Origin of the sequence: Sphingopyxis solisilvae, from assembly GCF_015475875.1 — a bacterium.
GTDB lineage: Bacteria > Pseudomonadota > Alphaproteobacteria > Sphingomonadales > Sphingomonadaceae > Sphingopyxis > Sphingopyxis solisilvae.
The window spans coordinates 112,167-169,038 of the sequence record NZ_JADKYM010000005.1 but is presented as its reverse complement, the minus strand read 5'-3'; the positions used below and the strand labels follow the sequence as shown (position 1 = coordinate 169,038).

The 56,872-nt window shown below is 66.2% G+C and carries 53 protein-coding genes and 1 tRNA gene (2 of these 54 only partly in view); 28 read left to right on the top strand and 26 right to left on the bottom strand.

From position 1 onward, the window contains the following. Positions 1–154, top strand: partial view of a S9 family peptidase gene (locus tag IR187_RS05690; RefSeq protein WP_194953733.1) — the 3' portion only. 1,787 nt of this gene lie to the left of the window's left edge; 154 of the gene's 1,941 nt are visible here — the last part of the coding sequence; its start codon lies beyond the left edge, outside the window; it ends in the stop codon at positions 152–154. A gap of 47 nt (positions 155–201) precedes the next feature. On the opposite strand, the gene IR187_RS05685 is transcribed toward IR187_RS05690, so the two are convergent. The 9 genes from IR187_RS05685 to IR187_RS05645 all read right to left on the bottom strand — a co-directional run bounded on the left by IR187_RS05685 (position 202) and on the right by IR187_RS05645 (position 7,508). Continuing rightward, positions 202–813 carry a hypothetical protein gene (locus IR187_RS05685; protein ID WP_194953732.1) on the bottom strand — a complete coding sequence of 204 codons (612 nt, stop codon included), beginning with the start codon at positions 811–813 and terminating at the stop codon, positions 202–204. A gap of 81 nt (positions 814–894) precedes the next feature. Continuing rightward, positions 895–1,428, bottom strand: coding sequence for a demethoxyubiquinone hydroxylase family protein (locus IR187_RS05680; protein WP_194953731.1), 534 nt, complete (start codon positions 1,426–1,428; stop codon positions 895–897). Further along, entirely contained in the window at positions 1,425–1,907 is a 483-nt protein-coding gene (locus IR187_RS05675) for a disulfide bond formation protein B (protein ID WP_194953730.1), read from the bottom strand. Before IR187_RS05675 ends, IR187_RS05680 begins: the two co-directional genes overlap by 4 nt. Positions 1,908–1,920: 13 nt before the next feature. Then, the gene (locus IR187_RS05670; protein ID WP_194953729.1) at positions 1,921–3,321 is read right to left on the bottom strand and encodes a S41 family peptidase; all 1,401 of its coding nucleotides are present in this window, start codon (positions 3,319–3,321) and stop codon (positions 1,921–1,923) included. Positions 3,322–3,482: 161 nt separating this feature from the next. Then, positions 3,483–4,709 (bottom strand): murein hydrolase activator EnvC family protein, encoded by a 1,227-nt coding sequence (locus IR187_RS05665; RefSeq protein ID WP_194953728.1) that lies wholly within the window; start codon positions 4,707–4,709, stop codon positions 3,483–3,485. Further along, positions 4,706–5,134 carry a 23S rRNA (pseudouridine(1915)-N(3))-methyltransferase RlmH gene (locus IR187_RS05660; RefSeq protein WP_194953727.1) on the bottom strand — a complete coding sequence of 143 codons (429 nt, stop codon included), beginning with the start codon at positions 5,132–5,134 and terminating at the stop codon, positions 4,706–4,708. The genes IR187_RS05665 and IR187_RS05660 overlap by 4 nt, the downstream gene beginning before the upstream one ends. Before the next feature lie 33 nt (positions 5,135–5,167). Beyond that, positions 5,168–5,566, bottom strand: coding sequence for a ribosome silencing factor (gene rsfS / locus IR187_RS05655; RefSeq protein ID WP_194953726.1), 399 nt, complete (start codon positions 5,564–5,566; stop codon positions 5,168–5,170). After that, positions 5,563–6,258, bottom strand: a complete 696-nt coding sequence (locus tag IR187_RS05650) for a nicotinate-nucleotide adenylyltransferase (protein WP_194953725.1) — start codon at positions 6,256–6,258, stop codon at positions 5,563–5,565. The genes rsfS and IR187_RS05650 overlap by 4 nt, the downstream gene beginning before the upstream one ends. Next, complete coding sequence (locus tag IR187_RS05645; protein WP_194953724.1) at positions 6,222–7,508, bottom strand: glutamate-5-semialdehyde dehydrogenase; 1,287 nt, start codon at positions 7,506–7,508, stop codon at positions 6,222–6,224. Before IR187_RS05645 ends, IR187_RS05650 begins: the two co-directional genes overlap by 37 nt. A 78-nt stretch (positions 7,509–7,586) precedes the next feature. Here IR187_RS05645 and IR187_RS05640 point away from each other — a divergent pair, with 78 nt between their 5' ends. After that, a complete protein-coding gene (locus IR187_RS05640) occupies positions 7,587–8,723 on the top strand; it encodes a DUF3667 domain-containing protein (protein WP_194953723.1) in 1,137 nt (378 codons plus the stop codon). A 61-nt stretch (positions 8,724–8,784) separates the two neighbouring features. Further along, entirely contained in the window at positions 8,785–10,416 is a 1,632-nt protein-coding gene (locus tag IR187_RS05635; RefSeq protein ID WP_194953722.1) for an alkaline phosphatase D family protein, read from the top strand. Here IR187_RS05635 and IR187_RS05630 read toward each other — a convergent pair. Next, positions 10,413–11,336 (bottom strand): crotonase/enoyl-CoA hydratase family protein, encoded by a 924-nt coding sequence (locus IR187_RS05630; protein ID WP_194953721.1) that lies wholly within the window; start codon positions 11,334–11,336, stop codon positions 10,413–10,415. The genes IR187_RS05635 and IR187_RS05630 overlap by 4 nt on opposite strands. Before the next feature lie 344 nt (positions 11,337–11,680). Between IR187_RS05630 and purC the strand changes: the two genes are divergently transcribed. Both purC and IR187_RS05620 read left to right on the top strand, forming a co-directional pair. Beyond that, positions 11,681–12,460, top strand: coding sequence for a phosphoribosylaminoimidazolesuccinocarboxamide synthase (gene purC, locus IR187_RS05625; RefSeq protein WP_194953765.1), 780 nt, complete (start codon positions 11,681–11,683; stop codon positions 12,458–12,460). Positions 12,461–12,562: 102 nt separating this feature from the next. Further along, entirely contained in the window at positions 12,563–15,454 is a 2,892-nt protein-coding gene (locus IR187_RS05620) for a M16 family metallopeptidase (RefSeq protein ID WP_194953720.1), read from the top strand. Positions 15,455–15,654: 200 nt separating this feature from the next. Here the strand turns inward: IR187_RS05620 and IR187_RS05615 are convergent, their stop codons facing one another. The 5 genes from IR187_RS05615 to hisG form a co-directional block, all read right to left on the bottom strand. Then, positions 15,655–17,769 carry a sodium-translocating pyrophosphatase gene (locus tag IR187_RS05615; RefSeq protein WP_194953719.1) on the bottom strand — a complete coding sequence of 705 codons (2,115 nt, stop codon included), beginning with the start codon at positions 17,767–17,769 and terminating at the stop codon, positions 15,655–15,657. 180 nt (positions 17,770–17,949) lie between these two features. After that, positions 17,950–18,879: a thiamine-phosphate kinase gene (gene thiL / locus IR187_RS05610; protein WP_194953718.1), complete on the bottom strand. Its 930-nt coding sequence runs from the start codon at positions 18,877–18,879 to the stop codon at positions 17,950–17,952. 119 nt (positions 18,880–18,998) lie between these two features. Further along, positions 18,999–19,451: a transcription antitermination factor NusB gene (gene nusB / locus IR187_RS05605; protein ID WP_194953717.1), complete on the bottom strand. Its 453-nt coding sequence runs from the start codon at positions 19,449–19,451 to the stop codon at positions 18,999–19,001. Between the two features lie 7 nt (positions 19,452–19,458). After that, a complete protein-coding gene (hisD, locus tag IR187_RS05600) occupies positions 19,459–20,751 on the bottom strand; it encodes a histidinol dehydrogenase (RefSeq protein WP_194953716.1) in 1,293 nt (430 codons plus the stop codon). Further along, the gene (hisG, locus tag IR187_RS05595; RefSeq protein WP_194953715.1) at positions 20,738–21,394 is read right to left on the bottom strand and encodes an ATP phosphoribosyltransferase; all 657 of its coding nucleotides are present in this window, start codon (positions 21,392–21,394) and stop codon (positions 20,738–20,740) included. The genes hisD and hisG overlap by 14 nt, the downstream gene beginning before the upstream one ends. A gap of 38 nt (positions 21,395–21,432) precedes the next feature. Here hisG and IR187_RS05590 point away from each other — a divergent pair, with 38 nt between their 5' ends. Then, on the top strand, positions 21,433–22,512 hold the full coding sequence (locus IR187_RS05590) for a DUF2332 domain-containing protein (protein ID WP_194953714.1): 1,080 nt from the start codon (positions 21,433–21,435) through the stop codon (positions 22,510–22,512). Positions 22,513–22,546: 34 nt separating this feature from the next. On the opposite strand, the gene IR187_RS05585 is transcribed toward IR187_RS05590, so the two are convergent. From IR187_RS05585 to IR187_RS05575, 3 genes are all read right to left on the bottom strand, one after another. Then, positions 22,547–22,966, bottom strand: coding sequence for an addiction module antidote protein (locus tag IR187_RS05585; RefSeq protein ID WP_194953713.1), 420 nt, complete (start codon positions 22,964–22,966; stop codon positions 22,547–22,549). A 218-nt stretch (positions 22,967–23,184) separates the two neighbouring features. Then, positions 23,185–23,667, bottom strand: a complete 483-nt coding sequence (gene bfr, locus IR187_RS05580; protein ID WP_194953712.1) for a bacterioferritin — start codon at positions 23,665–23,667, stop codon at positions 23,185–23,187. 101 nt (positions 23,668–23,768) lie between these two features. Beyond that, positions 23,769–23,942, bottom strand: coding sequence for a (2Fe-2S)-binding protein (locus IR187_RS05575; RefSeq protein ID WP_194953711.1), 174 nt, complete (start codon positions 23,940–23,942; stop codon positions 23,769–23,771). A 181-nt stretch (positions 23,943–24,123) separates the two neighbouring features. Here IR187_RS05575 and purS point away from each other — a divergent pair, with 181 nt between their 5' ends. Further along, positions 24,124–24,354, top strand: coding sequence for a phosphoribosylformylglycinamidine synthase subunit PurS (gene purS / locus IR187_RS05570; RefSeq protein WP_194953710.1), 231 nt, complete (start codon positions 24,124–24,126; stop codon positions 24,352–24,354). A gap of 14 nt (positions 24,355–24,368) precedes the next feature. Next, a complete protein-coding gene (gene purQ / locus IR187_RS05565; protein WP_194953709.1) occupies positions 24,369–25,034 on the top strand; it encodes a phosphoribosylformylglycinamidine synthase subunit PurQ in 666 nt (221 codons plus the stop codon). Here purQ and IR187_RS05560 read toward each other — a convergent pair. The 3 genes from IR187_RS05560 to IR187_RS05550 are packed head-to-tail and all read right to left on the bottom strand — an operon-like array spanning position 24,996 to position 26,627. Continuing rightward, positions 24,996–25,373, bottom strand: coding sequence for a hypothetical protein (locus IR187_RS05560; RefSeq protein ID WP_194953708.1), 378 nt, complete (start codon positions 25,371–25,373; stop codon positions 24,996–24,998). The two genes, purQ and IR187_RS05560, sit on opposite strands and share 39 nt — an antisense overlap. A gap of 28 nt (positions 25,374–25,401) precedes the next feature. Then, positions 25,402–25,815 (bottom strand): hypothetical protein, encoded by a 414-nt coding sequence (locus IR187_RS05555; protein WP_194953707.1) that lies wholly within the window; start codon positions 25,813–25,815, stop codon positions 25,402–25,404. A gap of 23 nt (positions 25,816–25,838) precedes the next feature. Then, positions 25,839–26,627 (bottom strand): queuosine precursor transporter, encoded by a 789-nt coding sequence (locus IR187_RS05550; RefSeq protein WP_194953706.1) that lies wholly within the window; start codon positions 26,625–26,627, stop codon positions 25,839–25,841. Positions 26,628–26,697: 70 nt separating this feature from the next. On the opposite strand from IR187_RS05550, the gene IR187_RS05545 reads away from it, so the two are divergent. After that, positions 26,698–26,774: transfer RNA gene (locus IR187_RS05545), tRNA-Arg, on the top strand. A gap of 55 nt (positions 26,775–26,829) precedes the next feature. Further along, the gene (locus IR187_RS05540) at positions 26,830–27,489 is read left to right on the top strand and encodes an MOSC domain-containing protein (protein WP_194953705.1); all 660 of its coding nucleotides are present in this window, start codon (positions 26,830–26,832) and stop codon (positions 27,487–27,489) included. Positions 27,490–27,640: 151 nt separating this feature from the next. On the opposite strand, the gene glpD is transcribed toward IR187_RS05540, so the two are convergent. Beyond that, positions 27,641–29,155 carry a glycerol-3-phosphate dehydrogenase gene (gene glpD, locus IR187_RS05535; protein ID WP_194953704.1) on the bottom strand — a complete coding sequence of 505 codons (1,515 nt, stop codon included), beginning with the start codon at positions 29,153–29,155 and terminating at the stop codon, positions 27,641–27,643. A 182-nt stretch (positions 29,156–29,337) separates the two neighbouring features. Between glpD and IR187_RS05530 the strand changes: the two genes are divergently transcribed. Continuing rightward, the gene (locus IR187_RS05530) at positions 29,338–30,825 is read left to right on the top strand and encodes a M20/M25/M40 family metallo-hydrolase (protein ID WP_228765576.1); all 1,488 of its coding nucleotides are present in this window, start codon (positions 29,338–29,340) and stop codon (positions 30,823–30,825) included. 27 nt (positions 30,826–30,852) lie between these two features. Here the strand turns inward: IR187_RS05530 and IR187_RS05525 are convergent, their stop codons facing one another. Beyond that, positions 30,853–31,890: a phytase gene (locus tag IR187_RS05525; protein ID WP_194953702.1), complete on the bottom strand. Its 1,038-nt coding sequence runs from the start codon at positions 31,888–31,890 to the stop codon at positions 30,853–30,855. Beyond that, entirely contained in the window at positions 31,890–34,676 is a 2,787-nt protein-coding gene (locus IR187_RS05520; RefSeq protein ID WP_228765575.1) for a TonB-dependent receptor, read from the bottom strand. Before IR187_RS05520 ends, IR187_RS05525 begins: the two co-directional genes overlap by 1 nt. Before the next feature lie 248 nt (positions 34,677–34,924). Here IR187_RS05520 and zwf point away from each other — a divergent pair, with 248 nt between their 5' ends. The 10 genes from zwf (at position 34,925) to IR187_RS05470 (ending at position 49,687) form a co-directional block, all read left to right on the top strand. Next, entirely contained in the window at positions 34,925–36,388 is a 1,464-nt protein-coding gene (zwf, locus tag IR187_RS05515) for a glucose-6-phosphate dehydrogenase (RefSeq protein ID WP_194953701.1), read from the top strand. A 195-nt stretch (positions 36,389–36,583) separates the two neighbouring features. Next, the gene (gene edd / locus IR187_RS05510; RefSeq protein WP_194953700.1) at positions 36,584–38,428 is read left to right on the top strand and encodes a phosphogluconate dehydratase; all 1,845 of its coding nucleotides are present in this window, start codon (positions 36,584–36,586) and stop codon (positions 38,426–38,428) included. A 123-nt stretch (positions 38,429–38,551) separates the two neighbouring features. Continuing rightward, on the top strand, positions 38,552–39,172 hold the full coding sequence (gene eda, locus IR187_RS05505) for a bifunctional 4-hydroxy-2-oxoglutarate aldolase/2-dehydro-3-deoxy-phosphogluconate aldolase (RefSeq protein WP_194953699.1): 621 nt from the start codon (positions 38,552–38,554) through the stop codon (positions 39,170–39,172). A gap of 177 nt (positions 39,173–39,349) precedes the next feature. Continuing rightward, complete coding sequence (locus IR187_RS05500; protein WP_194953698.1) at positions 39,350–40,963, top strand: HAD-IB family hydrolase; 1,614 nt, start codon at positions 39,350–39,352, stop codon at positions 40,961–40,963. Positions 40,964–41,099: 136 nt separating this feature from the next. Further along, complete coding sequence (locus IR187_RS05495) at positions 41,100–43,415, top strand: glycerol-3-phosphate 1-O-acyltransferase (protein ID WP_228765574.1); 2,316 nt, start codon at positions 41,100–41,102, stop codon at positions 43,413–43,415. A gap of 117 nt (positions 43,416–43,532) precedes the next feature. Next, complete coding sequence (locus tag IR187_RS05490; RefSeq protein ID WP_194953696.1) at positions 43,533–45,107, top strand: wax ester/triacylglycerol synthase family O-acyltransferase; 1,575 nt, start codon at positions 43,533–43,535, stop codon at positions 45,105–45,107. Positions 45,108–45,129: 22 nt separating this feature from the next. Next, positions 45,130–46,581: a DUF3336 domain-containing protein gene (locus tag IR187_RS05485; protein ID WP_194953695.1), complete on the top strand. Its 1,452-nt coding sequence runs from the start codon at positions 45,130–45,132 to the stop codon at positions 46,579–46,581. A gap of 1 nt (position 46,582) precedes the next feature. Then, on the top strand, positions 46,583–47,434 hold the full coding sequence (locus IR187_RS05480) for an alpha/beta hydrolase (RefSeq protein WP_194953694.1): 852 nt from the start codon (positions 46,583–46,585) through the stop codon (positions 47,432–47,434). 120 nt (positions 47,435–47,554) lie between these two features. Further along, entirely contained in the window at positions 47,555–48,487 is a 933-nt protein-coding gene (locus tag IR187_RS05475; RefSeq protein ID WP_194953693.1) for an alpha/beta fold hydrolase, read from the top strand. A 198-nt stretch (positions 48,488–48,685) separates the two neighbouring features. After that, the gene (locus tag IR187_RS05470) at positions 48,686–49,687 is read left to right on the top strand and encodes an NAD(P)H-dependent glycerol-3-phosphate dehydrogenase (RefSeq protein WP_194953692.1); all 1,002 of its coding nucleotides are present in this window, start codon (positions 48,686–48,688) and stop codon (positions 49,685–49,687) included. A 96-nt stretch (positions 49,688–49,783) separates the two neighbouring features. On the opposite strand, the gene IR187_RS05465 is transcribed toward IR187_RS05470, so the two are convergent. Further along, positions 49,784–50,371 (bottom strand): TlpA family protein disulfide reductase, encoded by a 588-nt coding sequence (locus tag IR187_RS05465; RefSeq protein ID WP_194953691.1) that lies wholly within the window; start codon positions 50,369–50,371, stop codon positions 49,784–49,786. On the opposite strand from IR187_RS05465, the gene argH reads away from it, so the two are divergent. The 5 genes from argH (at position 50,343) to IR187_RS05440 (ending at position 54,956) form a co-directional block, all read left to right on the top strand. Next, positions 50,343–51,746 carry an argininosuccinate lyase gene (gene argH, locus IR187_RS05460; RefSeq protein ID WP_228765573.1) on the top strand — a complete coding sequence of 468 codons (1,404 nt, stop codon included), beginning with the start codon at positions 50,343–50,345 and terminating at the stop codon, positions 51,744–51,746. The genes IR187_RS05465 and argH overlap by 29 nt on opposite strands. Then, positions 51,746–51,997: a hypothetical protein gene (locus IR187_RS05455; RefSeq protein ID WP_194953690.1), complete on the top strand. Its 252-nt coding sequence runs from the start codon at positions 51,746–51,748 to the stop codon at positions 51,995–51,997. The genes argH and IR187_RS05455 overlap by 1 nt, the downstream gene beginning before the upstream one ends. Positions 51,998–52,126: 129 nt before the next feature. Continuing rightward, a complete protein-coding gene (lysA, locus tag IR187_RS05450) occupies positions 52,127–53,386 on the top strand; it encodes a diaminopimelate decarboxylase (protein ID WP_194953689.1) in 1,260 nt (419 codons plus the stop codon). A gap of 167 nt (positions 53,387–53,553) precedes the next feature. Next, positions 53,554–54,333, top strand: coding sequence for a precorrin-2 dehydrogenase/sirohydrochlorin ferrochelatase family protein (locus tag IR187_RS05445; RefSeq protein ID WP_194953688.1), 780 nt, complete (start codon positions 53,554–53,556; stop codon positions 54,331–54,333). Positions 54,334–54,539: 206 nt separating this feature from the next. Beyond that, positions 54,540–54,956: a nuclear transport factor 2 family protein gene (locus IR187_RS05440; RefSeq protein ID WP_194953687.1), complete on the top strand. Its 417-nt coding sequence runs from the start codon at positions 54,540–54,542 to the stop codon at positions 54,954–54,956. Between the two features lie 6 nt (positions 54,957–54,962). Here the strand turns inward: IR187_RS05440 and IR187_RS05435 are convergent, their stop codons facing one another. Then, the gene (locus IR187_RS05435; RefSeq protein ID WP_194953686.1) at positions 54,963–55,910 is read right to left on the bottom strand and encodes a YncE family protein; all 948 of its coding nucleotides are present in this window, start codon (positions 55,908–55,910) and stop codon (positions 54,963–54,965) included. A 163-nt stretch (positions 55,911–56,073) separates the two neighbouring features. Between IR187_RS05435 and IR187_RS05430 the strand changes: the two genes are divergently transcribed. Together IR187_RS05430 and IR187_RS05425 are read left to right on the top strand one after the other, a co-directional pair. Continuing rightward, positions 56,074–56,220 carry a hypothetical protein gene (locus IR187_RS05430; RefSeq protein WP_194953685.1) on the top strand — a complete coding sequence of 49 codons (147 nt, stop codon included), beginning with the start codon at positions 56,074–56,076 and terminating at the stop codon, positions 56,218–56,220. A 54-nt stretch (positions 56,221–56,274) separates the two neighbouring features. Next, on the top strand, positions 56,275–56,872 hold the 5' portion of the coding sequence (locus IR187_RS05425; RefSeq protein WP_194953684.1) for a HEAT repeat domain-containing protein. It continues 425 nt past the right edge of the window; 598 of the gene's 1,023 nt are visible here — the first part of the coding sequence; its start codon is at positions 56,275–56,277; its stop codon lies off the right edge, out of view.

Sequence of the window (56,872 nt, the reverse complement as noted above, 5' to 3'; positions counted from 1 at the left end):
AGCCGACCAGATCGTTGCGGCAGTACGCAAAAATGGCGGCAGTGCCTGGCACCTCGTCGGCACCAACGAAGGCCATGGCTTCGCCAAAAAGGAAAACGCCGACTATAATTTCTGGGCGTCGCTGCTGTTCTGGCAGCAATATCTGCTGAATTGAGCCGGTTACCGTCGTCTCTGCCCGATGGCGGGGGCGACGGGACTCGTTTAGCCGCGTGGCGGCACCGGCAGTGCCTCGGCGTCGGCGTCGGCTTCGTCGGGGGCGACCGGGGCTGACTCCACGCCGCTCGCTTGGCGTTCCAGTTCCTCAGCGGCTTTCTGGCGTTCGGCGAGCGCCCGCTCCTCGGCCACAACGGCAGCTTCGACCTCGTCGGACGCGGCGTCGATTCCCGCAATGCGCTTGGCGCGCTCCTCAGCGATCATCGCCTGCCAGTCGGTCTTGTCGGCCGCCTGGCGTTCGGCCTTGGCTCCCGCGACCAGCGCCTGCGTACAGCCGGTAAAGCCGCCCAGCCCGGTCGGCGAACAGCTGTCGGTGCCGAACCGGCCGATGCGCTCGACCGCGACCACCTTGTTTGCCCAGGCTTCGTTGCGCACGTCGAGCGGATTGCCGCGCAATATCTGGGGGACGCGATAACGCTCGCCTTCGGGCAGGCGGCTGCAAACGACGATTTCGTCGGCGCCGCTGGGCGCGCACTGGTCGTCGCCATAGACAATGACCTGATTGATCTTTTCGCCATCAACCACGGTTTTCTGGGCTGTCGCGGGTGCTGCGATAGCGCTACCGGCCAGGATCAGGGCAAGCACGGGAAGGCGGGTCATCGGATCATCCTCTTGTCAGTTTCACGCCGCTTGGCACCTCGACCCTGCATCGGTCATGAACGGTCGCCCGGCTTTGTCCTATCAGATACGCTTCGACAGCGCGATGGCTGCGCGGCATCCCGCGCGGATCGCCAGGCTCAGCACCGGATAACCGGGCGTGCTTTCGGCGCCGGCGGCCAGCGCGGCGTCCTTGTGTTCCAGCTCCTCGGCGCGGAAATCCGCCACCGCGGTGCTCAGCTCGGGGTCGCTGTCACCCAGCTCGTCGAGCTGATCGCGGTAATGGCGGTCGATTTCGGTCTCGACCGCGGCGGTGCAGGCCATCGCGGCACGCGGCCCCATCGCGGCAGTCACCGCCCCGAGCGCGAAACCCGCGACGTTCCAGAACGGTTGGAGCGCGGTCGGCCGCACCCCGCGCTTGGCGATCAAGTCGTCAAAGAATTTGCGGTGGCGCTCTTCCTGTTCGGCCATATGCGCGATCTCGCGCGCCATCGGATGGCGATCACCCATCACCGCCAGCTGGCCGGCGTAAATGCGCGTCGCGCCATATTCGCCGGCCTGATCGACGCGGATCATCGAAGCGATGCGCCGACTGCTCTTTTCGGGGGCTGCGGTCATGCTGCCGATGTGGTCCTGCGGCGCAGCAAGGTCAAGACAAGTGCGGCTGCGCCCAGCGAAAAGATCGCGTTGAACCCGGCCAGCGAGATGCCGAACAGGCTCCACGGCGCGGTGTCGCAGCGGATCAGCGGCGCATCCATGATCGTGTCGAGCGAAACCGGCCCGGCGCGCCCGGTGGCGCAGGTCGTGATCCCTTCCCAAAAGCCATATTCGACCCCGGCGTGAAACGCCCCGATCAGGCCGCTCACCGCAATCGCGACAGCGGCAAGTGTGGTCAGCCCGCGCATCGCGTGGTCGTTGGCGCGCATCAGCAGCGCGAGCAGCGCCAGCACGATCGCCGCCTGGTGCGGCCAGCGCTGCCAGTAACACATCTCGCACGGATGCAGCCCGAACCCGAATTGCGACACCAGCGCGCCACCATAAAGCAGCAGCGGCGCGAGAAGCGCGGCGAAGGGCGCGGACAACCGCGGGTTCAGCATCGCCGCCGATCCCTCAGTTGCGCGCCGTCGGCTTGGCAGCAGGCTTCACCGGAACCTTGCCCCCTTGTGCCATGCGGGGAGCCGACGGGCCAATCCGCCCGATCGTCTGCAACGCATAATGCAGCTGGAAATCCTCGATACCCTTCGCCTTCAGCTCGGCGGCGGATGCCGTAAAGCGCGGATCGGGCTTTTCGTCCTTTTCCAACAGCCCGTTATCGACCTTTTTCTCGTTGATCAGGTGGCGCCGCAAATCGCTTTCGCGGAACTTCGGCCGCGACGCATAATCGGGATCGGACAATTGCGGCACGCGGATATCGGGTTCGATCCCGCCCTCCTGCACGCTACGCCCCGACGGCGTGAAATAGCGTGCGGTGGTCAGCCGCAGCGCGGTGGTGTCGGACAATGGCAGCACCGTTTGCACCGATCCCTTGCCAAAGCTGCGTTCGCCCATCACCACAGCGCGGTGCTGGTCCTGCAAGGCTCCGGCGACAATTTCCGATGCCGACGCCGAACCCGAATCGATCAACACGATCACCGGCGCGCCGCCCGCGGCGTCACCCGGCTGGGCAAAGAAGCGCTCGATATCGCCCTTGCGGCGGCCGCGCTGCGAGACGATCTCGCCGCGTTCGAGGAACAGGTCGCTGATCCCGACCGCTTCGTCGAGCAGCCCGCCGGGATTCGAACGCAGGTCGAGGATCCAGCCGCGCGGCTTTTTGCCGAGCGACTTTTCGACCGCCAGCATTGCGGCGCGCAGGTCGGTCGTTGCATCCGCCGAAAAACTGGTGACCGTCAGCACACCGACGTCATCGCTGACCTGCCATTTCACCGGCTTCAGTTCGATGATCTCGCGCGTCAGCGACATTTCGATAGGCTTGCTCTGGCCCTCGCGCACGACGGTAATGTCGATCTTGGTTCCCGGGCGTCCGCGCATCTGGTCTACCGCTTCGTCCAGCGTCAGGCCGATGATAAGCTGCTTGTTGATATGGGTGATATAGTCGCCGGACTTGATCCCGGCACGGTCGGCAGGGGTGTCGGCGGTCGGCGCGATCACTTTCACCACCCCGTCTTCCATGGTCACCGACAGGCCCAGCCCGCCATATTCGCCTTCGGTCTGGGTGCGGATGTTCGCAAATCCCCGGGCATCGAGATAGCCCGAATGGGGGTCGAGGCTGGCCAGCATGCCGTTGATTGCCCCTTCGATCAGCTTGGCATCGTCGACCGGTTCGACATAGTTGGACTTAACCTCGAGATACACGTCCATGAAGCGCGAGATTTCGGCCTGCGTCTTGCTGTCGACCTTGGCCATTGCGCCGGTCGCAAGCGGCACGAGGGCCAGCGTCGAAAGCGCGGCGGCACCCTGCCACAAGGCAAAGCGGCGTTTCGCGGACACGGGCGTCTTGATCGAGTCGGTCATCGCAGTCTTTCAGTGTGGCGAAGTTTTCCGCCATTATACCCCGGCACCGCATCCTCCTACGCATTTGCGCAGCCGTCAAGCGGTGCATCCCGATATGGGGCAGACCGCGAACGGCGGATGAACGGCAGGGTCCGGTGGCGACTTGGCTGTGCCCCGACAGCCTAGCCGATCATCGCAACGATATCGACCGGGCGACCGGCGCGGCGCAGTTCAACGGTGATGCGGCTGTCGTCGGAGCCCGCGCGTCCGATCGGCGCCCCCGCATCGACGGTGTCGCCGACCGCGGCCGACAACCCGATCATCCCGGTAAGCAGCGAGACCCAGCCCCCGCCATGGTCGATGATGACGATCTTGCCATATCCGCGATAGTCGCCGGCAAAGCTGACTCGCCCGGGCGCGGGCGACACGACCTGGCCGCCGGGTTGTGCCGCGATTGTCACTCCGCGCGAACGCACGCCGCTGTCGTTCACCTCGCCCAGGCCGGCCACGATACGTCCCACCACCGGCAGGCGATAGGCATTGGGCGACACCGGCGCGTCGGCAGTTGGCGCAGCGGTGACGGGCGCCGCATCCTGCGCGAGGTCGGCAGTCGGATCGCGTGGTCGCGGCAGCGGTCCGGTCAGCCGGGCGAGTTCGGCCCGCACCGCACCGTCGGCCTCCAGCGAGTCCATCAGTTCGACGATGTCGCGCGCCTTTTCGCCCAGCCCGAGCGCGCGCTCGGCTTCCAGCCGCGCGCTGCTCATCAATTCGCGCGAGCGCAGGCGCCCTTCATTCTCCAGCCGCGTCAATGCGCCGCGGCGCTCCGCGAGTTGCGCCTTGCTTGCCGACAGCGCGTTCAGCGCAACGGTCTGCTGGCGGCGGGTGCTCTCCAGCAACGCAAGTTCGCGGCGCGCACCGGCGGTGCGCCGCGCAATAACGGGCATCGCAGCGTCGATCACTGCGCGGGCGTGGACCATGTCGCGCAGCGATCCCGGCTGTGCGAGCACGCTGACCGGCGGCTGGCGCGACAATTGCTGAAGCGAGGCGGCGAGTTCGAGCAGGGGCTGCTGTTGCTGCGCCAATCGCGCCTGCTGCACGGCAAGCCGGCGATTGACCAGCGCGACGCGGGCTTCGCCCGCGCTGATGTCGGCCTCCGCCGACTGGATGCGCGCGGCGAGCGCGGCGCTGCGTTTCTTCAGCCGGTCCGCTTCGTCGCTGGCTGCGGCCGCGTCAGCCTCCAGCCGCGCGCTGCGCGCCAGTGCGTCGGCCGACTGCTGTTTGGCGCTGATCAGCTGGTCGCGCTCGCGCGCGACAATCGCCTGCGGATCGAAAATGTCGCTTTGCGCCAGCGCCAGCGCGCCACCGGCAAACGCTGCCAGCATGACCGATACGGCCAGTGCGCGCCTCATTGCCGCCCCTCGCGGTGATAGGGGTGTCCGGCGATGATGCTGGTCGCGCGCCACAATTGTTCGGCCAGCATCGCGCGCGCCATCAGATGCGGCCAGGTCGCGCGGCCAAAGGCGATGACCTTGTCGGCGCCCTCGCGCTCTTGCGCGGTGAAGCCGTCGGCAGCGCCAAGGCAGAAGCGCGCCTCACGCACCCCGCTATCGCGCCATTGTTCAAGGAGCCTTGCAAATTCGAGTGAGGACATCTGCTCGCCGCCCTCGTCGAGCAGCACCGTGCGGCTGTTATCCGGCGCAGCAGGAACGCGCCCGCCCGTGTCGGGAAGCTCCGACATCTTCTGCCCCCAGGTCACGCGCTTCATATAGCGCTCGACCAGCTCGGCTTCGGGAGAGCGCCCGATGCGCCCGCGCGCAATGATGTGCAGCAACATAAACGTCCGCCTAGCCGGTAGGCGGGACGGACGTCAATTTGCGGCGGCGACCGGCGGCGCGTCGCCAAACGACCACATGCGTTCGAGGTTGTAGAAGCTGCGCACTTCGGGACGGAACAGGTGGACGATGACATCGCCGGCGTCGAGCAACACCCAATCGGCATTGGGCAAGCCTTCGACTCGAACGCTGCGGCCCGCTTCCTGCTTGATCCGCTGCGCCAGCTTGTCGGCGATCGCCGACACATGGCGTGTCGAACGGCCGCTCGCGATCACCATATGATCGGCGATGCTGCTCTTGCCGGCGAGCGGGATCGAGATGGTTTCCTGGGCCTGGTCCTCGTCCAGCTGGTGGAGGATCAGCGCGTGGAGCGCGTCCACGCTATCATTGGCAGGAGCGGCGCCCGGCGCGGCCCCCTGGGTGGCGGAGATCAAATGCGTCCTTTCTTGGTCGGTTCCACCAGCCGCGAACGCGTGATCGGGTCGCGCAGCGCGCGGCCTTCATAGCGTTCGAACCAGCGGGGGTTGGCCTGCCGTATCGCAGTCGCGGATCGCACATCGGGCGAAAATCGCAAGAACACGAGGGCGGGCGGTCTCCAGTCTGTCCAATGCTTCTTCTGGTCTGCGGGCCGGACAAATCGCCGCAGCCATCCCATCGCACGTCTTGCATGGGCGCGGTCATTATAGCCCGGACGCGCGACAACCGCAATCGGCATCAATCGCGCAATTCCCCGCCAGTCGCGCCACCGGGGCAACTGGACCAGATTGTCGGCGCCCATGATCCAGATGAACTGGCGGTCGGGGTAACGCCGGACGAGCTTTTTCAGCGTGTCGATCGTGTAGCGGGTGCCAAGCTCGGCCTCGATAGCGGTCGCGCGGATCGGCGCGCGCCGCGCCATGTGCCGCGCCGAGGCGAGCCGCGCGGGGAGCGGCGCCATCCCTGCCGCGGGCTTCAGCGGGTTGCCCGGTGAAACGAGCCACCAAAGCTCGTCCAGATCCAGCGCATCGATCGCCTTCAAACTGATCGCACGATGGCCGCCGTGCGCTGGATTGAAGCTGCCGCCGAGGAGGCCGGTGGGAGAACGTCGCGTCAGGGGCGGACCTGTCCGGTGCCGCGCACCAGCCATTTGTAGGTCGTCAGCCCTTCCAGTGCGACCGGACCGCGCGCATGGAGGCGCCCCGTCGCAATGCCGATTTCTGCGCCCAGCCCGAATTCGCCGCCGTCCGCAAACTGCGTCGAGGCGTTGTGCATCACGATCGCACTGTCGACGCCGTTCAGGAAGCGTTCGGCGACCGTCGCGTCCTCGGTGACGATCGCGTCGGTGTGGCGGCTTGAATGCGCGTCAATATGCGCCAGCGCACCGTCGATCCCGTCGACCATCGCGATCGATACGATGGCGTCGAGATATTCGCTGTCCCAGTCACCTGCCGCCGCCGGTTCGACATGCGGGCTGAGCGCCGCGACATCCTTGTCGCCGCGCACTTCGCAGCCCGCCGCAATCAGCGCGTCGATCACGGCGCGCGGGGCGGCATAGCGACGGTCGATCAGGATCGTCTCGGTCGCGCCGCAGATGCCGGTGCGCCGCATCTTGGCGTTGACCGCCAGTGTCACTGCCTTGGCGGGGTCGGCGGCGCCGTCGATATAGAGATGATTGATCCCGTCGAGATGCGCGAGCACGGGCACGCGCGCCTCGTCCTGCACCCGCGCGACCAGGCCCTTGCCGCCGCGCGGAATGATGATGTCAATCAGCCCCTGCGCGCGCAGCATCGCGCCCACCACGGCGCGGTCCTGCGTCGGGACCAGCTGCACGGCGTCGGCGGCCAGACCCGCCGCGGCCAGTCCGCGGACAAAAGCTGCGTGGAGCGCGCGATTTGAATGCACCGCCTCGCTACCGCCGCGCAGGATGACGGCGTTTCCCGACATCAGCCCGAGCGCTGCGGCATCGGCGGTCACATTGGGGCGGCTTTCATAGATGATACCGATGACCCCCAGCGGTACGCGCACCCGGCTGAGCACCAGCCCGTTGGGGCGGGTCGCCCGGTCGATCTCGGCTCCGGTCGGATCGGGCAGGGTCGCAACCGCGTCGATCGCATCGGCAATCCCCGCCAGCCGTCCTTCGTCGAGTCGCAACCGGTCGAGCATCGCCGCCGACAGCCCGTTTTGCTGCCCCGCGGCCATATCATCGGCATTGGCCCGCAATATCGTCGCGGTGTCGGCGCGGATTGCAGACGCTGCGGCGCGCAGCCCCGCAGCCTTGTCGGCGGTGGGCGCCAGCGCCAGATGTTTCGCAGCGGTGCGCGCGCGGCCGCCTAGGTCGGCGATCAGTGTAGCAGCGTCGCCGGTCAGCGGCGCTTCGGTGAGGACGTCGGCGGTCATGGCTTTCCCCTATCACGCTTTGCGCGCGGCGTGAAAGTCCCGTTGCTTCGGCTCGCTCGCGCCATTAGGCAGAGCGCCATGAGCGGGGATATCGAAGGCATCGGGGCGGCGGTGACGGCCGGACTGGCAAGCAGCGCGGTCGAGCCGCGGCATGGCGGCGCGCATGCGGCCCGCGCGGGGCAACGCTGCCTCAATTGCGGAACCAGCCTCATCGGCTCGCATTGCCACCATTGCGGCCAGCGCGCCGACGTCCACCGCAGCTTTGGCGCGATCGGGCACGATCTGGTCCACGCGATCTTTCATTTCGAGGGCAAGATCTGGAACACGTTGCCGCTGCTCGCCTGGCGACCCGGCGACCTGACTCGCCGCTATATCCACGGCGAACGCGCGCGCTTCATTTCGCCGCTCGCCTTGTTCCTGTTCGCGGTGTTCCTGACCTACGCGGTGCTGGCGATGGTCGGCAGCGGTGGTGGGGTGGGCGAGGGACTCGCGAAAGCCGCCGACGAACAGACGCGTACCGCCGCGATCAAGGACAGCATGCAGCAGGAGGTCGACCGGATCGACGCCGAGCTTGCCAAGCCCGATCTTGCCGCGCCGAAACGGCAAGAGCTTTTGGCCGAACGCGACATCCTGCAAAAAAGCGCCGACTATCTCGGCATCGCGCGCAGCCGCAGCGCGCGCGAGCGCGCCGCTGACCGCGCCGCCGGGCCGCCGGTGCTGGACGATCCCGCCGACCAGCTGATGACGGGCGCCGAATTTATTTCGCGCAACAAGGTCGATACCGGCGTCGCCTTTATCGATCAGGGGCTGCGCAAGGCGTTGGCCAACCCCGCGCTCGTGCTTTATAAATTGCAGGCGAATGCCTATAAATTCGCCTGGGCGCTGATCCCGCTGTCGCTGCCGTTCATGTGGATGCTGTTTCCGTTCAGCCGCCGCTTTCACACCTACGACCATTTCGTCTTTGTGACCTACTCGATCAGCTTCATGCTGCTGCTGTTCGTCGCCGTGCGCCTGTTGAATCTGTCGATCTTTGGCGAGGTCGCGACCGCCTTCGCCCTGATCTACGTTCCCTTCCACATGTATCGCCAGCTGCGCGGCGCCTATCGCTCGTCGCGCTTCGGTGCCTTCGTGCGCGCCAATCTGCTGCTGTTTTTCAGCCTGTTCGCGGTGATGATGTTCATGTTCCTGCTGCTCGCCGTCGGGTTGATGGGTTAGCTGCGCCGAATCGTAACAAAGGCGCGGCAAAGAACCCGCCGATCAACGAGGGAGATTTGCGATGCACCACCGCTGGGGCGAAATGGACCGACGCCTGCTCGTCAAGCTCGGCACCGCGGGGCTGGCGGCGCTGGCATTGCCCGGCGCCGCCGCCGCGATGGCGGCGCAGGGCTTTACCCACGGCGTTGCCAGCGGCGAGCCCGGGCCGCATTCGGTGCTGCTGTGGACCCGCTATGCGGCCGCCAGCGACACCACGCTGACCGCCGAAATGTCGGACACCGCCGACTTCGCGCGCGTGGTTGCGGGGGGCAGCACGACCGCGGCGGGCGAGCGCGACCATATTGCAAAGCTGGTGATTGACGGGCTCGAACCCGGCCGCTGGTATTATTATCGTTTCGTCACCCCCGACGGCGGCAAGTCGGTCACCGGCCGCACCCGCACCTTGCCCGCCGGTCCGACCGGCGCCTTTACGCTCGCGCTCTTTTCCTGTTCGAACCTGCCGTTCGGCTGGTTCAACGCCTATGCCCACGCGGCGGCGCGACAGGACATCGACCTGGTCGTCCATTCGGGCGACTATCTCTACGAATATCCGGTCGGCGACTATCCGTCGTCGAAGGTCGCGCTGCCGGGCCGCGATATCCAGCCGACGCACGAAATGGTCAGCCTGGCCGATTACCGGCTCCGCTACGCCTCCTACCGCGCCGATCCCGACCTTCAGCGTCTCCACGCGCTTTTCCCGATGATCGCGCAATGGGACGATCATGAATTCACCAACGACGCGTGGAAAGGCGGTGCCGAAAATCACAATGAGGGCGAGGGTGAATGGGCCGCGCGCGCCGCGGTGGCCGAACGCGTCTATCGCGAATGGATGCCCGTCGCCGACACGCGCTGGCGCGATTATCAGGTCGGCGATCTGGCCACGATCTTCCTCCCCGAAACGCGCGTGACGGGCCGCGACCGGCAGTTTGAGATCGGCGAGATCATCGCTGGCGACGGTGACCCGGCCAAACGGCTCAAGACGTTCGCCGAAACCGCCTATCGCGATCCGGCGCGCCAGATGCTCGGTGCCGAGCAGGAAAATTGGCTGTTCGACGGCTTTGCCCGATCGACGAAGGCCGGAACGCGCTGGCAGGTCTGCGCGCAGCAGGTGGTGATGGGCAGCCTGTTCACCCCGCCCGAAACGCGCGAATGGTTCGCGGGCGATCAACCCGACTATGTCCGCCGCCGCGTCGAGGTCGGCCAGCTCGCGGCGAAAGCCGGGCTGCCGCTCAACCTCGATGCGTGGGACGGCTATCCCGCCGCCCGCGCCCGCCTCCTCGCCGCCGCGCAGCGCGCCGATGCCGACCTTGTCACCCTGACCGGCGATACGCACAACGCCTGGGCTTTCGATCTGGAAACCGACGGCCGCCCCGCGGGGGTCGAGATCGCCGGGCAAAGCGTCACCTCGCCGGGTTTCGAAGCCTATATCCCCGGCGTCAGCGACGAGTCGCGCGTCGCCGCGCTCCGCCGCGCGTCACCCCAGCTCAAATGGGCGAACACGCAGGACCGCGGCTATGTGACGGTGCAGCTAACGCGCGAGCGCGTGACCGCGAACTGGCACAATGTCGAAACGATCCGCACCCGGTCGCCCAAACTGAAGGGCACGCACAGCATGACGGCGACGCGCGGGCGGCGGAGATTCGACGCAGCTTAGCTATAGGGCGGCGCGTCCTCGAACTCGGCGAACCAGGGATAGTCGTTCGCGACGCTGGCCGTGAAATGGGCGGGACGCTTTTCGAGGAAGCTCGACACCCCCTCGGCGGCATCGGGGCTGCGGCCGCGGGCAAAGATCGCGCGGCTGTCCCAGCGGTGCGCGCTCATCGGATGGGCTGCGCCGAGCATCCGCCACAGCATGTGGCGGGTGAGCGCGACCGACACCGGCGCGCTGTGGTCGGTCAGCTCGCGCGCCTTGGCGATCGCGGCGTCGACCAGTTCGCCGGGGGCGTGGACCGATTGGACGAGGCCTTTCTCATGCGCTTCCTGCGCCGCGATCAGCCTCCCCGAAAAGCACCAGTCGACTGCGGTCTGGATGCCGACAAGGCGCGGCAGGAACCAGCTCGACGCCGCTTCGGGCACGATACCGCGCCGCGCGAAAACGAACCCATAGCGCGCGGTGTCGCTCGCCAGCCGCGCGTCCATCGACAGTGTCATCGTCGCGCCGATGCCGACCGCGGCGCCGTTGATCGCGCCGAGGACCGGTTTCTTGCAGTCGAAGATCCGCATCGACACGCGCCCGCCCGAATCGCGGATCAGCGGGTGCGACCAGTCGATCGTGCCGTCTTCGGAGACCGGGCTCTCCGCCATGCCGCCCGGGAGGATGGCCTGCTTGTCGGTGCGCTTGTCATAATCGAAGGTCGCGGCGCCCTGACCCAGATCGGCGCCCGCGCAATAGGCCTTTTCCCCCGACCCGGTAAAGATCACCGCGCGCACGCCGTCGTCGGCGTCGCATTCGTCAAGCGCGGCGACGATCTCCAGCATCATTTCGGTGGTGAAGGCGTTCATCCGGTCGGGGCGGTGCAACGTCAGCAGCGCGATGCCCTCGTGGCGGTCGAGGCGAATCTGGTCGAAGCTCATCCATCTCTCTCCTTGATTTTGGCATAGCGTTGCAAGCGATGGCGCCGAGCGCAAGCACTTTACGTAAACGTAAGGATGTATCTTCTCTGTCGCGCAGCGATGGGGAGGGGGACCGCTGCGAAGCGGTGGTGGAGGGGCGGCAACGTCGCGCCAAGGCCCCTCCGTCAGCGGCCCTGCCGCTGCCACCTCCCCATCGCTGCGCGACAGGGAGGATCGTTGGCGACGTGACTGATGACGCGCCCCCGCTTTGCCGCTATAGGCGCCTCGACCGCCCCGGCGCCGCGCCTCTCCCTGAGTCGCTTTGCCGGGGCCATTCATTTGGTTCCGACAGAAAGTTGACCGCCATGGCCCGTCGCCGCCAGATTTACGAAGGCAAAGCCAAGATCCTGTATGAAGGTCCCGAACCGGGGACGTTGATCCAGTATTTCAAGGACGATGCGACCGCGTTCAACGCGCAAAAGCGCGGGACGATCAACGGCAAGGGCGTGCTCAACAACCGCATTTCCGAGCATGTCTTCACGCTGCTCGGCAACATCGGCGTGCCGCATCATTTCATCCGCCGCCTCAACATGCGCGAGCAGCTGATCCGCCAGGTCGAGATCGTGCCGATCGAGGTGATCGTGCGCAACGTCGCCGCGGGCACGCTGTCGAAGCGGCTGGGGATCGAGGAGGGAACGCAGCTGCCCCGCACCCTGATCGAATATTGCTACAAGGACGATGCGCTCGGCGATCCGCTGGTGGCCGAGGAGCATATCGCCTGCTTCAACTGGTGCAGCCAGGAAGAATTGCACGACATTCAGGACATGGCGATCCGCATCAACGACTTCATGTCGGGCATGTTCGCTGCGGTCGGCATCCGCCTGGTCGACTTCAAGCTCGAGTTCGGGCGCCTCTATGACGGCGATTTCAGCCGGATCATTCTCGCCGACGAGATCAGCCCCGACGGCTGCCGCCTGTGGGACATGACGACGAACGAAAAGCTCGACAAGGACCGCTTCCGCCGCGACCTCGGCGGCGAGGTCGAAGCCTATCAGGAAGTCGCGCGTCGGCTGGGCCTGCTGCCTGAAGGCGGCGACAATGCCGTGCTCGACCTGGAAAGCCACCGCAAGAAAAAGGGCAGCTGAGCGCGCGGTCGCCGTTGGTCGGCCATGTCGCCGGTCGAAGGCACAGGCTGCCCCGGCGAACCCGTTCTTGACCGCAAGCGCGGGGGTGGCCAAACCCGCCGTATGACCAGCTCTTTTGTCCGGCGCGCTTCGACCGCGCTTTCGCCGCTTGTCCTTCTCGCCGTTATCGCTGCACCGGCCTACGCCCGCGAAGCATCGACCACGACCGCAACAGCGGCGGTCAATCCGCAGAGCGAGGCGGCCAGGGCATGGAATTTCGCTGCCAGCGATGTTCCGGTCGACTCGAACATCGTTTTTGGCGTCCTGCCCAACGGCATGAAATATGCGCTGCTGCAAAACAGCACGCCCAAGGACAGCGTCGTGCTGCGGATGCGTTTCGACGTCGGCAGCTTCGCCGAAGCCGACGACCAGCGCGGCCTCGCCCATTTCCTCGAACATATGGCATTCAACGGATCGACCAATGTGCCAGAGGGCGAGATGATCAAGCTGCTCGAACGCAAGGGGCTGGCGTTCGGCGCCGACACCAACGCCTCGACCGGGTTCGACGAGACGATCTACAAACTCGACCTGCCGAACGCTTCGGACGATCTGATCGACACCGGGCTGATGCTGATGCGCGAAACCGCCAGCGAACTGACGATCGACCCCGCCGCGGTCGACCGCGAACGCGGGATCATCCTGTCCGAACGGCGCGCGCGCGACACCTATCAGCTCCGCAACGTCATCGACCAGCTCGATTTTCAGATGCAGGGGATGAAGGTCGCGAGCCGCATCCCGGTCGGGACCGAAGAAGTGATCCGTACCGCGCCTGCCGCGCGGCTGCGCGACCTGTACGAGCGCTATTACCGCCCCGAGCGCGCGACACTGGTCATGGTCGGGGATTTCGACCCCGCGGCGGTCGAGGCCAAGATCAAGGCGCGCTTTGCCGACTGGACGGGGCGCGGCCCGGCCGGCGCCGATCCCGACATCGGCACGGTCGATTTCAACCGCGCCGCGGCGGCCGACGACTTCATCGATCCCGCCATTCAGGATATGGTGACGGTCAGCGCACTGAAACCCTGGCAGGAAGAAGCCGATACCAAGGCCAAGCGCGCCCGCACGCTGGCCGAGGACATCGGTGATGCGATCGTCAGCCGCCGCCTCGCGAAACTTGCGCTCGACGAGGATTCGCCCATCCTGTCCGCCTATTTCGGCAAGGCAACGGGCTGGAAGATATTCGAGCAGGTCACGGCAGGCGCCGTGGCCAAGGAAGGTGCGTGGACCGAGGCGCTGGCGCTGCTCGAACAGGAACAACGCCGCGCGATCGAACATGGCTTTACCCAGGCCGAAGTCGACGAGCAGCTGGCGACCCGCCGCACCGCGCTGCGCAATGCGGTCGCCGGGGTCGCGACGCGGCGGAGCGAGGCGCTCGCCGACGCGCTGGTCAATGCCGCCAAGGGTGATTTCGTGTTCGTTCGCCCCGAAACGTCGCAAGCGCTGTTCGAAGCGGTCGCGCCGTCGCTCGACGCCGCTACGGTAAGCGCGGTATTTCGCAAGCGGATGGAGGGCTTCAGCGCGCCGTTGGCCCGTGTGTCGGCGAAAAAGCCGATCGAGGGCGGCACCGACGCGATCCTCGCCGCGCTCCGCGCCTCGACGCAGGTCGCGGTCGCGCCGCCGGCCGAGGCGGCGAATGCCGCCTTCGCCTATGACAATTTCGGCACGCCGGGCACGATCATTGCCGACGACCGGATCGAGGATCTCGGCATCCGGCGCGTTCGCTTTGCCAATAATGTGATGCTCAACATCAAGAAGACCGATTTCCAGAAGGACCGGGTGATGCTGTCGCTGCGCGTCGACGGCGGCAATCTGCTCGCGACGCGCGACGACCCGACCAAAGTGTCGCTGGCGGGATCGCTGATGCTGGGCGGGCTTCAGGCGCACAGCCTCGATGACCTGCGCTCGATCCTCGCGGGCCGGACCGTCAGCCCCAGCTTCGGCAATGCGACCGATGCGTTCGGGGGCACGGCGCTGACTTCGCCCGAGGACTTTGCGCTGCAGGCGAAGCTGATGGCGGCCTATCTGACCCATCCCGGCTTCCGCGCCGACGGGCTGGCGCTTATCCGCCGCGTCCTGCCGCAGCAATATGCCGCGAACGACGCCACTCCCGCGGCGGTGATCGGCCGCGATGCGGGCGGCATCCTCGCCAATGACGATCCGCGCGCGCAGACACCGCCGCTCGCCAAGCTGCTGACGCTCGACTGGGAACAATTGAAACCGGCGATCGCTGACAGCTTTGCCAAGGGCGCGATCGAAATCGGCGTCGTCGGCGACATTGACGAACAGGCGGCGATCGACGCCATCGCCGCGACCTTCGGCGCGCTGCCCGAACGCCGCGCCGCGTTCGACCCGCGCACCGACGCGCGTATCCGCGAATATGCCAGGGACCGCAGCGAACGGACGCTGATCCACAAGGGACCGGCCGAGCAGGCGGAGATCCGGGTGTACTGGCCCGCGCGCGACGACAGCGACCTTGCCGAAGCGATGCGGCTCAACCTGCTGGTGCGGGTGATGCAGCTCAAGCTGACCGAGGAACTGCGCGAACGGCTTGGTGAAAGCTACAGCCCCGGCGCCGCCGCCAGCCTTTCGGACGAATTTCCGGGTTACGGGCATTTGTTCGCGGCCAGCAATGTCGATTACAAGGATCTGGCGACGACGCGCGCCGCGATCTTTGCGATCGTCAGGGAGTTGCGCGACGCCCCCGTCGATGCCGACCTGCTCGACCGCGCGCGGCGGCCACTGGTTGAGGCGATGACCAAGTCGCGCCGCGAGAACACCTATTGGCTGAACTATGTCGCCGAAGCGACGAGCCAGGCCGACCGCCTCGACCGCAGCCGCAACGGCATCGCCGAAGTCGAAGCCGCAACCCCCGCGGACTTGCAGACGCTGGCGCGCCGTTATCTGGTCGACGACAAGGCGCTGGTTATCAAGGCGGTGAGCGACAAGGCGGGGAAATAGGGGGGGCGCTGGCGACCGATTTCCGAGAGGAAAGCGCTTTGGTGGTTATTCGATAAGCCAGCGCGCTGGCAGATGGCGCCGTCGTCTCCCGACGTTCGGGGCGGAGTCTATCGCCCCCTCCGCAGATATTCCGAGTCCAACAAAAAGCCCCGCCGGATCGCTCCGGCGGGGTTTTATTTTCGCCGCAAGGGCAGCTCAGCTTATGCGGCTCCGTGCGCCAGCGCCGCGAGGAGCAGGATCGCCACGATGTTGGTGATCTTGATCATCGGGTTGACCGCCGGACCCGCAGTATCCTTGTACGGATCGCCGACGGTGTCGCCGGTTACCGCGGCCTTGTGGGCCTCGCTGCCCTTGCCGCCGTGGTTGCCGTCTTCGATATATTTCTTGGCATTGTCCCATGCGCCGCCGCCCGAGGTCATCGAGATGGCGACGAACAGTCCGCCGACGATCACACCGAGCAACAGCGCGCCGAGTGCCTCGAGTGCCGCGGCTTGCCCCGCCACCGACCGGATGACAAAATAGACGACGATCGGCGCGAGCACCGGCAGCAGCGACGGAATGATCATTTCCTTGATCGCCGCCTTCGTCACCAGGTCGACCGTGCGCGCATAGTCGGGCTTGCTCTCATAGGTCATGATGCCCGGATTGTTCTTGAACTGGTCGCGAACATCCTTGACGACCTCACCCGCCGCGCGGCCCACGGCCGTCATGCCCATTGCCCCGAACAGATAGGGCAACAGCGCACCGAGCAGCAGCCCGACGATGACATAGGGCGACGACAGCGAGAAGGTCAGCGGCTCGGTCAGCCCCAGCACCGACGAATATTCGGTGATGTCGGCGGTATAAGTGCCGAACAGCACCAATGCCGCGAGGCCTGCCGAACCGATCGCATAACCCTTGGTCACCGCCTTGGTCGTATTGCCCACGGCGTCGAGCAGGTCGGTCTTCTCGCGCACGCTGTCATCCAGCCCCGCCATTTCGGCAATCCCGCCGGCATTGTCGGTCACCGGGCCATAAGCGTCGAGCGCGACGACCATGCCCGCAAGCGCCAGCATCGCGGTGGCGGCAAAGGCGATGCCGACGATGCCCGCAAGCAGATAGGCGATGATGATGCCGGCGCAGATCACCAACGTCGGCAGTGCAGTCGATTCCAGGCTGATGGCCAGCCCCTGGATCACATTGGTGCCATGGCCCGTTTCCGACGCCTTGGCGATGCTGCGCACCGGGCGGTAGTTGGTGCCGGTGTAATATTCGGTGATCCAGATGATCAGCCCGGTGATGACGAGTCCGAGGAGCGAACAATAGAAGAGCGCGCGGCCGTTGAAGCCGGTGCCCGCAATCTCCGCATTCATGTCGCCCAGCGCATATTGGGTCGAGAACCAGATCGCCGGGATCGACAGGATCGCGGTGACGAGGAAACCCTTGTACATCGCGCCCATGACGTTGGTCCCGCTGCCGAGACGCACGAAATAGGTGCCGATGATCGACGTGATGATGCACACCCCGCCCATCAGCAGCGGCAGCGTCATCAGCGGGAGCAACATATCGCCCGCGCCCTTCAGCAGCAGCGCGATCAGCACCATCGTGGCGCCGACGGTCACGACATAGGTTTCGAACAGGTCGGCCGCCATGCCCGCACAGTCGCCGACATTGTCGCCGACATTGTCCGCGATCACCGCGGGGTTGCGCGGATCATCCTCAGGGATCCCTGCCTCGACCTTGCCGACCAGGTCGGCGCCGACGTCGGCGGCCTTGGTGAAGATGCCACCACCAAGACGCGCGAAGATCGAGATCAGCGAAGCGCCAAAGGCGAGCGCGACGAGCGCATCGACCACGGTGCGGTCTTCACCGCCGACGGTGAACCCGCCGGGGCCGATCAGATACCAGAAGAAGACCGAGATCGCGAGCAGGGCCAGGCCGGCCACCAGCATCCCGGTGATCGCGCCGGCGCGGAACGCCATGGTCAGACCGGCCTGAAGGCCCGTCTGCGCCGCTGCGGCGGTACGGACATTGGCTTTCACCGAAATGTTCATGCCGATATAGCCCGCGACGCCCGACAGCACTGCCCCGATCACAAAGCCGGTTGCCGAGATCGGGCCGAGAAACAGCCCGACCAGAATGGCGACAACGACGCCGACGATCGCGATCGTCCGATATTGGCGGCCCAGATAGGCCTTGGCGCCTTCCTGGATCGCGCCGGCGATTTCCTGCATCTTTTCGTTACCGGCCGAGGCGCCGAGCACCTGCCGGGAGGTAACGAAGCCATAGAGCACGGCCAACAGGCCGCACGCTATCGCGATCAAAACCGGATTCATGCGTGTCTCTTCCTTCCCATTGAGAAGGGCAACCGCAGAGTAAATCGTCGAGCGTCCGACTTTTCGATGCCGGTTCGCCCTCTCCCCTGATGCGACCGCCCCAAATTGACCGCCGCGTTATGGGAAGAAAGAAAGCCAAGGGCAAGCCCGGTTATTCGGCACTTTTGTAACGCTTCTGCCTCAATGCGTAAAACCCAGTCGATCGGGCAGGGCCATGCGCCGCGCGTGATGCGTCAGCACCAGCCCGGCCCCGACCCCCGCATGACCGACCGCAGTCACGGCAACGTCCAGTCCCGCGGCAATTTCGCGAATCGCTTCGCCTTCGCCCGGGTCGGCGGCAAACAGCAGCTGGTAATCGTCACCCGCGCTCGCCGCCGCGAGCCGCGTGTCGAGCACGTCGGGTCGCACCGCGAGCAGCGCCGCCGACAGCGGTACCGTCTCCAGCCGGACGAGCAATTCGCACCCGCTGGCACCCGCCATGCGCTCTGCATCGATCAGCAAGCCGTCGGAAACATCCATCATCGCGTGGACATGCGGCACGATCGCCTGCCCAAAGGTCGTGAGCGGTTGCGGGCGGCGGTAGGCGGCGAGGCAGGTTTCATTCGGCTCGACCTGCCCCAGCCGCATCGCCAGCCCCAGCCCGGCGTTGCCGATCGTCCCGGTCACCCAAAGCTGGTCGCCGGGCCGGGCCCCGGCGCGCGACGGCGCTCCGCCCGGCGGCGCCCGGCCGATCGCGGTCAGGCCGAAACTGCGCGGCGCTCCGGCAGGGACGCGCACCGTGTCACCGCCGAGCAGGATGACGCCAAAGCGGCGCAGCGCCAGATCGAGCCCTTCGACAAATGCCGCGTCCCACGCGTCGTCACCCAGGCTGTAGCCGACGAGCACTCCGACTGGCGCCGCGCCTTTTGCGGCGAGATCCGACAGGTTCACCGCGACAAGTTTCCACGCGACATCCTGCGGCGTGTCGTCGGGAAGGAAGTGGATGCCCTCTACGATCATGTCATGGGTGAGGACCAGCCCTTCCCACTCCGCCGCATCGTCCGCGAGCCCGCGCGCGGCGGGGTCGGTCGCAATGGCGCGCAGGCGGGTGATGAAATCGGTTTCGGACATGCGACACCCTCTCGCCCAAAACAATGTGCCCTAATTCCGTTCGTGTCGAGCGAAGTCGAGACGCGCTTGGAACGCGCTGGGCTTCGGCGTGTCTCGACTTCGCTCGACACGAACGGTTTCTAGGCGTTTTTGCGCACATCCTTGCCGATCGCGTCGAGCAGGCCATTGGCAAACCCCGCTTCGCGACCGTCGAAAAATGCCTTCGCGACATCGACATATTCGCTGACCACCGCGCCGACCGGCACATCGCTCCGTGCAATCAGTTCATAGGCGCCCGCGCGCAGGATCGCCTTCATCGTCCGATCGAGCCGGTCCATCGTCCAGCCGCTCGCCAGCCGCGCGACGATCGCGGCGTCGATCTCGTCGGCGCGCGCCAGCACGCCCTTTACGATGTCGTCGAAAAAAGGAACGTCGGCGCCCGCATATTCAGCGTCCTCGATGATTGCGCCGATGCGGTGCTGGTGAAATTCATGGATCAGCTGGGCTACCGGCGTTGCTTCCATTTCGTGCTGATAGAGCGCCTGCACGGCGGCAAGGCGGGCGGCGGAACGGGACTGGGCGCGTTGGTTCATGGTTTTTCTACTTCAGACGATTCTGGACGCTAAGCGCATGGGCGGGAAGCCCCTCGGCACCGGCAAGCGTGACCGCCGCCGGACCGATGGCGGCAAGACTCACCTCGTCGAGAGCGAGGAAGCTGGTGCGTTTCATGAAATCGGTGACCGACAGCCCGCTCGAAAAACGCGCACGGCGGCCGGTGGGAAGGACATGGTTGGGCCCGGCGACATAATCGCCGATGGCTTCCGGCGTCTGGCGCCCAAGGAAGACCGAGCCCGCGTGGCGCACCTGGGCGAACAGCGCATCGGCTTCGGCGGGATCGACCGCGAGTTCGAGATGTTCGGGCGCGAGCCGGTCGCACAGCGGGATCGCATCGACGAGCGTCGGCACAACGATCACCGCGCCGTTGTCGGCCCAGCTTGCCTGCATCGTCGCCGCGGTGCCCAGCGTCGGGATGATCTGCGCCGCCGCCGCCGCAACGGCATCGGCAAAGTCCGCATCGTTGGTGAACAGGATCGACTGGCTCGTCGGGTCGTGCTCGGCTTGGCTGAGCAGGTCGGCGGCGATGACGTGCGGCGAGTTGCGGTTGTCGGCAACGACGACGATTTCGCTCGGTCCCGCAACCATGTCGATGCCGACGACGCCATAAACCTGCCGCTTCGCTTCGGCGACCCACGCATTGCCGGGGCCGGTAACGACGTCGACCGGCGCGATCCGCTCGGTGCCATGGGCCAGCGCCGCAACCGCCTGCGCCCCGCCGATACGCCAGATTTCGTCGATCTCGCCGATATGTGCCGCCGCCATCACGACCGGGTTGACCTCGCCGCCCGGCGTCGGGGTCATCATTACGATGCGCTTCACCCCCGCCACCTTGGCAGGCAGGATGTTCATCAGCACCGACGAGGGATAGGCCGCGCGACCGCCGGGGACATAGACGCCCGCCGCATCGACCGCGTTCCACCGCGCGCCGAGCCGCGCGCCCGTCGCATCGCGATAGTCGCGATCTTCGGGCAGTTGCGCAGCGTGATAGGCGCGAATACGGTCGGCGGCGAGGTTGAGCGCGTCGCGCAGTTCGGGTGCCAGCGCTTCATAAGCGGCGGCGCATTCCGCTTTCGAGATACTCCAGCCGCTCGTGTCGAGATCGAACTTGTCAAAGTTGGCGGTATATTCTGCGAGCGCCGCGTCGCCCTCGGCCTTCACCCGCGCGATGATCGCCGCGACGTCGGCGGAAACGTCGGAATCGCTCTCGCGCCGATCATTGACCAGCGCGTCGAACTCGGCCGCAAAGCCGGGCGCGGAGGCGTCAAGCCGCCGCATCGCCCACCGCCTGCCGGAACCGCTCGACCAGCGCCGGAACTTCGGCCGAGCGTAATTTGAACGCGGCGCGGTTGACGATCAGCCGTGCCGACACGTCGCTGATGATTTTCTGTTCGGCGAGCGCATTTTCGACCAGCGTCCGACCCGTCGAAACAAGGTCGACGATGTGCGAGGCCAGCCCCAGCTTCGGCGCAATTTCCATCGCACCGTTCAGCTTGATGCACTCGGCCTGGATGCCCTGGCCTGCAAACCAGCGCCGCGTCGTCGACGGATATTTGGTCGCGACGCGGATATGGCTTTCGCCCGGCCCCGGCGGCGCGCTGCCCTCCGGCCCCGCCAGCGACAGCCGGCAGTGGCCGATGCCGAGGTCGACCGGCGCATAAAGCTCGCTGTAGTCGAACTCGTCCACAACATCGGACCCGACGATGCCCAGCTGCGCCGCGCCATGCGCCACGAACGTCGCGACATCGAACGCGCGGACGCGGATCAGCGCGATGTGCGGCTGGTTGGTCGCGAACACCAGCGCGCGGCTGCTCTTGTCAAAAAAATCCGCCGCGGGCTCGATCCCCACGCGCGCCAGCAGCGGCAGCGCCTCGTCGAGGATGCGTCCCTTGGGGATGGCAAAGATGATCGGTTCGGGCATAAGCGCCGTGCCTTTAAGCGGCGGCGGGAGAAAGGGCAATGAGCGAGCGTTACCAGTTTGTCGACATGGGCGCGACCGGCGCCGGGGCCGTGCGGACCGCATTTGCCAACCAGGTCGCCTATTGCCGGTCGAGCAACGCCCCGGTAACCGCGCGGATCGTCGCGGCGCTCGCTTCGCTGCTCGACAAGCCCGCAACCGAATTCGCCCGCCGCATGGCAATGTGGGAAGGCGCGCCGCTCGCCGATGCGCTGCCGCTGCGCGCCGCGGGCGGGCTGCACGCGCTGCACCTCGCCGGAACCGCGCACGAGCTGGCGCCGATCTATGCCGATGCCGAGGACATCAACGATGCCGCGATCGTCGCCGGAGTCATCGCTCGGCACGAAACGGCGCTGCTTCCGTGGCTCGACGGGCCGCCGCAGACCAACGAGGCGGGGCGCTCGTCCAACTTCATCGCCGCGATGCTGTGGCTCGCCGACAAGGGCTTGCCGCCGCGCTTCGATTGCCTGGAAATCGGGTCGAGCGCGGGGATCAACCTGATGATCGACCGCTATCATTATGACCTCGGCGGGGTACATGTCGGGCCGCAGCCCGGCGCAATGGCCTTCACCCCCGACTGGCGCGGCAATCATCCGCCGATGCACGCGATCGAATTTGCGGGCCTGAAAGGCTGCGATGTCGCGCCCGTCGACCTGACCGATCCGGCGCAGGCGCTGCGGCTGAAAGCCTATATCTGGCCCGAACATCATGTCCGCTTCCAGCGCATGGCGGCGGCGATCGCCGCGGCCACCGCAGCGCCCCCGGACCTGATCCGCGCCAACGCCGCCGATTTCGTCGAAACCGAACTGGCGCGCCCGCAGGCCGAAGTCACCACCCGCGTGCTGATGCACTCGATCGTCTGGCAATATGTCCCCGCCGACCAGCAGGCGCGGGTCACCGCCGCGATCGAGGCCGCAGGCGCGCGCGCCACCGCGGAGCGTCCGCTGGCGTGGATCGCGCTCGAGGCCAACCGGACAGTGCATCATCACGAACTGGTGGTGCGCCATTGGCCGGGCGGCGGCGCGCCGGTGAAACTGGCGCACGCCCACGCGCATGGCGCGTGGGTGGAGTGGCTGGGGTGAATTTTTTTCGATCTTGGCCAAAAGCCAAGCTCGGCTAAGCCCGTCCCGACGCCCGTGCCCGAACGAAATTCTCCAGGGCGACGAAGATCATCTCGCGCGCGTCGCTGCCCAGCATCTCGGCAGTCAGCACGTCGAAATGGACGCGGTTGCCGTGCGCCGCGGCGGTCACCAAATTGGCCAGCAGCGTCTCGTCGAAACTCGCCTGCGGGCAACAGGGCGGGGCGACCGCGAACGGGTCGGGCCAGCTGTGGCCGATCGCCTCTACGACCAGCCGGAAGCGCCGCGCCGCCAGGATGTTGCCCCAGCGCCGCTCGAGCTCGGGCATCGGATCGCGGCCGCTGCGGCGACAGGCGATGCAATAGCGCAGCGCGAGCACCGCCTGCGCCGCCTCGACCGAAAGGTCGCGGATCAGCGGTTGCTGCGTCAAATGCCGGATCAAGCTGCTGCTGTGCATCGCGCTATTCTCTCCCGGCCGTAGCAATCCTCGGGCTCCATTTTTGAAAAAGATGCCGGTCACCGCGGTTGCGGCGACCGGCAGGAGGGGACTGCCGGACCTTGCTATTGAGAATTAATCGCAAGTGCAAGCAAAAAAAGAGGCGCCCGAAAGCGCCCCTGAAAAAACTGAATTTCCTGCCTCGTCATCCCGGCCTTCGCCGGGATGACGGATTCAAATCAATCGTCCCCGGCGGGTTTCGACTGGAGCTGGATATAATTGGCGATGCCCATCCGCTCGATCATCTCGAACTGTTTTTCCAGTTCGTCGACATGATGCTCCTCGCTTTCGAGGATGTCGGCGAACAGGTCGCGGCTGACATAGTCGCGGACGCTTTCGGAATGCGCGATCGCATCTTTCAGCAGCGGGATTGCCTCTTCCTCCAGCGCCAGGTCGGCTTTCAGAATCTCTTCGACCGTTTCGCCGACGCGCAGGCGGCCCAGCATCTGGAAATTGGGCAGCCCGCCCAGGAACAGGATGCGGTCGGCCAGCTTGTCGGCGTGTTTCATTTCGTCGATCGATTCCTCGCGCTCGAAATGCGCCAGCTTCGCGACGCCCCAATTGTCGAGCATCCGGTAATGCAGCCAGTACTGGTTGATCGCGGTCAGTTCGTTCTTCAGCGCCTCGTTGAGGAAATCGATGACCTTTTCGTCGCCCTTCATTTTATCAATCCTGTCATGTCTCGTAACCATTGGAATGACAGCATTATACCGCCCCGGACCCGGTCAGGCCAAGGGAGAAAATGGCGGAAATCTGGGAAAAATCAGGCGGCTGCGGTGGCGTCGCTGATGATATTGCGAGCGAAAGGCAGACATTGTCCGCACTTGGGTTTGCGACCCAATTGCGCATAGGCAGCCTTGGCGCAGCGCAACTGGCCGGTCCGCGCGACATCGCGCAGCTGGCTTTCCCTTATTGCGTTGCAGACACAGACGACCATGTGCGAATCCTTCTCAACAATGGTGATGTAGAGCTAGTGCGACAGATTCGCAACAGGAAAGATGCGACTGGTTCGCAATCCGAAAACGCGCATTTTTCGCCCCGCCCACCCTTGCCCGCAAAGTGATTCGCGGGCATAGGCGCGCGCATCTTCACGCCCTCCCACGCAAAGGTCCGCCCCCATGAAAGTGAATGTCTATGTGACGCTCAAACCGGGGGTGCTCGATCCGCAGGGCAAGGCGATCCACCATGCGCTTGAGGGGCTGGGCTTCACTGGCGTTGCCGACGTGCGTGCGGGGCGTTTCATCGAACTCGACGTCGCCGACGACACGAGCGATGCCGATCTCGACGCGATGTGCGCGAAGCTGCTCGCGAATACGGTGATCGAAAACTACCGCATCGAACGTCCGTAAGGGGAGCGAAGCCCATGAAGACCGCCGTCATCGTCTTTCCCGGCTCGAACTGCGATCGCGACATGGCGGTCGCGCTGGAAACCGTCACCGGCAAGGCGCCCGCCATGGTATGGCACCGCGAGAGCGAGCTGCCCGATGCCATCGATTTTATCGCGCTGCCCGGCGGCTTTTCCTATGGCGATTACCTGCGTTCGGGGGCGATGGCGGCGCGCTCGCCGATCCTGCGCGCGGTCGGCGACGCGGCGGCGCGCGGCGTCCCTGTGCTGGGCATCTGCAACGGTTTCCAGGTACTGACCGAGGCGCAGTTGCTGCCCGGCGCGCTGATGCGCAACGCGGGCCTCAACTTCGTCTGCCGCACCGTGCCGCTGAAGGTCGAGAACAGCCAGTCGCTGTTCACCGCCGGCTATCAAGCGGGCGAGGAAATCCACATCCCGGTTGCGCATCACGACGGCAATTATTTCGCCGACCCCGAAACGCTCGACCGGATCGAGGGCGAAGGGCGCGTGGCGTTCCGCTACGCCGACCGCGTCAACGGGTCGGCGCGCGACATTGCGGGCGTCCTGAACGATGCGGGCAATGTGCTCGGCATGATGCCGCACCCCGAACGCGCGATCGACCGCGCGCACGGCGGCACCGACGGGTTACGTCTGTTCGAAGCGGCGCTCGGCGTCCTCGCCTGACGGTTCGACCGGCACCGCTGGGTTCCGGGGCTGTCGTGTAGTAGCGGCGCGCGGCCACCAGCGTTCGACCAACAACAATATCGTCGGCCAGAACAAGGTGTTCCAGACGTCGTGCCAGTGCGCGGCGTCGGGCTGGAGGTCTCCGCGCAGATGCTCGCCGCGCGTGTCCAGCCATTCGCCACCCAACGCCGCCAACAGGACCAGGGTCCATGCCAGCCATCGCCAGCGCGGCAGCAGCAGGCGCGTCGCCAGATAGATCGCCAACCCGCCGTAGATGTGCAGCGCGTCCTTGCTGAGCCCGCTGCCGTCGATGAAAAACACCTTGAGCTCTTGGTACAAGTGCGAGGCCGCCTCAGCGCTCACCGGATCAGACCCTCGCCTCGATCGATCTGGAAACGGGTGCGGTTTCCGCGACGATATCGACGTCACTGCATCGCTCGGCGTCCTCGCCTGACGGTTCGACCGGGACCGCCTTGCTCCGGCGCGGCCGCAGCCACGGCAGCGCGAGCGCCAGCACCAGCGGCGCCGCCATCGTATTGCGCAGGTCGTGCCAATGTTCCGCCGGGTCGCACACGCCGCCTTGCAGCAGCTCCATCTGATGGTCGAGCCATTCGCCGGTCAGCGCCGCGGCCAGCACCATGACCACCGCCGCGACCGATCCCCACGGCCCGCGCCACATTATGCGCACGCACAGGAACAGCGCGATCGCGACATAGATGTGCAGCGCGTCGCGGCTGACGCCGGTCAGGTCGACCAGCCAGATTTTCGCGGCGTGAAACATTTGGGGAATAGTGTCCTGCAACTTCAAACCTTGGCAGCGAATGGCGTAAAATCGGTGCCTTCGTCGAATACATCGACACCCTCGCGGCGCTTCAACGCGCCGACCACGACGTAGGTTGCGGGCGTCAGCGCCGCCTCCCATGCGACCTTCAGCGCCCAGTTCGTCGCCATCACCAGAAACACCTGCTCGGTTTCCCAAATGCCCAGAAAGGCGATCGGATAAAAGATCAGGCTGTCGATGCCCTGGCCGACGATCGTCGATCCGATCGTGCGCATCCACAGAAAGCGGCCCGCCGTCGCGACTTTCATGCGGGCGAGAACATAGCTGTTCACAAACTCGCCCGCCCAAAAGGCGGCAATCGACGCCAGCACGATCCGCCATGCGCTGCCGAACACGCTGTCGTACGTGGCCTGGCAGACCGCGCCGCTGCCGCCCGTTTCGCCCGATTTCAGCGTCAGGCTCTCGGTTCCGCTGCACCACCAGTCCTGCGCGGGCGGCATCGCCAGCACGACCCAGCTCATCACCGCCATGAAGATCAGCGCGCCGAAGCCGGTCCAGATCACCCGTCGCGCGCGGGCATAGCCGTAAACCTCCGTCAGCACGTCGCCGATGACATAGCTGACCGGAAAGAACAGGATGCCGGCGCCAAAGGTCAGCGTGCCGACGGTCGACAGCTTCGACGCACCGATGATGTTCGACAGCAGCAACACCGCCACGAAAGCGGCCATCACCAGGTCGTAATAGCGGAAATGGCGGACCACCGACGCGCTGACGGGTTGCGGCTTGGCGGTAGGGGCGGAGGATTCGGTCATCGGCTCGCTGCTTAACGCGCTTTGCAGCCCGCGCAAACCGCGCTATTCGCCCCCCGCGTACCAGCGCCGCGCGCCCGTAGCTCAGCTGGATAGAGCACCCGCCTTCTAAGCGGGTGGTCGCAGGTTCGAATCCTGCCGGGCGCGCCATCGCCGCCATGCCGCGCCGATTGCCATTCGCGCCGGACCGATTATCAAGCGGGCCATGCCGACCGAGATCCTTGCCGTCCTGCTGGGCAAAGCCCGCCCCTTTCGCGGCGACGAGCGCAGCGCGATCGACAAGCGGCCGGTGGCGGACAGCGTCGCGGTGGATGCCATGGGTCTCGCCGGCGACGAGCAGGCCGACCGCACCGTGCATGGCGGCATCGACAAGGCGATCCACCATTATCCCGCCGACCATTATGACTGGTGGCGCGGCCAGCTAAATGACCACGCGTTGCTCGATGCGCCGGGTGCGTTCGGCGAGAACATCTCGACGACCGGGCTCGACGAAAAGAACGTCTGCCTCGGCGACCGCTTCCGCCTCGGCAGCGCGCTGGTCGAGGTCAGCCAGGCGCGCCAGCCGTGCTGGAAACTCGACCATCGTTTCGCCGCCAAGGGGGTGATGGCAGCGGTGGTGAAGACCCAGCGGACGGGCTGGTATTACCGCGTGCTTGAACCCGGCACCGTGCGCGCGGGTAACGATCTGGATCTGGTCGAACGTCCCTATCCCGAATGGCCGCTCGCATCGCTGTTCGGCTTGCTTATCGGCGGCGAGGCGAAGGACCGCCCGGCCGACGTCCGTGCGCTGCGCGATGTGCCGGCGCTCGCCGAGACATGGAAGGTGCGCCGCGCCAAGCTGGCGGCGCAGATTGGTGTGGATTGAGCGATTTCTGATGGAATCGTCATCCCGGCGAAGGCCGGGATCTCGCCGGTGCGCCAGAACGAGACGATGAGATCATGTTCAGAGTCACGTGCCTCTGACCACCCTTCGCCGGGATGACGATACAGGGAAAGCGGTGTTTCCCCTCAAGCCCTCACGCTTCAAGAGCGCGGGGTCTTTCATCCAGCCACGCCCCCAGCTTCGCCACCTCGCCAGCGCTGAAAAGCAGACCCAGCTTGCTGCGTCGCCACAAGATGTCCTCGCTCGTCTGCGCCCATTCCTGATTGACCAGCCACGCCGCTTCGGCAACGCTGAGACCGTGGGCGATTTCGCCGCCGAGCGCGTCCCAGCTGTCGGCGTCGCCCAGCCAGCGGCGCGCGTCGGTGCCATAGGCCTTGACGATCCGGTCGACCGTCGCGGTGGTCAGAAAGGGATAGGCGAGCTTGATTTCGGCCTTGAGTGTCGCGGCGCCGCTCGTCGGAAAATCACCGCCGGGCAGCGCCGCTTTGCCGGTCCATCGCTTCCCCGCCAACGCGGGCACATGATCCGCGAGTTCGTCGACCGCGGCCTCGGCCACATGGCGATAGCTGGTGATCTTGCCGCCATAGATGGTGAGCAGCGGCGCGCCTTCCTCCATGTCGAGGTCGATTCGATACCCGCGCGTCGCCGCTTCGGGCTGCCCCGACCCGTCCTCGACCAGCGGCCGCACCCCCGAATAGGTCCAGACGACATCGGCGGGAGTGATCGGCTCGCGGAAATAGAGGCTGGCGCCTTCGCACAGATAGGCGATTTCCTCGTCGCTCGCCCGCGCCTCGCTCGCCGGGCCGTCATGATCGACATCCGTCGTGCCGATCAGGGTGAAATCGCGCTCATAGGGGATGGCGAAAAAGATGCGCCCGTCGGGCAGCTGGAAGAAATAGGCATAATCGTGCCGGAACAACCGCCGCACCACGATATGCGACCCGCGCACCAGCCGCATCGCATGATCGGGCTCGGCATCGGCGCGCTTCAGCAAATCGAGCACCGCCGGCCCCGCCGCGTTGACGACGCTGCGCCCGGTGAAGCGATATTGATGCCCGTTGGCGCAGCTCGCCTCGACCACCCACAGGCCGTCCTCGCAGCGCAGCATGTCGGCGCGGGTGCGGGTGCGCACCTTCGCGCCATGCGCGGCGGCGTCGCGCGCGTTGAGCACCACCAGCCGCGCATCGTCGACCCAGCCGTCCGAATATTCAAAGCCATGCGTGTATTGCGGTTGCAAGGGCTCGCCCGCCACATGGCGCCTGAGGTCGATCGAGCGCGTCGCGGGCAATTTTTTGCGCCCGCCGATGTGGTCGTAGAGGAACAACCCGAGCCGCAGCAGCCAGCGCGGGCGCAGCCCCGGCCGGTGCGGCAACACAAAGCGCAGCGGCCAGATGATGTGTGGTGCGATGCCCCACAAGGTCTCGCGCTCCTTCAGCGCCTCGCGCACCAGGCCGAATTCATAATGCTCCAGATAGCGCAGTCCGCCGTGGATCAGCTTGGTCGACGCCGACGATGTGCCCTGCGCCAGATCGCCCGCTTCGATCAGCAACACCCGCGCCCCGCGCCCCGCGGCGTCGCGCGCGACCCCGGCGCCGTTCACGCCGCCGCCGATGATGATGACGTCATAGGGCTGGGCGCTGTCGGGCATGGCGAACTCCCTAAGTCAGATGCGCCGGCTTTGCCAAGGGGGCGGTCGATGCAGGGGGTCATCGGCCATGGTGGACAGCAGTGCGGTCGGTTGCAAAAGCTGTCACAAGTTCGGGTGAGGGGGAGAGGATTATGCGGCGGTTGTCGAAACGATGGAAAGCGCTTGCGGTGGGTATGGCGGGCTTGGCTGTCTCGACAGCCGCCACGCCCGCCGCGGCGCAACCGACGATGCTCGATCCTGCGGTGCTGGAGGAATATATCGCCTTCCTGTCGCTGCCCAACGACGCCGCCAACCCCGCCGACGCGCTCGCCAACGCGCGTTTCGTCCAGGCAATGATGCATCGGCGGGGCATTGCGTCCGAACTGCTATACGATCCCGACCGAGAAGCGCCGCCCGCGGTGTTCGGTGAGGTGAAGACGCCGGGCGCAACCAAAACGATCGTCTTTTACGCCCATTATGATGGCCAGCCCGTCGTTCCCGAACGCTGGGCGCCGGGGTTGTCGCCGTTCCGCCCGGTCGCCATTTCGCGCCCGATCGAACAGGGCGGCACCGTCCTTGGTCCCTGGACGCCAGAGGCACGCTTTCCTGACGGATGGCGGCTGGCGGCGCGCAGCGCGGCCGACGACAAGGCGGGGGTGATGGTCGCGCTCAATGCCTTTCGCGACCCCGCCGGAACCGCCGCGCGGCTGGGCGTGAATGTGAAATTCTTTTTCGAGGGCGAGGAGGAAAAGGGATCGCCGAACCTTCACGCGATCCTGCACGCGCATAGCGATAAGCTGGAGAGCGATCTGTGGGTCATGGTCGACGGACCGCGGCATACCGCGGGCTATCGGGCGATGGTGCTGGGGGTGCGCGGGGTGGTTGACGTCGGCATTACCGTTTATGGGGCGAACCGGCCACTGCACGCGGGCAATTATGGCAATTGGGCGCCGAACCCGGCGCTGCAGCTCGCGGCGCTGCTCGGCAGCTTGAAGGATGCCGACGGGCGCATCCTGATCCCCGGATTCTATGACGACGCGGTTCCCGCCAGCGCCGCCGAACTGGCTGAAATTGCCAAGGCACCGTCGATGGACGCGACGCGGCAGAGCCTGGGCATCGCCCGGACGCAGGGCGGCGGAAAGCTGCACGGCGAACTGGTGCTGCTGCCCGGGATCGAAATCACCGGGCTGCGGGCGGGCGCGACCGATGCCAAGGCGGCAAACGTCATCCCGACCGAGGCCGAAGCGCGGCTCGACATGCGGCTGGTCAAGGGCGACCGCATCGACCGCCAGCTCGCGCGGCTGAAACGCTTTGTCGAGGGGCAGGGTTACCACGTCCTCGACCGCGCCCCGACGGCGGAGGAACGCTTGGCACATCCGCTGATCGCCCGCATCGTTTCAGGCTTTGGTTATGAGGCGCAGCGCACCTCGCTGGACGAACCGATGGTGATGCGCGTCAAACATCTGCTCGAACGCGTGTCGCCCGACCGGCTGGTTGTTGTCCCGTCGACCGGGGGCAGTCTGCCGCTGTCGCTGTTCGCGCACGAGCTCGGCGCGCCGATGGTCACCATCCCCGTCGTCAACGCCGACAACAACCAGCATGGCGAGAACGAGAATGTCGACCCGGCGTTCCTCGCCGAAGGCATCGCCAACATCCGCGCGATCATGGAGGACGGTTTTCCGTCCTCCTGACCGACCGGATTGCATCCATCGTTGCGGTCAGCGCGCGCTTTGCTTGTCCGCCTTTTTCAGGGCATCAAGCACCGCGCGCCAGGACACCAGCTTGAAATTCTGGGCTGCGGGCGCATTGTCGCCGTCCTGCGCCACGAACAGGCCTTGCGGATATTTCGCCCCGAAGTTTCCGAGCGCCAGCGCGATGCCGTCGGTTTCCTCGGTCGCGCCAAAGTCGCCCGCCGCGATCCGGAAACGGCCGGCGGGCGCCATATCGGGCAGGCGGTACAGCGCATAGGCATTGTCGCCCTGGCTGGAAGCGACAAGCCAGCCGCCGTTGCGGCCGCGCGGCGCAATCGCCAGCCCCTCGACGTCGGCGACCAGATGGACGCCGTCGACTGCAGCGACCAGCTTGCCCGCCGTTTGTCCCGGCTGGCGCAGGTCGAACGCCCAGATGCCGCGATCTTCCTCGCCGACATAAAGCGTCGCCGTGCGTTCGTCGACGACGCAGCCTTCGGTCTGGGTCTCCAGTGCATAGCTTCGCAAGATCGTGCCCGACGGTTCCGCACCGCCGATGTCGAGCCGGACTTGGTGGATTGCACCATGTTTCAGGACCGAAAAGGCATGGATGTCCCGCCCCGACCGCATCAGGCACACGCCATAGGCTTCGCCGGCTCCGCCCGGGGCCGAACCGGCGGGGGCCAGCTTGCCGGTCTGTCCGTCGAGCCGGTACAGCCGCAATATGGCGTTGGCCTCGTCGTTGCGATCGCTCGCGACCACCCAGATGCCGCGGCGGCCAAGGTCGATCAGATCGACATTGTTCAACCGGCCCGCCGGCTCGAAATGGCGAACCTGTCCGTCGAGCCCGTACACATAGAGTCCGGCCTTTTTGTCGGTGGCGACGATCAGGCTGGCGGCCGGTCGGCGCGCGTTGCGCCAGATCGCAGGATCGTCGGCGGCATCGTCATTGGCGGTACCAACCGGGGTCGTTTCGCCCGCGGCCGTAACCTCGACCGTTTGGGCAAGGCCCGGTGCGGCAAGGCCGATCGCGGCCAGCGCGGCGGCGACGGCAATCCCGCGGCGCATCAGAAATTCACCCGGATACCGCCGGTGTAGCGGCGACCAAAGCGTTCATATTCGATGGTATAGATCCCAAGATCGGGCGACGGAACCCCGCTCGCGCGGAGCAGATTGCCGGGATCGGAGAAGCGGCGACCCGGCTTGTTGAGCAGGTTCGACGCGTCGAAATAAAGTTCGACATGGCGGTTGATCGCATAGCGCGCCGAAAAATCCATCTCGTCATCGGCGGCCCAATAGGTGTCACCCGCATCGGTCAGGTCGTCGGCAATACCGTCCAGCCATTTCGACCGCCGCTGATACTGCAGGCGCAGCGACAGCCCGTATTTTTCGTAATAGACCCCGGCGTTGTAAACCAGGTCGGAGGTGCCGGGCAGTCGCACCTTGCGAGCCGGCACGGTGCCGATGGCGGGCTTCGTCACCTGGCTGTCGTTCACGGTGACATTGGCCGAAATGCCGAACCCGCCCATCCATTCGGGCATCCCCAGGCTGTCGGTCCAGGGTTCCAGCTGAAGCTGCGCCGCCGCCTCAAGCCCGAAAATGCGTCCGTCGCCGCCGTTGGTGATGCCGGAGAAGGCATAGCTCGACCGGTCGATCCCGCCCTCGTTGAAAACATCCGATCCAAAGGTGCGCCGCTGCGTGTACAGCACATCGTCGACCTTCTTGTAAAAGGCGCCGACCATCAGATAACCCTGCGGCCGGACATACCATTCCAGATAGGCGTCGACACCATAGGCGCGTTCGGGCTTCACCGCGGGATTGCCGCCGGAAATCGACTGGTTGGCATCGTTGATGACGACGTTGGGGCGCAGCTGGTCGTAATCGGCACGGGCGGCCCCGCTGTTGAACGACAGGCGGAATTTCTTGGTGTCGTCGACATTGTAATTCAGGTGCAGGCTGGGGAACGCCAGCGTTTGCGACGCTTCCGCGGTTACCAGCCCGGTCACCCCGGCGACCGTCGCTTCGGCGATCCCGCGATTTTTCAGATGCTCGACGCGCACACCGCCCAAAATGCTGCCCCAGTCGTAACGCACCGTGCCCATGGCAAATCCGGCAAAGACCTGTTCGCGCACGTCATAGATATTGCCGGTGTTGGGCGTGAACGCGAAATTCTGCCGCGCGGCATCGGATACCTGCCGCATTTTGGCCATGTCGAAATAGCGAAAGGTGTAACCCATCGGGATTTTGCCCAGGAACGGCCGATCGAGCGAGAATTGATTGTAATCGGTCGGGATGCCGACGCTGTTATATTGCGCCGCCGTGCTGAGCAGGATCTGGCTCTCGTCCACGGTCTTGGTCCGCTGGTCGAACTGGAATCCCAGTTTGATCGTCGCATCCCCGCCCAGCAACGGCACGTCGCGCCCGACGACCAGCCGCGCGGTATAGGCGTCGGTGGTGTCGATGGCATCCAGCACCCGCAGCGAACTGAGCGGTTTGGCGAAAGTGTCGATGGCTGTCACCGGCGTCCCGGCCTGGTACCGCGTCGGGCTGGCGAGCTGGACAGTGGTGAACAATTTCGGCGTGTTGAAGACCGGATTGGTGAAATCATAGACAAGGGTCGGCCGCAACGTCCGCGTCGACGGGCTGTCCCAGCGCGCTTCGCCGATGACCGACCGGTCGTCTTTCGACCGGGTGAAATTGCCCAGCCAGTTCAGCGACCAGCCGTCCCCGAACTTGTGCGTGCCCTCCAGCGTGTTGGTCCAGATCGACTGGCGGAATTCGCGCAGCGTCGACCGCTGGTTGATGTCGATGCCATAAACCGTGCCGGCCAGCGGCGTATTGCCGATGCAAACATCGGCGTAGCCGGTCGTCGTCGGGGTCGGATTGACCGCGGTCGGACAGGCGGCCGGGTTGGCGACCAGGTCGCCCTGCCGGTCGTCGAGGTCGAAGATATAATTGTCGCGGCCCTCGTCGTCGGTAAAGATGGTATAGATCGACCGGATCGAGATGCGATTGTCGCTGTCCGGTTCCCAGTCGATGCGGCCGCTGGCGGAATAATTTTTGCGCGTCAGGCGATACAGCTTGTTTTCGGTTTCGCGCGCCCAGAACCGGGTTTCGTTGCCGGGACGCTGGTCCTGGCTCACCCGTTCCCAGTCGATCTCGAAATTGTCGGTGACCATGCGGCGGTTGTAATAGCTGCCCGACAGCAACACCCCGATTTCACCGTCGCCGGCACGAAAGCGGTTCGACAGGACCAGCGACGCCTCGTACTCGCGGCCGTTGCCCAGCTCGGCGTCGCCGTACCCGGCCTTTCCGGCGGCATGCAGCCCGCTGTAGTCAAAGGCCGATCGGGTTACGATGTTGACGTTGCCCGACACCGTCTCGCCCGGCATTTCGGGGGTCACGGCTTTGGACACAATGATCTTCGACGCGATGGCCGACGGGATCGAATCGAAGCGGGCGTCGCGGCCTTCGGGGCTGACGACGGTGACCCCGTCGAACGACAAGGTCGTCCAGTAATTGGGGGCGCCGCGCAGCGAAATATAGCGCGCCTGGCCCTGGTCGCGCTCGACCGCGACGCCGGGCAGGCGGCCGGTGGCCTGCGCGATATTCTGGTCGGGCAGGCGACCGACCGAGTCGGACGCCGCGACGGTAACCAGCGAATCCGAATTTTTCTGGATGTCGAGCGCCGCGGCTTCCGACTCGGCGATCGGGCGGCTGCCGCTCACCACGATTTCCGGTGCGTCATCGACTTCGGCCAACTCCGCGGCTTGCGCCGCAACCGGCAAGGAAAACAGCGCGATGGTCAGCGCGATCGCCGATACCGGCGACGCTTCGAAAGGTTTCTTTGACAAGACATGGCCCCCTAGGAACAGGATCGTTCGCAGGTGCCCCTAGTCAGCCTATGTTGCAGTGCAGCGCCGTTATCATGTCCGGTCCATGATAGTTCCGTGACGCTTTAGCGTCATCTTCGCCGTCCCCGCCGACAATATGTCGATGTTATATGGGCTTGACCGTTTGCCGTCGCCGACAGGCTACGTATGCGCGTTGCAATCGTTGCTCCGCTCCGCCATTTCGGCGGTGGATATCCAAGGGGACTGGCGTGAGCGTGAAGGTCGAAACTTTGCTGTTGTTCGGCGCGACGGGCGACCTCGCGCAGCGGATGCTGTTTCCCTCGCTCTACAATCTTCACGTCGATGGCCTGCTCGCGGACGCGCTGACCATCGTGGCATCGGGGCGCTCCGCGATGGACCGCGCCGCCGCGCACCGGTTGGTGCGGCAGGCGCTCGCCGACCATCTGCCCGCCGACCGGCTCGACGATGCCTCGATCGCAAGCTTCCTCGACCGCATCGACTATTGCCCAGTCGACGCCGGGGCGGGGACCGGTTATGATGCGCTGGCGGCCTTGCTTGGCGAGCGGATGCGGCGCCCGATCGGCGCCTATCTCTCGACCCCGCCGTCGATGTTCGGCCCTATCGCGCAGGGGCTGAAGGCCGCGGGCATCGCTTGCGCCGAATGCCGCATCGCGATGGAAAAGCCGATCGGCCACGATCTCGCTTCGTCGCGCGAGGTCAACGCGCAGGTCGGCGACGCCTTTGCCGAGGACCGCGTCTTCCGCATCGACCATTATCTCGGCAAGGAAACGGTGCAGAACCTGCTCGCGCTGCGCTTTGCCAATATGTTGTTCGAGCCGCTGTGGAACGCGCAGGCGATCGACCATGTCCAGATCACCGTCGCCGAAACCGTCGGGCTGGAGGGCCGGGTTTCCTATTATGACGGGGTCGGCGCGCTCAAGGATATGGTGCAGAACCATATGCTGCAATTGCTCGCGATCATCGCGATGGAGCCGCCCGCCAGCGTCAGCGCCACCGCGGTGCGCGACGAAAAGGTCAAGCTGCTGCGCAGCTTGCGCAAGCTGACCGCCGACGATGTGAAGGCGCACAGCGTGAAGGGCCAGTACAGCAGCGGCGCGGTCAACGGCGCCGCGGTTGCGGGCTATGCCGACGAGCTTGGCCAGCCGTCGAACACCGAAACCTTCGTCGCGATCAAAGCCTTCATCGACAACTGGCGCTGGAAGGGCGTGCCCTTTTACCTGCGCACCGGCAAACGGATGCCCGAACGCAAGTCGGAGGTACTGATCCAGTTCAAGCCGGTACCGCACAACATCTTCGCGCGCGTCGGCGCGGGCAAGCTCGACGCCAATATGATGATCATCAACCTCCAGCCCGAAGAGAATATCCGGGTCAAGGTGATGGCGAAACAGCCCGGCCTCGACCGCGACGGCGTAAAGCTGAAAGAAGTGACGATGGACGTGTCGCTCTCGCACAGTTTTGCCGGCGAGCGGCGGCGGATCGCCTATGAACGCCTGCTGCTCGATTTCATCGAGGGCGACCAGACGCTGTTCGTGCGGCGCGACGAGGTCGAGGCGCAGTGGCAATGGATCGATTCGATCCGCGACGCCTGGGCCGCGGTCGACATGGCGCCGCAGACCTACACCGCGGGCAGCTGGGGGCCGAGTTCGGCGATCGCGCTGATCGAACGCGACGGGGCGAGCTGGCATGATTGAGCGCACCCCAGACCTTCTCCCGTCGGGAGAAGGATACGCAGCCTTACCGCTGCAAGCGGTTAGGCGGAGTTGGATGAGGGGATCTGCCGTCCCGTGTCCACGCGCCGCCCGAACCCCTCACCCAGCTTCGACTAGCCAGCAAGCTGGCAAGTCTGCGCAACCCTCTCCCAATGGGAGAGGGGATTGGACGATCCCATGACCCCCCTCCACCCCACCATCGCCGCCGTCACCGACCGCATTATCCAGCGCAGCGCTCCGCGCCGCGCCGCCTACCTCGACCTCATGGACCGCCAGCGCGAAGCGGGCACCAACCGCGGCAACCTTTCCTGCGGCAACCTCGCGCACGGCTTTGCGGCGGCGGGCGATGACAAGCCCGCCATCCGCACCGGCGGGGCGATGAACATCGGCATCGTCACCAGCTACAACGACATGCTCTCGGCGCATCAGCCCTATGGCCGCTATCCCGAACAGATCAAATTGTTCGCGCGCGAAGTCGGTGCCACCGCGCAGGTCGCGGGCGGCGTCCCCGCGATGTGCGACGGGGTGACACAGGGGCAGGCGGGCATGGACCTGTCCCTGTTCAGCCGCGACAATATCGCGCAGGGCACCGCGATCGCGCTCAGTCACGCGATGTTCGAGAGCGTGTTGCTGCTCGGCATCTGCGACAAGATCGTCCCCGGCCTGCTGATCGGCGCGCTGCGTTTCGGCCATCTGCCGCAAATCCTGATCCCCGCCGGGCCGATGCCCTCGGGCCTCGCGAACAAGGAAAAACAGCGCGTCCGCCAGCTTTATGCCGAGGGCAAGGCGACCCGCGACGAACTGCTCGACGCCGAAGCGGCGAGCTATCATGGCGCAGGCACCTGCACCTTTTACGGCACCGCGAACAGCAACCAGATGATGATGGAGCTGATGGGGCTGCACATCCCCGGCAGCGCTTTCACCAACCCCGGCACCAAGCTGCGCCAGGAGCTGACCCGCGCCGCGACGCACCGCGTCGCGCAGATCGGCTGGGACGGTGACGATTATCGCCCGCTGGCGCGCTGCGTTGACGAGAAAGCGATCGTCAACGCCGCGATCGGCCTGCTCGCGACCGGCGGCTCGACCAACCACGCGATCCACTTGCCCGCGATCGCGCGCGCGGCGGGCATCATTATCGATTGGCAGGATTTCGACGAGCTCAGCCACGCGGTGCCGCTGCTCGCGCGGGTTTATCCGAACGGCGCGGGCGACGTGAACAATTTCCATGCCGCGGGCGGCATCGGCTATGTCGTGCGCGAACTGCTCGGTGCCGGGTTGCTGCACGGTGACGTGCTGACAGTCGGTGGCACGATGGCCGATTATGCCAGCGAGCCGGTGCTCGTCGAGGACGCGCTGCAATGGCAGGCCGCGCCCGCGACAAGCCGCGACGACACCATGCTGCGCCCCGTCGCCGCGCCTTTCTCCCCCGACGGCGGCATGCGCCTGCTCGCGGGCAATTTGGGCCGCGCGATCATCAAGACCAGCGCGGTCGCCGAAGATCGCTGGACGATCGAGGCGCCGTGCCGGATCTTCGACAATCAGGATGCGGTGCTGGCGGCGTTCAAGGCCGGCGAACTCGAACAGGACGTCATCGTCGTCGTCCGCTTTCAGGGGCCGCGCGCCAATGGCATGCCCGAACTGCACAAGCTGACCCCCGCGCTCGGCGTGTTGCAGGACCGCGGCTTTCGCGTCGCGCTGCTCACCGATGGCCGCATGTCGGGCGCCAGCGGCAAGGTGCCCGCGGTGATCCACCTGTCGCCCGAAGCCTTGCCCGGCCCCGACGGGGTCAGCGGCCCGCTCGCTTTTCTCACCGACGGTGACGTCGTCCGCGTCTGCGCGCGGCGGGGCGAGGTACTCGCCCTCGTCGATCCCGCGATCTGGGCCGCACGCTCGCCCGCCGTCGCCCCGCCGCCTGCGCTCGGGGTGGGCCGTGAGCTGTTCGCCCTGTTCCGCCACCACGCCGACGAAGCCGAAAAGGGCGGGTCGGCGGTACTGGCGGCGATGGAAATGATTACGGGCTAACCCCTCATCCGTTCGTGCTGAGCTTGTCGAAGCACCGTCCTTTTCTTGGCGACGCTTGAAAGAAAGAACGGCCCTTCGACAAGCTCAGGGCGAACGGAATTTTGGATTTCGAACGGAGTTTTTATGACCGACAAAAGCATCGACCAGATCATGCGCCTTGCCCCCGTCATCCCGGTGATCGTTATCGATCGGGTCGAGGACGCCGTGCCGATGGCCGAGGCGCTCGTCGCGGGCGGGCTGACGGTGCTCGAAGTCACCCTGCGCACCCCCGCCGCACTCGACGCGATCACCGCGATGAAAGCCGTGAAAGGCGCGATCGTCGGCGCGGGGACGGTGCTCGACCCCGGGATGCTCAGCGCCGCGATCCACGCGGGTGCCGAATTCATCGTCTCGCCGGGTCTCACCGACCATCTTGGCAAGGCCGCTGTCGCCAGCGGGATTCCCTTCCTGCCCGGCATCGCCCACGCCGGCGACATCATGCGCGGCATGGACCTCGGCCTCGACCGTTTCAAATTCTTCCCTGCGGCGACGAGCGGCGGCATTCCGGCGCTCAAGGCGCTCGCCGGGCCGTTCGGGCAAGCGCGCTTCTGCCCCACCGGCGGCATCAGCCTCGCAACCGCACCCGACTGGCTCGCGCTTGAAGCCGTGCTGTGCGTCGGCGGCAGCTGGGTCGTCCCGTCGGGGCCGCTCGATCCGGCGCGGGTTGAGACGCTGGCGCGCGAGGCCGCGGCTCTCACTCCCTGATCGTCATCCCGGCGAAGGCCGGGATCTCACCCTATCGCTATTGCGCGCCGGCGAGACCCCGGCCTTCGCCGGGGTGACGAAGAATGAGGCAGGGCGCCGCACTTTCGCGCCATTGATAAACGCCATCTTTACTGCCATCGTGCAGGGAAAGGCGGCAATATAGCCGCTGGTGGGGAGATGCGCGTGCCAAGACCGCAGCCGCATTTGGAAGAAGTACTCGCGTCCGAGCCCGGATCGCATATCGCCGCATTGTTCGATTTCGACGGCACCATCATTTCGGGCTACTCCGCGACCGCGATGCTGCGCGAGAAATTCCAGCGCCGCGAAATGTCGATGGAGGAAATCGCCGAGACCGCGCAGGTCATCGCGCAGCACAGCCTCGGCACCATCGGCTTTTCCGGCCTGATGTCGGGCGCCGCCAAATTCATGAAGGGTGTCGACGAGCAAAGCTTCATCGAATTCGGCGAAGAGCTCTACAAAAAGCATATCGCGCGCAAGATCTACCCCGAAACCCGCGCGATCATCGAGGCGCATCAGGCGAAGGGCCACCGCGTCGCGATCATCTCGTCGGCGACGATCTATCAGATCGAACCGACCGCGCGCGACCTGGGCATCACCGACATCAAATGCTCGGCCTATGAGATCGAGGACGGCGTGTTCACCGGCGACATCATCCGCCCGCTCTGCTTCGGCGAGGGCAAGGTGCTCGCCGCCGAGGAGTTAGCGGCAGAGTACGGCCTCGACCTCGATCAGAGCTTTTTCTATTCGGACAGCGACGACGATATCGAACTGCTCGAACGCGTCGGCAAACCGCGCCCGCTCAACCCTAACCTGAAACTCAAGGCCATTGCCGAGGAAAATGGCTGGCCGGTGCAGCGTTTCGGCAGCCGCGGCACGCCAAGCTGGGTCGATTACACCCGCACCATCTACGCGACCGGCTCGCTCGTCGGCGCCTTTGCCGCGGGGCTGCCGATCTGGGCGCTGACCCGCTCGCAGCGCGAGGCGGCGAATTTCTCGATCGGCCTGTTCGGCGATTTCGCGACCGCGATCACCGGCGTCGAGCTGGAGGTCGAGGATGAAAAGAACCTGTGGTCCTCGCGCCCCTGCGTCTTCATCTTCAACCATCAGAGCAAGGCCGATGTGATGATCCTTGCCAAGCTCATCCGCCGCGACATGGGCGGGGTGGGCAAGAAGGAAATCAAGAATATCCCCATCCTGGGGAAACTGATGGAATGGGGCGGCACCGTCTTCGTCGACCGCGCCGACGGCAAGAGCGCGATCAAGGCGATGGAGCCACTGGTCGATGCGATCAAGATTGAAGGCAAGTCGATCTGCATCTCGCCCGAAGGCACGCGCAGCCTGACCCCGAAGCTCGAACCGTTCAAAAAGGGCGCGTTCCATCTGGCGATGCAGGCCGGGGTGCCGATCGTCCCGATCGTCATTCATAACGCCACCGATGTCGCGCCGAAGAACGAATTTGTGATGCGCCCCGCGACGGTGCGCGTCACCGTGTTGCCGCCGGTCGATACGTCGGGGTGGACGCCGCGGACGATCAACAACCACGTCCGCGACGTCCGCAACATGTTCCTGCGTACCCTCGGGCAGCCCGAGGAGAGCGTCGCGGATTCGGTGGCGAAGGAGCCCGCGCCGGAGGTTGCTGCCCCCGAGGTGAAGGCCGAAAAAGCCAAGCCGAAAAAAACGGCGGTGAAGAAACCTGCGGCCAAGAAAAAGGCAGCGCCGACAAAGGCGCCCGCCAAGAAAGCCTCCCCGCGAAAGGGAAGGGCGGCCTAGCGCATGTCTCACTTCGTCATTGCGAGCGAAGCGAAGCAATCCAGAGCGGCTTGCTACACACTGGATTGCTTCGCTTCGCTCGCAATGACGGAGGCAGGGTAAAGGCATGGCCGACGGCACGCCCCGCCCGCCCATCATGACGGACGCCGCCGCCGACCGGCTCTATATCATCGACGCGCGCAACGGGGTCGAACGCCAGCTCTTGCTCGACTGGGTCCACGCCACCGCTGGCGACAACGACCCCCAATGGGCCAGTCTTGCGATCGAGGATGACGATCACGCCCTCCCGCTCGAAACACTCCGCGCGCGCCTCGACGGATCGCCGTCACGTCAAGTCGTGCCGCTGCGCGTCGCGTGGCGCATTCCGGGCTTTGACAAGGACCGCGCGCTCAAATTCCGCCATATCCTGTTCGGCGACCCGCGCCACCCCGGCTCGCTGCGCGCGCGGCTGATCCTGCTCCGCGACCGTCGCCGCGCGCAGATATTGGTCGGCGAGGCGGCGACGCTCGCTGCGCTGCGCGACCGCTTCACCGCGCAGACCGGCGGCGGCGATGGCGCGGGCTGCGACAGCGCCGAATTCGCCGCCTTCGTCGCGCGGCAGGCGTCGCTCGCGCTCGACGTCGCCGAGCGCGGCATCCGGGGAACAAGGTACAAGGTGCCGCGCTTCGTCGCCGATGGCCTGCGTACCAGCCCGAAATTCCGCGCCGCGCTCGCCGACCTCGCCGAGCAGACGGGGCGCCCGGTCGCCGAGCTGTTCCGTGAAGCGCGGCCCTTGATGAAAGAGGTCATCGCGCGACCGAGCGCGCTGTTCCTTGATCTCCGCGCCCGGCTCGACCGCATGATGTTCGGCGGCTACGCGCCCGAGATGGAGGTCGACGCCGCCGAACTCGCACGGCTGCGCGCCATCCTGCGCGAACATCCGACTGCGATCCTGTTCACCCATAAAACCTACATCGACGGCGCGACCCCCAGCCGCCTCACTTACGAAAACGACATGCCGATGCTGCACAGCTTCGGCGGCGCGAACCTCGACTTCGCGATCATGGGCGAATTTTTCCGCCGCTCGGGGATGATCTTCATCCGCCGCAGCTTTCAGGACCAACTGGTCTATAAGCTCGTGCTGCGCCACTATATCGCCTGGCTGCTCGCCAAGCGCTTCCCCTTGAGCTGGGCGTTCGAGGGCACCCGCTCGCGCCTCGGCAAGCTGATGCCGCCCAAATATGGCCTGATGAAATATGTTCTCGACGCCGCGCATGCGACGGGGACGCGTGGGGTCCATTTTGTTCCCTTCGTCACCAGTTTCGACCTGATCCGTGACGTCGAGGAATATGCCGCCGAACAGACCGGGCGTAGCAAAAAGCCCGAAAGCCTGTCATGGTTCATCGGCTATATGAAGAGCCTGAAGGAACCCTCGGGCCGCATCCGGCTCGACATCGGCAACCCGGTGGTCATCGATACCGCCCCCGGCCCCGACGACAAGCGCGCGCTGGAACGCATCGCCTTCGCGGTCGCGGTCGAGGCGAACCGCGTCACCCCGCTCACCGTCACCTCGGTGATGTGCCTGATCCTGCTCGGCATGGCGCCGCGCGGCGCGACCTCGGCCGAACTGCTCGGCGCGATCGGCGCGCTCAAGGATTGGGCGCGTGCGCGCGGCATCCGGATCAGCAGCGACCTCGAAAGCGGCGACGATGCGGCTTTGTCCGCCACCGTTGACACCCTCGTCACCAGCGGCTTGCTCACCCGCTACGAGGCAGGCAGCGAAAATATCTATTCGATCGACCCCGCCAAACATCCGATGGCGAGCTATTATCGCAACATCATCGCGCATCATTTCCTCGACCGCGCGATGATCGAACTCGCGCTGTTCGAACTGCGCGACGCCGACAGCGGCGACGCGACCGCAGCCTTCTGGGACAAGATCGATCGCCTCCGCGACCTGTTCAAATTCGAATTCTTCTACCCGCCGCGCGACGAACATATGGCCGCGCTGCGCGCCGAGCTCGAACGCATCGATCCGGTATGGGACCGCCGCCTCGCCAGCGGCGACCGCGGCATCGCGCAACTGCTCCGCCGCTGCCAGCCCGTCGTCGGCCACGCGATCCTGCTGCCCTTTGCAGAGGCCTATTCGGTCGTCGCCGACCTGCTTGCCCGCGCAAAACCGGGAGACCCGGTCGATGACAAGGCGCTGCTGGACGCCGCGCTGACCGAAGGCAAGCAGGCGTATCTGCTCCGCCGGATCAGCAGCGAGTCGGCGATCGGCAAGTTGCTGTTCGCCAACGGCCTGTCGCTGATGCGCCATATGGGGCTGGCCGAAGAAGCGACCCCCGACGTCCTCGCTGCGCGCCGCGCGCTGCTGGCGGAACTGCGCGGGCTGGCGAACGTGATGGAAACGATGCGGCTGTCGACGGTGGCGCTGGCGGATCGGTTGCCGGGGGCGGGGGAGCAGCAATGACTTGCCCGCTTCCGTCATTGCGAGGAGCCGAAGGCGACGCGGCAATCCAGAGTCGCGTAAACCGCCCTGGATTGCTTCGCTTCGCTCGCAATGACGATGTCTGTAAAGGAACCTAACATGCTAAAACAGCTCAGCGCACAGGACGCCCAGTTCCTCTACACCCAGACCGCGAACAATCTGACCCACATCATGGGGGTCTATATCTACGACCCCTCGACCGCGCCCGGCGGTTTCGTGCGGTTCAAGGACATCATCCGCCACGTCGAAAGCCGCGTCCACACCTCGCCTTTGTTCAAGCGCCGCCTCCACCGCCTGCCGTTCGACATGGACCATCCCTATTGGGTCGAGGACGAGCATTTCGATATCGAGGCGCATATGAGTCATGCGCGCCTGCCCGAACCCGGCGACTGGCGGCAGTTCTGCATCGCGGTGGCGCGCTATTTTTCCAAACCGATGGATATGAACCGCCCGCTGTGGGACATTTACATCATCGAGGGGCTCGACCGCATCCCGGGCATTCCCAAGGGCAGCTTCGCGATGCTCCACCGCGTCCACCACGCCGCGGTCGACGGCGCTTCGGGCGCGCACGCCTTCATCGCGATGAGCGACATCGACGCCAACGGCACGCCCGCGATTGCCGAACCGCCGCCAGTCGAGGACCTGGGCGATCCGCCGTCGAGCGCCGAAGCGCTGTCGCGCGCCTGGTCGGCGTCGATGCAGTCGCCGGTCAAATTCATGAACGCGCTCATGAAGATGTCGCCCGCGATCCTCTCTTCGGCGCGCAAGGCGATCGAGGGCGGGATGACCGCGGGGGTTCCCGAAACGCGCTTCAACGTCCCCGTCGGGCCGCACAAGATGTTCGACGGGACGTCGGTGGCGCTCGCCGATGTTGCGCTGGTCCGCAAAAAGGTACCGGGCGCGACGGTCAACGACGTCGTGCTGACCACGGTCGGCGGCGCGCTGCGCAAATATCTGGCGAAGCATAAAGAACTGCCAAAGGACAGCTTGGTCGCCGTCGCGCCGATCAACCGCCGCGGCAAGGACAAGGGCGCCGACAAGGCCTCGACCCCCGGCAATCAGGTCTCGGCCATGAGCGTCCCGGTGCGCAGCGACATCGCCGATCCGCTCGCGCGCCTCGCCGCGATCCGCGACTATACGGTCGAGGCGAAGGAAGCCAAAGCAGGCGTCAGCGCGCGGATCATGACCGACCTGTCGCAGCATATCCCCGGTGCCACGATGGCCGCGGTCGCGCGGCTGGTGACCAGCGAACGCTTCGCGGTGCGCGGCACGAATCTCTTCATCTCGAACGTGCCGGGCGCGCAGGTGCCGCTCTATCTCGCGGGCGCGCAGCTCGTGATGCAGCACGGCATGGCGCCGCTCGCGAACAATATGGGGCTGTTCGTCGCGACCCCCAGCTACAACGGCCGCATCGCCTTTTCGATCATCTGCGAACGCGCGATCATGCCCGACATCGCCTTTTTCCGCGAATGTATCGAGGAAAGTTTCGCCGACCTGATGGCCGCGACGCCGAAGCCCGAGAAGCCGAAAGCCGCTACGGCAACGCCGAAACCGGTGGCGAAAGCGGCGCCCAAGCCCAAGGCGAAGCCGAAAGCCGTCCCGAAACCTGCCGCCAAACCCCGGGCGAAACCGGTTGCCAAAGGCAACGCAACCGGCAAGACTCGCAAAAAATAACCATGTTCTGCAGGACGACTAGATGCTTCTCACCCCGACGCTCAGCGCCGACCGCGATCTCGTGACCGCGTCCGATTACACCGCCTGGGCCAAGGCCGCGCGCGAACATGACCGCAAATCGGGGCTGCAAGCGTGGCGCGACGCCGACGAAAGCAAGCATTTCGATTACAAGGCGATCCGCACCCGGCTCGAAAAATTGCGCAAGCTGTCGGCGGCGGGCGACGTCAAGGGGCTGCTGTTCGTCCTCAACGAAGGCATCCACGGCAATATCGACGGCATGGGCCACGAACGCCTGTATCAAAAAGCGCGCTTCGGCACCAAAAAGCTCATCGAGGATTATGTCGCCGAGGTCGTCGCATCCTTGAACAAGATCGCAGCGTCGCGCAGTATCCCGCGCGAAGAGAAGCGCGACTTCTTCCGCCGCGCCCAGCATTGCTACGGCCGCTCGGCGCTATTGCTCTCGGGCTCGGGCAGCTTCCTGTTTTTCCACATCGGCGTCGTCAAGGCTTTGTGGTCCGAAGGCGTGCTCCCCGCGATCATGTCGGGCGCCAGCGGCGGATCGATCGTCGCCGCGGTTGTCTGCACCCGCAAGGACAGCGAGATCGGCGCGCTCCTCGAAAGCGAGCGTCTCGCCAACCCCGCGCGTGATCCGAAACAAAAGCGGTTGGCATCGGACGAAGTGCGCGACCGGCTCGCCGACCTGATCCCCGACCTGACCTTTCAGGAAGCCTATGAGATCAGCGGCCGCCACCTCAACGTCTCGGTCGCGCCCGCCGAAAAGCATCAGAACGGCCGCCTGCTGAACGCGATCACCGCGCCCAATGTGCTGATCCGCGAGGCGGTGCTGGCGTCGTGCGCGGTCCCCGGCGTGTTCCCGCCGGTGATGCTGATGGCACGCGACGACAGCGGTGCGCGCGTTCCCTATCAGCCCGACCGGCGCTGGGTCGACGGATCGGTGACCCACGACATCCCGACCAAGCGGCTCGAACGCCTCTATGGCGTGAACCACCATATCGTCAGCCAGGCGAACCCGATCGCGCTGCCCTTCGCCACCGACACGCGCAAGCAGATGGCGCCGATCGAGGCCATTCAACATGCGTCGATGGCGACCTTCAAGGCGTGGCTGAACGCCAATATGATCATTTTCCAGAAACCGCTCGAATGGGTGCCGCCGCTCAACAGCATCGCGAATATGGCGCGCTCGGTGATCAATCAGGAATATACCGGCGACATCAACATCATCCGCCCGCCGAAATTCTGGTCGCCGACCAAGATCCTGTCCGATCTGGGGCAGGACGACATCGACGAACTGATCGATACCGGCGAGCGCACCGCCTGGCCCAAGGTCGAAATGGTGCGCACCCAGACCGCGATCAGCCGCGCGCTCGAAGGCATTTTGGCGCGCATCGACCGTGCGGGCGACGACGGCCCCGGCCACCGCAGCACCGCCGCGCTGAAGAAGGCTGTGCGCTAACATGGCGGCGGGTACGATCCAGCTGCCCGCCGAGTCCGCCGGCGCCGGGGCAAGGCTCCCCGTCACCCAATGGCTTCCCGCAGGCTCGCCCAAGGCCGTCGTGTTGCTCGCGCACGGCTATGCCGAACACGCCGGTCGATACGCACATGTTGCTAAACGGCTGACCGACGCGGGCTATGCCGTCTATGCGATCGACCATTGGGGCCATGGTCTGTCCGACGGCGAGGGCGGTTTTGTCCCGCGCTTCTCGGCCTTCACCGACGGTATGGCGGAGCTGCTGACCCTGGTCGAGGTCAACCAGGGCACCACCCCGCGGCTACTGCTCGGCCACAGCATGGGCGGGCTGATCTCGACCTTGTTCCTGATCGAGCGCCAGCAGGCGTTCGCCGCCGCCGCGCTCTCCGGCCCCGCAATCGTCCCCGCCGCGCCGCCGTCGCGCTTCACCGTCTGGATCAGCCGCTTCCTGTCGCGCTTCTTCCCGCGCCTCGGCGTGCTATCGCTCGACCCCAACGGCGTCAGCCGCGATCCCGCGGTGGTCGCCGCCTATCTCGCCGACCCGCTCGTTTACACCGGCAAGATCGGCGCGCGGCTGGGCAAGGAGTTCATGGACGCGATGGCCGCGGCGCAGGCGGGCGCGCCACAGATCACGCTGCCGATCCTGTTCCAGCATGGCAGCGCCGACAGCCTCGCGTCGGTGGCGGGTTCGCAATATCTGTTCGAGAATGTCGGATCGACCGACAAGACGCTCAAAATCTATCCTGGCCTGTTCCACGAAATTTACAACGAGCCGGAACAAGATGCGGTGCTGGGTGATTTGATCGCCTGGTTCGACGCGCATGTGCCGAAATCCTGAACCAAGTTTAAATGCCGTTCGTGTCGAGCGAAGTCGAGACACGCCGCAAGGTAGCGCCAAGCCGATGGGCATCTCGACTTCGCTCGATGCGAACGGAAAGTGGGAATCGAGTTCCAGACCATGAAAATCCTCCTCATCCTCCTCTTCGCCCCGCTGATCGCGCTGGCGCTGCTATATTTCGTCTTCCCCGGCCGCCTCGTCGCACTCGGGCGCGCGCTGCTGCGGCGGCGCGGCGGGATGTTGCAGAAAAGCGTCACAGTCGATGGCCGCAACTGGCCCTATCTGGAGGGCGGCGACCCCGCGAAACCCTTGCTCCTGCTCGTCCACGGCTTTGCCGGAGACAAGGATAATTGGTCGATGATCGCGCCGTATCTGACCCGCGACTATCATGTCATCGCCCCCGACCTGCCCGGCTTCGGCGAGAATGAGCGCAACCCCGATCTCGCCTATGACCTCGGCGCGCAGACCGCGCGACTCAAGCAATTCGCCGACACGCTCGGCCTTCACCGCCCGCATGTCGGCGGCAACAGCATGGGCGGCTGGATCGCGCTGCGCTACGCGATCGACTATCCCGATGCGCTCGCCAGCCTGATCCTGCTCAACAACGCCGGGGTCAATGGCGCAAACGAAAGCGACCTTCAGAAACAGGCTGCCGACGAGACCTACAATCCGCTCGTCCTCGCCAGCCTCGATGACGCCGACCGGCTGGTCGGCATGGTCGTCCACAAACCGCCCTATATCCCGGCGCGGCTGAAGCCCGTTCTCTACGCCGACGCACTCAAATATCGCGACCAGCTCGACGGCATCTTTTGGGTCATCGCCAACGAAGGCCGCGACTTTCCGCTCAACGACCGGCTCGGCGAGGTCAAGGCGCCGACGCTGATCATCTGGGGCCGCCACGACCGCCTGCTCGACGTCAGCTGCGTCCCGGTGCTCGAAGCGGGCATCGCTGGCAGCCGGAGCCATATCTTCGAACATGTCGGCCATGTCCCGATGATCGAGGATCCAAAAGCAACGGCGGCGGTGATGAAGGATTTTCTGGCCAAGCTGTAAATCCTCCCTGTCGCGCAGCGATGGGGAGGGGGACCGTCCGCGAAGCGGATGGTGGAGGGGCATTGCAACGGCAGCGTCAATGCCCCTCCGTCAGCGCTTCGCGCTGCCACCTCCCCATCGCTGCGCGACAGGGAGGATCGCAAGCTTGCCAACCCCCCATAATCACGCCACTCTCCCCACAAAACAGGGGAGAGAGATATGCGCCTGAAGGTCGGCCTGCTCGGTGGGGGCAGCTGGGGGACGACGGTCGCGGCGGTGGTGTCGCGCAATGCGCCGATCACGCTGTGGGCGCGCGATGCCGAAACTGTAGACAGCATCAACCGCGACAACGAGAACCGCAAATATCTCCCCGGCATCAAATTGCCAACGGCATTGCGGGCGACCGGCGACATGGCCGAAGTCGTCGCGGGCGCCGACGTCCTCGTCATGGGCGTCCCCTCGCACAGCTTCCGCGCCGTGCTCGAGGAAGCACGCCAGCACCTCCGCCCGTGGGTACCCGTCATCAGCCTGACCAAAGGCCTTGAGCTTTCCTCGGGCAAACGCATGACCGAACTGATCGAGGAAGTCCTCCCCGGCCACCCCGTCGGCGTGCTCACCGGCCCCAACCTAGCGCGCGAGATCATGACCGGGCAGGCGGCGGCGAGCGTGTTGTCGATGGAGGACGACATCGTCGTCCGCGCGCTCCAGCCGGTGTTCCACTCGGGCCTGTTCCGCGTTTACACCAACACCGACCTGCTCGGCTGCGAACTCGGCGGGGTGCTCAAGAATATCATCGCGATCGCGGTCGGCATGGGCGACGGGTTGGGGGCGGGGGACAACACCCGCTCGGCGCTGATGACGCGCGGGCTGGCCGAGATTACCCGGCTCGGCGTCGCGATGGGCGGGCGCCCCGAAACCTTCTCGGGCCTCACCGGGATGGGCGATTTGATCGCCACCTGCACCAGCCCCTTGAGCCGCAACCGCCATGTCGGGGTCGAGCTCGGCAAGGGCCGCTCCATCGACGAAATCATCGCGGGCATGAACATGGTCGCTGAGGGCGTGAAAAGCGCGCCGACCGTCATCGCGCTCGCCGAACGCTACAATCTCGCCATGCCGATTGCGCGCGACGTGTATGACGTGACGCAGGGCAAACGCAGCGCGCAGGAGGTGTTTCGCGGGCTGCTGCGCTCGGCGGTCGGCGACGAGGCGCATCCTGGCTGATTGATCCTCCCTGTGGCGAAGCCATGGGGAGGGGGACCGCTCGCGAAGCGAGGGGTGGCAGACCGAAGGGCTGACGGAGGGGCTTTGGCGCCACCGTCAGCCCTGCCAGTCAATCGCCCCGATAACGCGCCACAACTCGCGCCCCTCGGCGTCGTAAAAGATGCTCGTCGGCAATGCGCTGTTCGCGGCATCGAGCAACCCGTTCTGCGGATCGAGATACGGCTGCAACGCCTTCAACCCCGCCTTCTGGAACCAGGGATCGACCACTTCGGCGCCCTGCAAATCCTGCGCCACCGCGATCACCGCCATCGCCTCGCCGCGCTTGGCCGCCAACGCATCGAGCGTTGGCATCTCCGCCACGCACGGCGCGCACCAGGTCGCCCACAGGTTGACGAGCAAAGGACGCCCGCGAAAATCCACCAGCGTCACCGCCGCATCGTCGGGGCCGGTGAAGGCAGCGGTCGGCGCGGCTTCGCCCTTGTGGCTGCGGTCGATCATATATTCGAACTGGCCGACGCCCTTCGCTTGGCCCGCCGAAATATTTGCTTGGCCGTCTGCGGGTTGCCCGCCGCCCGCCTTTTCCCTATCGCAGCCCGCGATTGATCCGGCCAGCAGGAAGGCGAGGATCGCTAGATACGGGTTTGGGACGCGGCGAATGACGGATACTCCGGACAAGAGCAGCATGTGGGGTGGCCGCTTCGGTGGCGGTCCCGCCGCGATCATGCAAGAAATTAATGCCTCGATCCCGATCGACAAGCGCCTGTGGGAAGAAGATATCGCCGCCAGCCGCGCCCACGCCGCGATGCTCGGCGCCGCCGACATCATCGGCGCCGACGATGCCGTCCAGATTGACCGCGGCCTCGCGCAGATCGCCACAGAATTTGCCGCGAACGGCGTCCCCGTCGATCTCGCGCTCGAAGATATCCACATGACCGTCGAATCGCGGCTGAAGGAGATTGTCGGCGAAGCCGCCGGACGCCTCCACACCGCGCGCTCGCGCAACGACCAGGTCGCGACCGATTTCCGCCTGTGGACGCGCACCGCATGCGAGCGGATCGACGCCGGGCTCGCCGCAATGCAGGCCGCCTTGCTGGGGCGCGCCGACGAGCATGCCGACAGCATTATGCCCGGCTTCACCCATCTGCAAGTCGCGCAGCCGGTGACGCTCGGCCATCATCTGCTCGCCTATGTCGAGATGCTCGGTCGCGACCGCAGCCGTTTTGCCGACGCGCGCCGCCGCCTCAACGAATCGCCGCTCGGCGCCGCCGCGCTCGCGGGCACCGGCTTTCCGATCGACCGCCATGCGACCGCCGCTGCTTTGGGTTTCGACCGCCCGATGGCGAACAGCATCGACGCGGTTTCGGACCGCGACTTCGCGCTCGAATTTTGCGCCTCGGCGTCGATCGCCGCGATCCACCTGTCGCGGCTCGCCGAAGAAATCGTCATCTGGGCCAGCCAGCCCTTCGGCTTCATCAGCCTGCCCGACGCCTGGTCGACGGGCAGCTCGATCATGCCGCAAAAGCGCAACCCCGACGCCGCCGAGCTGGTGCGCGGTCGCGCCGGCCTGCTGCTCGGCGCCTTCCAGCGGCTCGCGGTGATCGTCAAAGGCCTGCCGCTGACCTATTCGAAGGATCTGCAGGACGACAAGGAAACCGTGTTCGGCGCCTTCGACGCGCTGGCGCTGTCGCTCGCCGCGATGACCGGCATGGTCGAAACCTTGACCTTCCGCGCCGACCGCATGCGCGCGCTCGCCGCGTCGGGCTATTCGACGGCGACCGATCTCGCCGACTGGCTGGTGCGCGAAAACGGGCTGCCGTTCCGCGAGGCGCATCATGTCGTCGGCGCCTGCGTCAAGCGCGCCGAGGAGCTGGGCGTAGAACTGTCGGCGCTCCCCGCCGCCGATGCCGCCGCGATCCACCCGGCGGTGACGTCGGACGTGCTCGCGGCGCTGACCGTCGAGGCATCGGTCGCCAGTCGCACCAGCTATGGCGGCACCGCCCCCGAACGGGTAAGGCAGGCGATCGCCGCGGCCCGTGCCGCGCTGGAAGGACATAATTAATGGCGACGAAGCGCCTCATCATCGCAACGCTCGCCGCATCCGCGCTGCTCGGCGCGTGCGGCAGCAAGGAAGATCTGAAGCCCGTGGCGGGTCAGCCCGCGCCGGTCGTCCCCGTCGGCGCCACGCGCGCCCCGACCACGGAGGAGCTCACGACGCCTGACGCGCAGGCCCGCCCCGCGCGCAGCGACGAACTTCTCAAACGATCCGAACGCCGCGAACCCGACGATTTCGACCTGCCGCCTCCGGGCTGAGCTGGATCGAACTTATCTTATCCGTTCGTGTCGAGCGAAGTCGAGACACCCTCCGGTGTCGCTCCATCCTCAGGGGCATCTCGACTTCGCTCGATGCGAACGGGAGAATTAGGATTAGGACTTCATTCCATGGATCAATTTGCCCTTCGTGACGGCGTCCTCCACGCCGAAGATATCCCGCTGCCGCGCCTTGCCGAAGAAATCGGCACCCCCGTCTATGTCTATTCGCGCGCGATGCTCGAAGCGCATGCGCAGGAATTTCGCGCTGCGCTCAAGGACGTGCCGAAGAAGCATCTCGCCTTTGCGATCAAGAGCAACCCCAACCTCGGCGTGCTGCGCGTGCTGGCGCGGCAGGGCTATGGCGCCGACGTCGTGTCGGGCGGCGAGCTCGAACGCGCACTGGCGGCGGGCATGGCGCCCGACGACATCGTCTTTTCGGGGGTCGGCAAAACCCGCGCCGAGCTGGCGCTCGGGCTCGACCGCGGCATCGGCCAGTTCAACATCGAACATGAGGCCGAAGGCGTCGCGCTCGCCGAAATCGCGCTCAAGAAGGAAATGACCGCGCGCGCCGTGCTGCGCGTCAATCCCGATGTCGACGCGGGGACGCACGCCAAGATTTCGACCGGCAAGGCCGACAACAAATTCGGTGTCGGCATCGACGTCGCGCCCGCGATGTTCGACCGCCTCGCCGCACTCCCGGGGCTCCAGATGCGCGGCATCGCGGTCCATATCGGCAGCCAGCTGACCAGCCTCGACCCGCTCGAAGCCGCGTTCGAACGCGTCGGCCGCCTCGTCGCCGACCTGCGCGCTGCGGGCCACAGCATCACCCATGTCGATCTCGGCGGCGGCCTTGGCGTGTCGTACCGGCCCGAGGATAATCCGCCGAGCATGGCCGATTATGGCGCGATGGTCGCGCGGGTGACGAAGGATTGGGACGTCACGCTGATGTTCGAACCCGGCCGCGTCATCGCGGGCAACACCGGGGTGCTGCTGACCGAGGTGCTGTGGGTCAAGCCCGGCGCGACCAACCCCTTCGTCATCGTCGATGCCGCAATGAACGACCTCGCGCGCCCTGCGCTTTACGATGCCTATCACGACTTCGTCGCGGTACAGCCGAGCGGCGAAAAGATGACCGCGTCGATCGTCGGCCCGGTGTGCGAAACCGGCGACACCTTCGCGCGCGACCGCGTCACCGACGCGGTCGAACCCGGCGACCTCGCGGTCTTCCGCACCGCAGGCGCTTATGGCGCGACGATGGCGTCGACCTACAACAGCCGCAGCCTGGTCCCCGAAGTGCTCGTCGACGGCGACCGCTACATCAAGGTCGCCGACCGCATCGCGGCCAGCACGATCATGGCGGCGGAGCGTGTACCGGACTGGATCGACTGATACGATCCTCCCCGGGACGGGGAGGGGGACCGCCCGAAGGGTGGTGGAGGGGGCCGCGCCCTCAAGCGAGGTGGCGTAAGGACGCCGCCCCCCTCCGTCAGGCCTGCGGCCTGCCACCTCCCCGCATGCGGGGAGGATTTTGGCCGCATTTCTGCTAGGACGATTCCATGCACCAGCTCCCGATCTTCCTGAACCTCACCGGCCGCACCGTCGTGCTGGACGGTAAGGGGGAAGCCGCCGATGCCAAGGCCCGCCTGATCGAGCGCGCCGGGGGCCGCATCGTCCCCGCGTGGGAGGAGGGCGCCACCATCGCCTTCGTCGCGCTCGACGACGAAGCCGAAGCGCGCGCCGCCGCCGCCGCCCTCCGCGCCCACGGCCTGCTCGTCAACGTCGTCGACCGCCCCGACCTCTGCGATTTCACCACCCCCGCGATCGTCGACCGCGCCCCGGTTACCATCGCCATCGGCACCGGCGGCGCCTCGGCGGGGCTGGCAAAAGCCGTCCGCCAGCGCATCGAGGCACTGCTCCCCGCACGCCTCGGAGAACTGGCATCGGCGCTCTCCGCCGCGCGCGACGCCATGAAGGCGCGCTGGCCCGCCGCCGCCGACCGCCGCCGCGCGATCGACGCCGCGCTCGCCAGCGGCGGCGCCCTCGACCCGCTCGACGGCGCCGCGGCGGACAAGGTCGGTGAATGGCTGGCCAGCGACGCCACAACGCAGCCGTCACGCCTCGAAACCATCCACCTGACCAGCCCCGACCCCGACGACCTGACCCTCCGCGCCGCGCGCCTGCTCGGCGAGGCCGACCATATCTTCCACCCCGCCGACATCCCCCCCGCGATCCTGACCCGCGCCCGCGCCGACGCGGTGCGGCATGTCGTCGAAGCTCCGCCGGTCGATGCACCGGCGGGTCTGTCGTTGTGGCTAGCGATGCCGAACGACGGCTAGCGATTAGTTGCGAGATCCTCCCCGCTGGCGGGGAGGGGGACCACCGAAGGTGGTGGAGGGGGCTGGCGGCCTGACGCAAGGTTAGCGTGAGAACGCCAACCCCCTCCGTCAGCCCCCATAGCCGCCCCATCCCCATTACCCGCCGCGTAATTGCGGGCATTACCCCTGCTGCTATCCCCCACCGGCAACCGCAGGAAAGGCCGCCCATGTCCGACGTATCTTCCCCCGACGCCCCGCCCTTGCGCCCTTGGACGGTCGAGGGTTTCGAATTGTTCTGGGCGCACGGCCGCGATGCGCGCATGGTCGCGCCGGTGGTCTGGCCCGATGTCGTCGGCCAATGGCCCGCCGCTTCAGCCCCCGTTGTCGGCCGTACCGCCTATCTCGATGCCATTGCGAACTTCCTGACCGCGCTCGGTGATTTCAGCGTCGAGGTCACCGACCACGCCCTCAACGGCGACACCGCCTTTGTCCGCTGGATCGTCCGCGGTGACTTCGCGGTCGGCCCCGGCCAGATCGTCGGCGTCGACCGGCTGCTGCTCAAGGACGGCTATGTGATCGAGAACCACATCCACTCGGACCATCCGATCTTTGCAGAACTCGCCAAGACGCACGCGCTCGGCTGACCGCAGTCAGGGCGCAATCGCCAGCCCGTCGCCCTGCTTCCCCGCCGCGATCCGGCGCAGTACCTTGCCGCTCGCCACGTCGATCTCGGCGACCTTGTCCACCCCCGTCTCGGCCGCATAGAGCCGCGCCGAATCGGCGCTGAACAGCAAGGTCACCTGCCGCGCCGCGTCGCCCTCCGACACCGCGATCGTCCGCACCGGCGCGCGTGTCTCCGCATCGAACAGGCTGATCGTGCCCTTGCCGATATTGCTCGTCGCGATCAGTCTGCCGTCGGGGCTCGCCAGCACCCGGATCGCCACCGGATCGACCGGCAGCTCATCGACCTTCGCACCGCTCGCGGTGTCCCACACCGTCACCCGCGGCGCGTCAAGGTCGCCGACCCACAGTTCGCGCCCGCCCTTCGCCAGCGCCAGCCCCTCGGGCTTGCCGCCGATGGTCAGGTCGTGCAATTTCGTCCCCGCATTCAGGTCGAGCACGCTCACCGTCCCCGACCCGATATTGGCGGTATAGGCGGTGCGGTTGTCGGGGGCGACGACGACCATATGCGTCCCCTTTTGCCCCGTCGCAATCGAGGTGACGGCGCCGTCCGCCGCCACCACCGCGACCGACTCGCTGCCCTCCGCCGTCGCGACCAGCCGCCCGTCGCTCAGCCAGACCAGCCCGTGCGGCCGCTGGTTCGGGCTGAGGTCGATCGTCTTCACCTTCCGCCGCGCCGCGACGTCGAACACGTCGATCGTCGTCCCGCCATAGGCGACCACCGCCGCCTGCCTGCCGTCGGGCGACACCGCAATCTCGTGCGGCATCCGGCCCGTCGGCAGCCGCGCCAGCTCTTCGCCCGACGCCAACGCGACCAGGCTCAGCGTATCCTCGCCCTTGTTGCCGATCAGCAGCGTTTCGGCGGCGGCAGGCGTAGCCAGCAGCAGGGCTAGGGCGGTGGCAATCGTGCGGCGCATGAAAAATCTCCCGTTTGTTCCCGCCACCCTATGCCGCGCCGCCGCGCGGGCAAGCCGCCTTCGACCAGCGACATTACGGTAAGTTAACTGGCCCCCGGCGCGCCGCTTCCTAACCCTGCGCCGCGGCGGCAGGTCGCGCCGCCGGTCGCATCAGGAGAAACATATGGATTTGCCAGCCATCGACATCGACGCGCTGCCCGCGCTCGACACCGCGGTCGGGCTGTTCGGCGCGCTCGTCGGGGAGAGCGCGTCGTCGGGGCCGTCGGTGTTCGAGATTGCGGTCACCATCGCGCTGATCGTGTACGACTGACAGAGCGGCGGGAAGGGGCGGGGCATCGCGCCCCGGCTTTCCCGCCCCACCGCGATGCTTGCCAGCGCCTCCCGCCACGATCATTTCCCGCGCCACGACGCCGCCCGCCGCGCCGCGATCCGCACCGCGGTGGGTGAGGTCGCCGCCGCATGGGCGATCGCCGATACCGTACCCGACGGCCTGCTGACCGCGATCACTGCGCAGGCGAACGCCGCCCCCGATGCCGTGATCGCCGCGCTGCGCCCCTGGCTCAGCGACCGGCGCTGGCTCGCAACGCGGATCGAAAGCGCGCTCGCGCTCCTCCGCACCGACCCCTTCGCGCGCCCGCCGCTGCGCGCCTTTGGTGGCGGGGAGGGCGGCGGCGAACAGGCACCGGGCGGGCTCGTGCTCGCCGAACGCGGCCACGTCCGTCTGACCTTGCGCGTCTGGCCCTTCGCCTCCGCCGCACCGCCCGAATCGCCCGCCATCTTCGTCCCCGGACGCGCTGCGATCCATGTCCTCGCCAGCGGCGGCGCGCAGCTCTGCCGACATCATGTCGCGCTCACCCCCGCCGAGGAGGCCGGCGCCTTCACCGCCCGCGCCGCCGCGCGCTGCCACAGCGATCCCCCGCGCCCGCTCCAAACCGGCGAGACGCTCGACCTCGACACCGCGC

Bases quoted from the DNA above. Each gene is read 5' to 3' on its own strand.
- IR187_RS05685 (WP_194953732.1), bottom strand. From the start codon at position 813: ATGACCCGCCTTCCCGTGCTTGCCCTGATCCTGGCCGGTAGCGCTATC.
- IR187_RS05680 (WP_194953731.1), bottom strand. From the start codon at position 1,428: ATGACCGCAGCCCCCGAAAAGAGCAGTCGGCGCATCGCTTCGATGATC.
- IR187_RS05675 (WP_194953730.1), bottom strand. From the start codon at position 1,907: ATGCTGAACCCGCGGTTGTCCGCGCCCTTCGCCGCGCTTCTCGCGCCG.
- IR187_RS05670 (WP_194953729.1), bottom strand. From the start codon at position 3,321: ATGACCGACTCGATCAAGACGCCCGTGTCCGCGAAACGCCGCTTTGCC.
- IR187_RS05665 (WP_194953728.1), bottom strand. From the start codon at position 4,709: ATGAGGCGCGCACTGGCCGTATCGGTCATGCTGGCAGCGTTTGCCGGT.
- IR187_RS05660 (WP_194953727.1), bottom strand. From the start codon at position 5,134: ATGTTGCTGCACATCATTGCGCGCGGGCGCATCGGGCGCTCTCCCGAA.
- IR187_RS05650 (WP_194953725.1), bottom strand. From the start codon at position 6,258: ATGGCTGGTGCGCGGCACCGGACAGGTCCGCCCCTGACGCGACGTTCT.
- IR187_RS05645 (WP_194953724.1), bottom strand. From the start codon at position 7,508: ATGACCGCCGACGTCCTCACCGAAGCGCCGCTGACCGGCGACGCTGCT.
- IR187_RS05640 (WP_194953723.1), top strand. From the start codon at position 7,587: ATGAGCGGGGATATCGAAGGCATCGGGGCGGCGGTGACGGCCGGACTG.
- IR187_RS05635 (WP_194953722.1), top strand. From the start codon at position 8,785: ATGCACCACCGCTGGGGCGAAATGGACCGACGCCTGCTCGTCAAGCTC.
- IR187_RS05630 (WP_194953721.1), bottom strand. From the start codon at position 11,336: ATGAGCTTCGACCAGATTCGCCTCGACCGCCACGAGGGCATCGCGCTG.
- purC (WP_194953765.1), top strand. From the start codon at position 11,681: ATGGCCCGTCGCCGCCAGATTTACGAAGGCAAAGCCAAGATCCTGTAT.
- IR187_RS05620 (WP_194953720.1), top strand. From the start codon at position 12,563: ATGACCAGCTCTTTTGTCCGGCGCGCTTCGACCGCGCTTTCGCCGCTT.
- IR187_RS05615 (WP_194953719.1), bottom strand. From the start codon at position 17,769: ATGAATCCGGTTTTGATCGCGATAGCGTGCGGCCTGTTGGCCGTGCTC.
- thiL (WP_194953718.1), bottom strand. From the start codon at position 18,879: ATGTCCGAAACCGATTTCATCACCCGCCTGCGCGCCATTGCGACCGAC.
- nusB (WP_194953717.1), bottom strand. From the start codon at position 19,451: ATGAACCAACGCGCCCAGTCCCGTTCCGCCGCCCGCCTTGCCGCCGTG.
- hisD (WP_194953716.1), bottom strand. From the start codon at position 20,751: ATGCGGCGGCTTGACGCCTCCGCGCCCGGCTTTGCGGCCGAGTTCGAC.
- hisG (WP_194953715.1), bottom strand. From the start codon at position 21,394: ATGCCCGAACCGATCATCTTTGCCATCCCCAAGGGACGCATCCTCGAC.
- IR187_RS05590 (WP_194953714.1), top strand. From the start codon at position 21,433: ATGAGCGAGCGTTACCAGTTTGTCGACATGGGCGCGACCGGCGCCGGG.
- IR187_RS05585 (WP_194953713.1), bottom strand. From the start codon at position 22,966: ATGCACAGCAGCAGCTTGATCCGGCATTTGACGCAGCAACCGCTGATC.
- bfr (WP_194953712.1), bottom strand. From the start codon at position 23,667: ATGAAGGGCGACGAAAAGGTCATCGATTTCCTCAACGAGGCGCTGAAG.
- IR187_RS05575 (WP_194953711.1), bottom strand. From the start codon at position 23,942: ATGGTCGTCTGTGTCTGCAACGCAATAAGGGAAAGCCAGCTGCGCGAT.
- purS (WP_194953710.1), top strand. From the start codon at position 24,124: ATGAAAGTGAATGTCTATGTGACGCTCAAACCGGGGGTGCTCGATCCG.
- purQ (WP_194953709.1), top strand. From the start codon at position 24,369: ATGAAGACCGCCGTCATCGTCTTTCCCGGCTCGAACTGCGATCGCGAC.
- IR187_RS05555 (WP_194953707.1), bottom strand. From the start codon at position 25,815: ATGTTTCACGCCGCGAAAATCTGGCTGGTCGACCTGACCGGCGTCAGC.
- IR187_RS05550 (WP_194953706.1), bottom strand. From the start codon at position 26,627: ATGACCGAATCCTCCGCCCCTACCGCCAAGCCGCAACCCGTCAGCGCG.
- IR187_RS05540 (WP_194953705.1), top strand. From the start codon at position 26,830: ATGCCGACCGAGATCCTTGCCGTCCTGCTGGGCAAAGCCCGCCCCTTT.
- glpD (WP_194953704.1), bottom strand. From the start codon at position 29,155: ATGCCCGACAGCGCCCAGCCCTATGACGTCATCATCATCGGCGGCGGC.
- IR187_RS05525 (WP_194953702.1), bottom strand. From the start codon at position 31,890: ATGCGCCGCGGGATTGCCGTCGCCGCCGCGCTGGCCGCGATCGGCCTT.
- edd (WP_194953700.1), top strand. From the start codon at position 36,584: ATGACCCCCCTCCACCCCACCATCGCCGCCGTCACCGACCGCATTATC.
- eda (WP_194953699.1), top strand. From the start codon at position 38,552: ATGACCGACAAAAGCATCGACCAGATCATGCGCCTTGCCCCCGTCATC.
- IR187_RS05500 (WP_194953698.1), top strand. From the start codon at position 39,350: ATGCGCGTGCCAAGACCGCAGCCGCATTTGGAAGAAGTACTCGCGTCC.
- IR187_RS05495 (WP_228765574.1), top strand. From the start codon at position 41,100: ATGACGGACGCCGCCGCCGACCGGCTCTATATCATCGACGCGCGCAAC.
- IR187_RS05490 (WP_194953696.1), top strand. From the start codon at position 43,533: ATGCTAAAACAGCTCAGCGCACAGGACGCCCAGTTCCTCTACACCCAG.
- IR187_RS05485 (WP_194953695.1), top strand. From the start codon at position 45,130: ATGCTTCTCACCCCGACGCTCAGCGCCGACCGCGATCTCGTGACCGCG.
- IR187_RS05480 (WP_194953694.1), top strand. From the start codon at position 46,583: ATGGCGGCGGGTACGATCCAGCTGCCCGCCGAGTCCGCCGGCGCCGGG.
- IR187_RS05475 (WP_194953693.1), top strand. From the start codon at position 47,555: ATGAAAATCCTCCTCATCCTCCTCTTCGCCCCGCTGATCGCGCTGGCG.
- IR187_RS05470 (WP_194953692.1), top strand. From the start codon at position 48,686: ATGCGCCTGAAGGTCGGCCTGCTCGGTGGGGGCAGCTGGGGGACGACG.
- argH (WP_228765573.1), top strand. From the start codon at position 50,343: ATGACGGATACTCCGGACAAGAGCAGCATGTGGGGTGGCCGCTTCGGT.
- IR187_RS05465 (WP_194953691.1), bottom strand. From the start codon at position 50,371: ATGCTGCTCTTGTCCGGAGTATCCGTCATTCGCCGCGTCCCAAACCCG.
- IR187_RS05455 (WP_194953690.1), top strand. From the start codon at position 51,746: ATGGCGACGAAGCGCCTCATCATCGCAACGCTCGCCGCATCCGCGCTG.
- lysA (WP_194953689.1), top strand. From the start codon at position 52,127: ATGGATCAATTTGCCCTTCGTGACGGCGTCCTCCACGCCGAAGATATC.
- IR187_RS05445 (WP_194953688.1), top strand. From the start codon at position 53,554: ATGCACCAGCTCCCGATCTTCCTGAACCTCACCGGCCGCACCGTCGTG.
- IR187_RS05440 (WP_194953687.1), top strand. From the start codon at position 54,540: ATGTCCGACGTATCTTCCCCCGACGCCCCGCCCTTGCGCCCTTGGACG.
- IR187_RS05435 (WP_194953686.1), bottom strand. From the start codon at position 55,910: ATGCGCCGCACGATTGCCACCGCCCTAGCCCTGCTGCTGGCTACGCCT.
- IR187_RS05430 (WP_194953685.1), top strand. From the start codon at position 56,074: ATGGATTTGCCAGCCATCGACATCGACGCGCTGCCCGCGCTCGACACC.